The organism is Streptomyces sp. NPDC001787 (genome assembly GCF_040297465.1).
In the GTDB taxonomy this organism is placed as follows: Bacteria; Actinomycetota; Actinomycetes; order Streptomycetales; family Streptomycetaceae; genus Streptomyces.
Genome location: NZ_JBEOZE010000004.1, coordinates 57240 through 114910, shown reverse-complemented (window position 1 = coordinate 114910; position 57671 = coordinate 57240). Strand labels below are relative to the sequence as shown.

The 57671-nt window shown below is 72.5% G+C and carries 46 protein-coding genes, 1 tRNA gene and 1 pseudogene (2 of these 48 cut by a window edge); 29 read left to right on the top strand and 19 right to left on the bottom strand.

What is annotated here, in order from left to right:
• Both ABT170_RS07420 and ABT170_RS07415 read right to left on the bottom strand, forming a co-directional pair.
• Nucleotides 1-793 carry the 5' portion of a dihydrodipicolinate synthase family protein gene (locus tag ABT170_RS07420; protein ID WP_266931186.1) on the bottom strand. The gene continues 356 nt to the left of window position 1, outside the view, so 793 of the gene's 1149 nt are visible here — the first part of the coding sequence; its start codon is at nt 791-793; its stop codon lies off the left edge, out of view.
• Between the two features lie 118 nt (nt 794-911).
• Nucleotides 912-2063 (bottom strand): Gfo/Idh/MocA family protein, encoded by a 1152-nt coding sequence (locus ABT170_RS07415; RefSeq protein ID WP_329944387.1) that lies wholly within the window; start codon nt 2061-2063, stop codon nt 912-914.
• A 133-nt stretch (nt 2064-2196) separates the two neighbouring features.
• Between ABT170_RS07415 and ABT170_RS07410 the strand changes: the two genes are divergently transcribed.
• Together ABT170_RS07410 and ABT170_RS07405 are read left to right on the top strand one after the other, a co-directional pair.
• Nucleotides 2197-3261, top strand: coding sequence for a LacI family DNA-binding transcriptional regulator (locus tag ABT170_RS07410; protein WP_329944386.1), 1065 nt, complete (start codon nt 2197-2199; stop codon nt 3259-3261).
• Between the two features lie 269 nt (nt 3262-3530).
• Nucleotides 3531-4325 (top strand): sugar phosphate isomerase/epimerase family protein, encoded by a 795-nt coding sequence (locus ABT170_RS07405; RefSeq protein WP_329944385.1) that lies wholly within the window; start codon nt 3531-3533, stop codon nt 4323-4325.
• A gap of 105 nt (nt 4326-4430) precedes the next feature.
• Here ABT170_RS07405 and ABT170_RS07400 read toward each other — a convergent pair whose 3' ends face one another.
• Nucleotides 4431-5393 carry an EamA family transporter gene (locus ABT170_RS07400; RefSeq protein WP_351864851.1) on the bottom strand — a complete coding sequence of 321 codons (963 nt, stop codon included), beginning with the start codon at nt 5391-5393 and terminating at the stop codon, nt 4431-4433.
• A 106-nt stretch (nt 5394-5499) separates the two neighbouring features.
• Between ABT170_RS07400 and ABT170_RS07395 the strand changes: the two genes are divergently transcribed.
• The 3 genes from ABT170_RS07395 to ABT170_RS07385 all read left to right on the top strand — a co-directional run bounded on the left by ABT170_RS07395 (nt 5500) and on the right by ABT170_RS07385 (nt 9258).
• A complete protein-coding gene (locus ABT170_RS07395; RefSeq protein ID WP_329944383.1) occupies nt 5500-6432 on the top strand; it encodes a LysR family transcriptional regulator in 933 nt (310 codons plus the stop codon).
• A gap of 123 nt (nt 6433-6555) precedes the next feature.
• Nucleotides 6556-8388: a glycoside hydrolase family 3 protein gene (locus tag ABT170_RS07390; RefSeq protein ID WP_351864847.1), complete on the top strand. Its 1833-nt coding sequence runs from the start codon at nt 6556-6558 to the stop codon at nt 8386-8388.
• 234 nt (nt 8389-8622) lie between these two features.
• A complete protein-coding gene (locus ABT170_RS07385; protein ID WP_329944417.1) occupies nt 8623-9258 on the top strand; it encodes a hypothetical protein in 636 nt (211 codons plus the stop codon).
• A gap of 119 nt (nt 9259-9377) precedes the next feature.
• On the opposite strand, the gene ABT170_RS07380 is transcribed toward ABT170_RS07385, so the two are convergent.
• The 4 genes from ABT170_RS07380 to ABT170_RS07365 form a co-directional block, all read right to left on the bottom strand.
• Nucleotides 9378-10862 (bottom strand): S28 family serine protease, encoded by a 1485-nt coding sequence (locus ABT170_RS07380; protein ID WP_351864844.1) that lies wholly within the window; start codon nt 10860-10862, stop codon nt 9378-9380.
• Nucleotides 10863-10965: 103 nt separating this feature from the next.
• Entirely contained in the window at nt 10966-11376 is a 411-nt protein-coding gene (locus ABT170_RS07375; RefSeq protein WP_329944416.1) for a hypothetical protein, read from the bottom strand.
• Between the two features lie 195 nt (nt 11377-11571).
• Nucleotides 11572-15291: an ABC transporter ATP-binding protein gene (locus tag ABT170_RS07370; protein ID WP_351864841.1), complete on the bottom strand. Its 3720-nt coding sequence runs from the start codon at nt 15289-15291 to the stop codon at nt 11572-11574.
• A gap of 161 nt (nt 15292-15452) precedes the next feature.
• On the bottom strand, nt 15453-16403 hold the full coding sequence (locus ABT170_RS07365) for a serine hydrolase (protein WP_351864838.1): 951 nt from the start codon (nt 16401-16403) through the stop codon (nt 15453-15455).
• A 191-nt stretch (nt 16404-16594) separates the two neighbouring features.
• On the opposite strand from ABT170_RS07365, the gene ABT170_RS07360 reads away from it, so the two are divergent.
• Nucleotides 16595-16960, top strand: a complete 366-nt coding sequence (locus ABT170_RS07360; protein ID WP_351864836.1) for a hypothetical protein — start codon at nt 16595-16597, stop codon at nt 16958-16960.
• A 69-nt stretch (nt 16961-17029) separates the two neighbouring features.
• On the opposite strand, the gene ABT170_RS07355 is transcribed toward ABT170_RS07360, so the two are convergent.
• Together ABT170_RS07355 and speB are read right to left on the bottom strand one after the other, a co-directional pair.
• Nucleotides 17030-18712, bottom strand: a complete 1683-nt coding sequence (locus tag ABT170_RS07355; protein ID WP_329944377.1) for a thiamine pyrophosphate-binding protein — start codon at nt 18710-18712, stop codon at nt 17030-17032.
• A complete protein-coding gene (gene speB, locus ABT170_RS07350; protein WP_351864832.1) occupies nt 18709-19686 on the bottom strand; it encodes an agmatinase in 978 nt (325 codons plus the stop codon). Before speB ends, ABT170_RS07355 begins: the two co-directional genes overlap by 4 nt.
• Before the next feature lie 242 nt (nt 19687-19928).
• On the opposite strand from speB, the gene ABT170_RS07345 reads away from it, so the two are divergent.
• Complete coding sequence (locus ABT170_RS07345; RefSeq protein WP_351864830.1) at nt 19929-21464, top strand: PucR family transcriptional regulator; 1536 nt, start codon at nt 19929-19931, stop codon at nt 21462-21464.
• A 40-nt stretch (nt 21465-21504) separates the two neighbouring features.
• Here the strand turns inward: ABT170_RS07345 and ABT170_RS07340 are convergent, their stop codons facing one another.
• Complete coding sequence (locus ABT170_RS07340; protein ID WP_329944374.1) at nt 21505-21846, bottom strand: DUF5713 family protein; 342 nt, start codon at nt 21844-21846, stop codon at nt 21505-21507.
• A gap of 247 nt (nt 21847-22093) precedes the next feature.
• Between ABT170_RS07340 and ABT170_RS07335 the strand changes: the two genes are divergently transcribed.
• The 3 genes from ABT170_RS07335 to ABT170_RS07325 are packed head-to-tail and all read left to right on the top strand — an operon-like array spanning nt 22094 to nt 25149.
• Nucleotides 22094-23251 carry an acyl-CoA dehydrogenase family protein gene (locus ABT170_RS07335; RefSeq protein ID WP_329944373.1) on the top strand — a complete coding sequence of 386 codons (1158 nt, stop codon included), beginning with the start codon at nt 22094-22096 and terminating at the stop codon, nt 23249-23251.
• An 18-nt stretch (nt 23252-23269) separates the two neighbouring features.
• Entirely contained in the window at nt 23270-24145 is an 876-nt protein-coding gene (locus tag ABT170_RS07330; RefSeq protein WP_351864825.1) for an acyl-CoA thioesterase, read from the top strand.
• Between the two features lie 38 nt (nt 24146-24183).
• Nucleotides 24184-25149, top strand: coding sequence for a cation diffusion facilitator family transporter (locus ABT170_RS07325; protein ID WP_329944371.1), 966 nt, complete (start codon nt 24184-24186; stop codon nt 25147-25149).
• A 97-nt stretch (nt 25150-25246) separates the two neighbouring features.
• Here the strand turns inward: ABT170_RS07325 and ABT170_RS07320 are convergent, their stop codons facing one another.
• Nucleotides 25247-26026, bottom strand: coding sequence for a phosphatase (locus tag ABT170_RS07320; RefSeq protein ID WP_329944370.1), 780 nt, complete (start codon nt 26024-26026; stop codon nt 25247-25249).
• A 476-nt stretch (nt 26027-26502) separates the two neighbouring features.
• On the opposite strand from ABT170_RS07320, the gene ABT170_RS07315 reads away from it, so the two are divergent.
• The gene (locus ABT170_RS07315) at nt 26503-28326 is read left to right on the top strand and encodes a glycosyltransferase family 2 protein (protein ID WP_351864821.1); all 1824 of its coding nucleotides are present in this window, start codon (nt 26503-26505) and stop codon (nt 28324-28326) included.
• A 24-nt stretch (nt 28327-28350) separates the two neighbouring features.
• Entirely contained in the window at nt 28351-31437 is a 3087-nt protein-coding gene (locus ABT170_RS07310; protein WP_351864818.1) for an acyltransferase family protein, read from the top strand.
• Between the two features lie 17 nt (nt 31438-31454).
• On the opposite strand, the gene ABT170_RS07305 is transcribed toward ABT170_RS07310, so the two are convergent.
• Together ABT170_RS07305 and ABT170_RS07300 are read right to left on the bottom strand one after the other, a co-directional pair.
• Entirely contained in the window at nt 31455-32672 is a 1218-nt protein-coding gene (locus ABT170_RS07305; protein WP_351864815.1) for a DUF418 domain-containing protein, read from the bottom strand.
• Nucleotides 32673-32861: 189 nt separating this feature from the next.
• Nucleotides 32862-33482: an SACE_7040 family transcriptional regulator gene (locus ABT170_RS07300; protein WP_329944366.1), complete on the bottom strand. Its 621-nt coding sequence runs from the start codon at nt 33480-33482 to the stop codon at nt 32862-32864.
• Between the two features lie 99 nt (nt 33483-33581).
• Here ABT170_RS07300 and ABT170_RS07295 point away from each other — a divergent pair, with 99 nt between their 5' ends.
• The 10 genes from ABT170_RS07295 to ABT170_RS07250 all read left to right on the top strand — a co-directional run bounded on the left by ABT170_RS07295 (nt 33582) and on the right by ABT170_RS07250 (nt 45282).
• Nucleotides 33582-35204, top strand: coding sequence for a carboxyl transferase domain-containing protein (locus ABT170_RS07295; protein WP_329944365.1), 1623 nt, complete (start codon nt 33582-33584; stop codon nt 35202-35204).
• A gap of 7 nt (nt 35205-35211) precedes the next feature.
• Nucleotides 35212-37173: an acetyl-CoA carboxylase biotin carboxylase subunit gene (locus tag ABT170_RS07290; protein WP_351864810.1), complete on the top strand. Its 1962-nt coding sequence runs from the start codon at nt 35212-35214 to the stop codon at nt 37171-37173.
• Nucleotides 37170-38126 (top strand): hydroxymethylglutaryl-CoA lyase, encoded by a 957-nt coding sequence (locus ABT170_RS07285; RefSeq protein ID WP_329944363.1) that lies wholly within the window; start codon nt 37170-37172, stop codon nt 38124-38126. Before ABT170_RS07290 ends, ABT170_RS07285 begins: the two co-directional genes overlap by 4 nt.
• Before the next feature lie 8 nt (nt 38127-38134).
• Entirely contained in the window at nt 38135-39301 is a 1167-nt protein-coding gene (locus tag ABT170_RS07280; protein ID WP_351864808.1) for an acyl-CoA dehydrogenase family protein, read from the top strand.
• 404 nt (nt 39302-39705) lie between these two features.
• Nucleotides 39706-40347 (top strand): GNAT family N-acetyltransferase, encoded by a 642-nt coding sequence (locus ABT170_RS07275; RefSeq protein ID WP_351864805.1) that lies wholly within the window; start codon nt 39706-39708, stop codon nt 40345-40347.
• Complete coding sequence (locus tag ABT170_RS07270) at nt 40344-40703, top strand: hypothetical protein (RefSeq protein WP_329944360.1); 360 nt, start codon at nt 40344-40346, stop codon at nt 40701-40703. Before ABT170_RS07275 ends, ABT170_RS07270 begins: the two co-directional genes overlap by 4 nt.
• A 158-nt stretch (nt 40704-40861) precedes the next feature.
• Complete coding sequence (locus ABT170_RS07265) at nt 40862-41962, top strand: alpha/beta hydrolase family protein (RefSeq protein ID WP_351864801.1); 1101 nt, start codon at nt 40862-40864, stop codon at nt 41960-41962.
• Between the two features lie 284 nt (nt 41963-42246).
• The gene (locus tag ABT170_RS07260; RefSeq protein WP_329944358.1) at nt 42247-43092 is read left to right on the top strand and encodes a siderophore-interacting protein; all 846 of its coding nucleotides are present in this window, start codon (nt 42247-42249) and stop codon (nt 43090-43092) included.
• A gap of 149 nt (nt 43093-43241) precedes the next feature.
• Complete coding sequence (locus ABT170_RS07255; protein ID WP_351864797.1) at nt 43242-44738, top strand: pyridoxal phosphate-dependent decarboxylase family protein; 1497 nt, start codon at nt 43242-43244, stop codon at nt 44736-44738.
• Nucleotides 44722-45282 carry a GNAT family N-acetyltransferase gene (locus ABT170_RS07250; protein WP_329944356.1) on the top strand — a complete coding sequence of 187 codons (561 nt, stop codon included), beginning with the start codon at nt 44722-44724 and terminating at the stop codon, nt 45280-45282. The genes ABT170_RS07255 and ABT170_RS07250 overlap by 17 nt, the downstream gene beginning before the upstream one ends.
• A gap of 571 nt (nt 45283-45853) precedes the next feature.
• Here the strand turns inward: ABT170_RS07250 and ABT170_RS07245 are convergent.
• A pseudogene (locus ABT170_RS07245) lies at nt 45854-46030 on the bottom strand (beta-N-acetylhexosaminidase); the annotation flags it as partial.
• 145 nt (nt 46031-46175) lie between these two features.
• Here ABT170_RS07245 and ABT170_RS07240 point away from each other — a divergent pair.
• The 3 genes from ABT170_RS07240 to glmS all read left to right on the top strand — a co-directional run bounded on the left by ABT170_RS07240 (nt 46176) and on the right by glmS (nt 49313).
• On the top strand, nt 46176-47078 hold the full coding sequence (locus ABT170_RS07240) for a DUF4429 domain-containing protein (RefSeq protein WP_351864794.1): 903 nt from the start codon (nt 46176-46178) through the stop codon (nt 47076-47078).
• An 86-nt stretch (nt 47079-47164) separates the two neighbouring features.
• Complete coding sequence (locus tag ABT170_RS07235; RefSeq protein WP_266931243.1) at nt 47165-47440, top strand: hypothetical protein; 276 nt, start codon at nt 47165-47167, stop codon at nt 47438-47440.
• Between the two features lie 43 nt (nt 47441-47483).
• The gene (gene glmS / locus ABT170_RS07230; RefSeq protein ID WP_329944353.1) at nt 47484-49313 is read left to right on the top strand and encodes a glutamine--fructose-6-phosphate transaminase (isomerizing); all 1830 of its coding nucleotides are present in this window, start codon (nt 47484-47486) and stop codon (nt 49311-49313) included.
• Nucleotides 49314-49757: 444 nt separating this feature from the next.
• Here the strand turns inward: glmS and ABT170_RS07225 are convergent, their stop codons facing one another.
• Nucleotides 49758-50279, bottom strand: a complete 522-nt coding sequence (locus ABT170_RS07225) for a universal stress protein (RefSeq protein ID WP_329944352.1) — start codon at nt 50277-50279, stop codon at nt 49758-49760.
• A gap of 380 nt (nt 50280-50659) precedes the next feature.
• Here ABT170_RS07225 and ABT170_RS07220 point away from each other — a divergent pair, with 380 nt between their 5' ends.
• From ABT170_RS07220 to ABT170_RS07205, 4 genes are all read left to right on the top strand, one after another.
• The gene (locus ABT170_RS07220) at nt 50660-50917 is read left to right on the top strand and encodes a hypothetical protein (RefSeq protein WP_351864789.1); all 258 of its coding nucleotides are present in this window, start codon (nt 50660-50662) and stop codon (nt 50915-50917) included.
• A gap of 434 nt (nt 50918-51351) precedes the next feature.
• A complete protein-coding gene (locus ABT170_RS07215; protein WP_329944350.1) occupies nt 51352-52578 on the top strand; it encodes a helix-turn-helix domain-containing protein in 1227 nt (408 codons plus the stop codon).
• A gap of 10 nt (nt 52579-52588) precedes the next feature.
• The gene (gene orn, locus ABT170_RS07210; RefSeq protein WP_266931249.1) at nt 52589-53191 is read left to right on the top strand and encodes an oligoribonuclease; all 603 of its coding nucleotides are present in this window, start codon (nt 52589-52591) and stop codon (nt 53189-53191) included.
• Between the two features lie 124 nt (nt 53192-53315).
• A tRNA-His gene (locus ABT170_RS07205) sits at nt 53316-53388 on the top strand.
• Nucleotides 53389-53612: 224 nt separating this feature from the next.
• Here the strand turns inward: ABT170_RS07205 and ABT170_RS07200 are convergent.
• The 4 genes from ABT170_RS07200 to ABT170_RS07185 all read right to left on the bottom strand — a co-directional run.
• Complete coding sequence (locus tag ABT170_RS07200) at nt 53613-54644, bottom strand: LacI family DNA-binding transcriptional regulator (RefSeq protein WP_329944349.1); 1032 nt, start codon at nt 54642-54644, stop codon at nt 53613-53615.
• A gap of 226 nt (nt 54645-54870) precedes the next feature.
• Nucleotides 54871-56409, bottom strand: coding sequence for a GH1 family beta-glucosidase (locus ABT170_RS07195; protein ID WP_351864786.1), 1539 nt, complete (start codon nt 56407-56409; stop codon nt 54871-54873).
• Nucleotides 56410-56725: 316 nt separating this feature from the next.
• Nucleotides 56726-57646, bottom strand: coding sequence for a carbohydrate ABC transporter permease (locus ABT170_RS07190; RefSeq protein ID WP_351864784.1), 921 nt, complete (start codon nt 57644-57646; stop codon nt 56726-56728).
• A 14-nt stretch (nt 57647-57660) separates the two neighbouring features.
• Nucleotides 57661-57671 carry the end of a carbohydrate ABC transporter permease gene (locus ABT170_RS07185; protein WP_351864782.1) on the bottom strand. Its footprint extends 988 nt past the window's final position, so 11 of the gene's 999 nt are visible here — the last part of the coding sequence; the start codon falls outside the window, past its right edge; the stop codon is at nt 57661-57663.

The window sequence follows — 57671 nt, the reverse complement described above, 5'->3', positions numbered from 1 at the left end:
TGAAGCCGCGTTCGTCGCCCGCGATCAGCTCCGGGTAGTTGAAGTCGTCGCCGGTGTAGCAGCGGACCCCGCCCGGGAGGCGGCGGCGGACGTCGATCTCGCGTTCCGCGTCCAGCAGGGACATCTTGATGCCGTCCACCTTGTCCGGGTGCTCGGCGATGACCTTGAGGAACGTATCGGTCGCGGCGTCGAGATCCGCGCTGCCCCAGTAGCCGGCCAGCGCGGGGTCGAACATCGGGCCGAGCCAGTGCAGGACGACGGGCTCCGAGGCCTGGCGCAGCAGGTGCGCGTACGTCTCCAGATAGTCCTCGGGGCCCTTCGCCACCGCCGCGAGAGCGCGGGACGCCATCAGGATGGCCTGGGCCCCGCTCTCCTCGACCAGGGCGAGCTGCTCCTCGTACGCCGCGCGTACCCCGGCGAGCGTGGCCGGGCCGGCCGGGAGCTGGTCGGTGCCGACACCGCAGGCGATACGGCCGCCGACGGCCTTCGCCTCGGCGGCGGAGCGGCGGATCAGTTCGGCCGCGCCCGCCCAGTCCAGGCCCATGCCGCGCTGAGCGGTGTCCATCGCCTCGGCGACGCCCAGGCCGTGCGACCACAGGTGGCGGCGGAAGGCGAGGGTGGCGTCCCAGTCGACGGCCGCCGGGTCGTCCGCGCTGACGTCCGCGTAGGGGTCGGCGACGACATGGGCGGCGGAGAAGACCGTGCGGGAGGCGAGCGGGGCCTTGCCCGGGGCCAGGTCCAGCGGGGTGGCGCGGGGTTCGTAGGGGCCCTGCGGGAGGTGGATGGTGCTCATGAGGTCAGCTCCGGGTGCGCGGGTCGGGGCGTCGCGGTGCCGGCATCGGGCCCCGGGTACGCCGGGTGCGTGGCGTGGGCCGTCGCCGTTCCGGTCCCCGGGTGCGCGGTGCCGGGCGTCACAGCGTCAGCTCCGGGACGTCGAAGCGGCGGCCCTCCGCCGAGGACTTGAGGCCCAGCTCGGCCAGCTGCACCCCGCGCGCACCGGCCATCAGGTCCCAGGTGTACGGCTCGTCCAGCGTGACGTGGCGCAGGAACAGCTCCCACTGGGCCTTGAAGCCGTTGTCGAAGACCGCGTTGTCGGGGACTTCCTGCCACTGGTCGCGGAAGGACTCGGTGACCGGGAGGTCCGGGTTCCAGACCGGCTTGGGCGTGGCCGAGCGGTGCTGGACGCGGCAGTTGCGGAGTCCGGCGACGGCGGAGCCGTGGGTTCCGTCGACCTGGAACTCGACCAGCTCGTCGCGGTTGACCCGCACCGTCCAGGAGGAGTTGATCTGTGCCACTGCGCCGCCCGCCAGCTGGAAGATGCCGTACGCGGCGTCGTCGGCGGTCGCGGCGTAGGGCTTGCCCTGCTCGTCCCAGCGCTGCGGGAGGTGTGTCTGCACATGCGCCTGGACCGTGGTGACCTGGCCGAACAGCTCGTGGAGCACGTACTCCCAGTGCGGGAACATGTCGACGACGATGCCGCCGCCGTCCTCGGCGCGGTAGTTCCAGGACGGGCGCTGGGCCTCCTGCCAGTCGCCCTCGAACACCCAGTAGCCGAACTCGCCGCGCACGGAGAGGATCTCGCCGAAGAAGCCGCCGTCGATGAGGCGCTTCAGCTTCAGCAGGCCCGGCAGGAAGATCTTGTCCTGGACGACGCCGTGCTTGATTCCGGCGTCACGGGCCAGCCGGGCCAGCTCCAGGGCGCCCTCGACGTCCGTGGCGGTGGGCTTCTCGGTGTAGATGTGCTTGCCCGCCGCGATGGCCTTCTTGATCGCGTCGACGCGTGCGGAGGTGACCTGGGCGTCGAAGTAGATGTCGATGGTGTCGTCGGCGAGCACCGCGTCCAGGTCCGTCGACCACTCGGTCAGACCGTGCCGCGCGGCGAGCGCCTCCAGCGCGTGGGCCCTCCGGCCGACGAGGACGGGCTCGGGCCACAGCACGTCGCCGTCACCGAGATCGAGGCCGCCCTGCTCGCGGATCGCGAGGATCGAGCGCACCAGGTGCTGCCGGTATCCCATGCGACCCGTGACGCCGTTCATGGCGATGCGCACTGTCCTGCGTGTCACGAAGTTCCCTCCATACAGCCGTAGCAAGCGCTTTCTATCGGAGATGACGCTAGCCTGCCGACAGCGGCCCGGACAAGAGGGGGACGCACCCGGAACTCCTCGGTAACCCCCCGTGACCTCTCGGAGGACAGTGATGACAGTCACCCTGGCGGACGTGGCGGCCCGCGCCCGGGTGTCCCCGGCCACCGTCTCGCGCGTGCTCAACGGCAACTACCCGGTGGCCGCGTCGACGCGGGAGCGGGTCCTGCGTGCCGTGGACGATCTGGACTACGTGCTCAACGGGCCGGCCAGCTCGCTCGCCGCGGCCACCTCGGACCTGGTCGGCATCCTGGTCAACGACATCGCGGACCCGTTCTTCGGGATCATGGCGGGGGCCGCGCAGACCGAGATCGGCGGCCCCGGTGACGGCTCGGGCCGGGCGGGCGGCGAGAAGCTGGCCGTCGTCTGCAACACCGGTGGCTCCCCGGAGCGCGAACTCACCTACCTCACCCTCCTCCAGCGCCAGCGGGCCGCCGCCGTCATCCTCACCGGCGGCGCGCTGGAGAACCCCGCGCACCAGGCCGCGATGTCCGCGAAGCTGGCGAAGCTCGCCGACGCGGGCACCCGGATCGTGCTCTGCGGGCGGCCCCCGCTGCCGGACAGCGACGCCGTGGTGGCCGCGCTCGCCTTCGACAACCGGGGCGGCGGGCGGCGGCTGACCGAGCACCTGCTCTCGCTCGGCCACCGGCGGATCGGCTATGTGGCGGGCCCCCTGGAGCGGACCACCACCCGCCACCGGCTGGAGGGCCACCGGGACGCGATGCGTGAGGCGGGGCGGGCGGGCGACGAGGACCGGCTCACCGTCCACGGCCCGTACGACCGGCGCTCCGGCTATGAGGCCACCCTCGAACTCCTGCGCCGCGAACCGGAGGTGACGGCGATCGTCGCCGCCAACGACACGGTCGCGCTGGGTGCGGGTGCGGCGGTCCGCCACCTCGGCCGGCGCATTCCCGAGGACGTCTCGGTGGCGGGCTTCGACGACCTGCCGTTCTCGGTGGACGCCGCACCGGCACTGACGACCGTACGGCTGCCGCTGTTCGAGGCGGGCGCCCGCGCGGGGCGGCTGGCGATGGGCAAGGAGACCCCGCCGCCGGGCGGGGTCGCGACGATCGCGGCCGAGCTGATGGTACGGGGGTCGACGGCGCCGCCCCGGGCGTGAGTGCCCGCGGCGGCCCGGCCGCCGCGTTCCCGGGCTGCCGCCGCGTTCCCGGGCGTGAGGCCCCGCGGCACCCCGGTCGCCGCGTGCCCGGACAGGCCCGCCGTCACGCCCCCGTACGGCCTTGCCTCACGCGCCCGGACTGCCGGGGGCGCGGGCTTCGGCCTCCCGGGCGGGGGTAGGCGTATGCCGCGCCCCGGGCCGATGATGTGGGCGTCGCCGCTCGCGCCGCCCGGGGCGGTGGCACGTACCGATGTGGAAGGAACACGCACGTGAAGCTCGCTTTCTCGACCCTCGGAGTGCCGGGGATGCCGATAGCCGAGGTCGTCCGGCTGGCCAACGAGCACGGGTACCGGGGGGTGGAGCTGCGCACCCACCCGGAGGAGCCGGTGCACCCGGGGCTCTCGCTGCTCGAACGCGCCGATGTGGTCGAGCAGTTCACGGCGGGCGGGGTCGAGATCCTGACCCTGGCCGGCTATGTACGGGTGGCGGCGGAGGGGGACGACGAGCCCGTTCTGGCCGAACTGGCCGAACTGCTGAAGCTCGCCCGCGACCTGGGCGCGAAGAACGTCCGCGTCTTCCCGGGCGGCGGCGACCAGGACCCCGACGTCGCCGACGCGACCGCCGCCCGCAGGCTCGGCGCCGCGGCCCCGGCCGCCGCGGACATGGGCGTGCGCATCCTGCTGGAGACCCATGACTCGCACCGGGCGGGCGCCGCCGTGGCCCGGGTCGCCGGCACGGTCGGGCACCCGCAGGTCGGTGCGCTCTGGGACATCATGCACACCTGGTTGGCGGGCGAGGAGCCGGCCGCGAGCCATGCGGTGCTGGCCCCGCACCTGGGCTACGTACAGGTGAAGGACATCGCCTCGGCCGAGGACATCGCACCGATCGGCCTGGGGGACGGGGTGCTGCCGCTGGGCGCCTGCCTGGACACGCTGGACCCGGACAGCTGGGTGTGCTGGGAGTACGAGAAGCGCTGGCACCCCGAGGCGCCGGAGCTGGCCGGGCTGCTGGGCGCGGGACGCGAGCACCTGCTGAGGCTCGGCGCCCCGAAGCAGAAGCGGTAGCCGGTAGCGCGGCGGTGGCGGGGCGGCGGGCGCTGCGTACGGGGCGGCGGGCCCGGGGGCGTATGTGCGGCGGGCCCGGGGGCGTATGTGCGGCGGGCCCGGCGCTCAGCCGCCCTTCGCCGTCCGCACGGGAGCGGCTCCCTCGGGGGCGGGCGGCGACTGCTCGGAACCCTCCACCGGAACAGTGCCCTCCACCAAAGTGGCCCGGGGGCCGCGCGGTCGCGATGACGAGGTGAGCGCCACCCCGCCGACCAGCAGGACCGCCGCGCACCAGCGCAGCGGGCCGGCCGACTCGCCGAGCAGCAGCGCGGCCGAGGTCATCCCGAAGACCGGCACGAGCAGGGTGAACGGGGCCACCGAAGAGGCCGGGTGCCTGCTGAGCAGGAAGCTCCAGGCGCCGAAGCCGAACACCGTGGTGATCCAGGCGACGTAGAGGATGATCCCGGCACCGCCCCAGTCGAGCGCGGCCAGCGCCTCCGCGTCGCGGTCCCATCCCTCGAAGAGCAGGGACAGGCCGAGGAGCGGGAGCACGGGGACGGTCGAGACCCACACCATGAAGTTGAGGGAGTCGGGCGGGGAGGCCTTACGGGTCAGCACGTTCGACACACCCCAGCAGGCGGCTGCCGCGATCACGAGCACGAAGGCGAGCACCGGCCCGCCCGCGCCCTCGTCGACCGCCGCCACCCCGATGCCCGCGAGGGCGACACCCATGCCCCACACCTTTGTCCTTCCCGGCCGTTCACCGAGGGCGAGCGCCGCGAACAGGGCCGTGAACACCGCCTGGACCTGGAGGACGAGGGAGGAGAGCCCGGCGGGCATCCCCCGGTCCATGCCGATGAAGAGCAGGCCGAACTTGCCCACGCCGAGTACGAGCCCGACCCCCACGATCCACTTCCAGGCGACCTTGGGCCGGCCGACGAGGAAGACCGCCGGAAGTGCCGCCACCAGGAAGCGCAGCGCGGAGAAGAGCAGCGGCGGAAAGTGGTCGAGGCCGATCTCGATGACGACGAAGTTCACCCCCCAGACTGCGGCGACGAGCGAGGCCAGGGCGATGTGGAGGGGACGCATGGACCGAGCATCGGCCGCGAGCACCCTTTAGCACCAGCACGGATTTCTTCATGGTGGAATTGAGCATCGCTAATGATTCCCGGACACCCTTCCCTGTGAGGCCACGGTGCTCGACCTGTCCCGGCTGCGCGCGCTGCACGCCGTCTCCGTCCACGGTTCTGTCGCGGGAGCCGCCGCCGCACTCGGCTACACCCCCTCGGCGGTCTCGCAGCAGATCACCAAGCTGGAGCGGGAGACCCGGACCACCCTGCTCGAACGGCGCGGGCGCGGCGTCTCGCTCACCGAGGAGGCCCTTCATCTGGTCACGGCCGCCCAGCAGTTGCTCGCGATCATGGAGCGGACCGAGACCACCCTGGAGGAGCGCAGGGGGCTGCCGACGGGGCGGCTGTCCATCGGCGCGTTCGCCTCGGCGGCGCGGGGGCTGCTGCCGGGCGTGCTGGCGGAGCTGGACCGGGACCACGCGGCGCTGGAGGCCCGGATGACCGAGGTCGACCCGCATCTGTCGGTCGACCTGGTGGCCAACGGCGTCCTCGATCTGGCGGTCGCCCACGACTGGGACATCGCCCCGCTGCCCGCCCCGGAGGGGGTGGCCCAGGCCGTCATCGGGGACGACCGGTGCGATCTCCTGGTGCCCGAGGGACACGCCCTCGCCGGGCGGGAGGCGGTGCGGCGGGAGGAGTTGGCGAAGGAGCGGTGGGTGTGCCAGCCGCCGGGCACGGTGTGCCACGACTGGCTCGTACGGACGCTGCGGGCGGCGGGCTGCGAGCCGGACATCCGGCACCGGGCCGAGGAGAACCACACCCAGCTCGCCCTGGTCGCCGCCGGTCTCGGGGTCGCGATGATTCCCCGGCTGGGACGGGGGCCGCTGCCCGCCGGGGTGGTGGCCGTGCGACTGGACCCCGTACCGGTCCGGAGGCTGTACGCGCTGTGGCGTACGGAGGCGGCCCGGCGGCCGGCGATCACGGCCGCGGTCTCGGCGCTCCAGGCGCACGGGATGGCGGCGGGGCTGACCCGGCCCCCCGCGTGTGCCCCCGCGTGACGGTTTGACCCCCAATCGTCGCCCCCCGCGGAAGATCGCCGGGCGGGCCCCCTTGACCGGTAGTTACTTTCCATATATCCGTACCTTCTTGGAAGTTTCTTTCAGTCCCAGGAAGGAGCCCACGTGCACCACCGCACCTCCCGACGCACCCTTCTCACCGCTACCGCGGCCACCGCCGCCGCGGCTGCCACCGGCGCCGTCACCGTCGCCGTACCCGCCGCCGCGCAGCCCGCGAGTGCCTCCACCGACCGCCGGCTCAAGCGGCTCATCAGCCGGATGAGTCTGGAGGAGAAGGTCGGCCAGCTCTTCGTGATGCGGGTGTACGGGCACTCCGCCACCGAGCCCGATCAGGCGGACATCGACGCGAACCTCAAGGAGATCGGGGTACGGACCGCCGCCGAACTGATCGCCAAGTACCACGTCGGCGGCATCATCTACTTCGTCTGGGCCCACAACACCCGCGACCCGCACCAGATCGCCGAACTCTCCAACGGCATCCAGCGCGCCGGACTCGCCGGGCCCAACTCCGTACCGCTCCTGGTCTCCACCGACCAGGAGCACGGCATCGTCTGCCGTGTCGGCGAGCCCGCCACGCTACTGCCGGGCGCGATGGCGCTCGGCGCGGGCGGCTCGCACTCAGACACCCGCCGGGCGGCCCGGATCGCGGGCGACGAGCTGGCCGCGCTGGGCATCGTGCAGAACTACGCGCCGAACGCCGATGTGAACGTCAACCCGGCCAACCCGGTGATCGGCGTCCGCTCCTTCGGCTCCGACCCGCAGTCGGTGGCCGGGATGGCCGTGGCGCAGGTGAAGGGCTACCAGGGCGCCGGGATCGCCGCCACCGCCAAGCACTTCCCCGGCCACGGCGACACCAGCACCGACAGCCACAGCGGTCTGCCGGTCATCCAGCACACCCGCGAACAGTGGGCCGAACTGGACGCCCCGCCCTTCCGGGCAGCGATCGCCGCGGGCATCGACTCGATCATGACCGCGCACATCGTGGTCCCCGCGCTCGACCCGGCGGAGGACCCCGCGACGCTGTCCCGGCCCATCCTCACCGGCGTACTGCGCGAGGAACTGGGCTACGACGGGGTCGTGGTCACCGACGCGCTCGACATGAAGGGCGTACGGGAGAAGTACGGCGACGACCGCGTCCCGGTCCTCGCACTCCTGGCGGGCGTCGACCAGCTGCTGAACCCGCCGAACCTCGACGTGGCCTGGAACGCCGTTCTGGCGGCCGTCAGGAGCGGGGAGATCAGCGAGGCCCGGATCGAGGAATCGATCCTGCGCATCCTGCGGCTGAAGACGAAACTGGGCCTGTTCCGCGACCCGTTCGTCAGCCGCCGGGGTGTCGACCGCACGGTCGGCACCCGGGCGCACCTGGCCGCCGCCGACGGGATCGCCGAGCGCACGACCACGCTGCTCACCAACCCGGGCTCGCTGCTGCCGCTCTCGCGCCGCTCCCACCGCAAGCTCCTGGTGGTCGGCGCCGACCCGGCCTCGCCCTCCGGTACGACCGGCCCGCCGACCACCACACTCGCCGGGGCCTTCGGCGAGCTGGGGTACGCGGCGACCGCCCTGTCCACCGGCACGGCCCCCGACGCGGCGAGGATCGCCGAGGCGGTGGCCGCCGCACGGGGTAAGGACGCGGTGATCGTGGGGACGTACAACGTCTCGGCGACCAGCAGTCAACTCGCCCTGGTCAAGGCCCTCGTGGCGACCGGCGTGCCGGTGGTCACCGTCGCGGTCCGCAACCCGTACGACATCGCCCACCTGGGTGGCACGGGTATCGCCGCGAGTCTGGCCGCGTACTCCTGGACGGACGTCGAACTGCGGGCGGCGGCCCGGGTGATCGCGGGCCGCGCCGAACCGGAGGGCAGGCTCCCGGTCCCGGTGCAGCGTGCCGACGACCCGTCGAAGGTGCTGTACCCGGTCGGATACGGGCTGTCGTACTAGAGGCTGCCCGGATTCCCGCACGGACGGGGCGCCGGCCGCCTCCGCGCGACCCGTGCGCGACCGCCGCACCACCACGTACCCCCGCACACCACCGAACACCGCCCCGGCCGGGGTGCGGTGCCCCGGGCACCCGGCGTGTTTCCGCTCCGGCGGACCACGCCGGGTGTACGTCTTGACGACGGACGTATCGGGGGTATTCACATGCCAGTTGTACGAGCGTGGCCGGCGGTGCGGATGGTACGTGCGCTGCTGCTGGTGCCGGTGGCCGCCGCCGCGTTCTCGCTGACCGCCTGCCGCCAGCCCGGCGGCTCCGTCGGCGTCTCCGCGCCGTCCGGGCGCGCCGCCGCGCCGACGGCGTACGGGGTGGTGTTCCTCGGGCCCGCCGACTGCAGTTCGCGCGGGGCCGAGGTGCGAGAGGTGTCCTGCCGCAGCGAGAAGGCCCTGGCGCGGGTGCTGGCACGGCACCTCGGCGCGTCGAGGACGGGCCCGCCCTGCCCGCCCACGACCGACTTCGTCCTGCACATCTCGGAGAGCGGGGACGGCGCACAGAGCCGCCTCACCAAGGGCTACGCCTGCATGCGCAATCTGGAGCCCCCGCATCCGGGCGACCCGGGGCAGGGCGGCGGACCGCTGACGGTCGTCGGGGACTGCGTCCGCCACTCCCCCGGGGACAAGCGCAAGGGCGGGGGCGCGGACACGGGCAGGCACAAGGGCCCCGTGAAGGAGACCGCCTGTGACGGTTCGGGCGGCCGGGCACCGCAGTTCACGGTCACATCGGCCGAGGAGCGGCGCGAGCGGTGCCCGGACACCACCGATCTCTTCGTCGCCCTGAGCGGCGAGCGGGCCGTGGGCTGCGCCCGCCGGCTCTGAGCCGTGGGCCGTACCCGCCGGAGCCGTGGGCCGTACCCGTCCGAGCCGTGGGCCGTACCCGTCGGCTCCGAGGTGCGGAACCGGCGGGCGCGGCCCACCGCTCGGGTGATCGGCGGGTGTTACGGGCGGAGGGTTCCCTCGCCGCGCTCGACCTCACCGTTGCGCTGGTCCAGCTTCGCGTCGAACTTCGCGAGCGGCTTCGCCTTCGCCGGGTCCGCCTCGACGGCCGCCGGGGCGACCCCCGCCCAGCGCAGGATGGCGGCCGTGGCCTTCGCCTTCTCGTCGGCGACGAGACCGGAGACCTTGGAGCCGTGGTTGCCGCCCGGCACCGTGTAGACGTAGCTGTCACGGGCGCCGTGGCCGAGGCGGAAGGGCTCCGCACCCCACGGGTCGTTCTGCCCGTAGACGTACATCATCCGCTTGGCGTTGTGCTTCACCCAGTTGTCCACGTCCCGCATCACCGACGGCTGGAACTTCATCGGGATCGAGCGCGGTACGAAGTTGCGGGGCGGCTGGTAGCCGTAGCGGCTCAGGTTGCCGAGCCACGGCTGCTTGATGTCGGGCGAGCCGAGCTGGGTGCCCGCCTGGTAGTAGTACGGCGTGTACGTCTCCAGGCCGTCGTCCGCGTAGGCGGAGAAGCCGGAGATGCCGTCGATCGAGTCCCAGATCGCCTGGTCGGTGGCGTTCTTGGCGTCGGCCGGGATGTCCGCGCAGTCGGCGACCATGCTGTACTGCCAGAACGCCCAGACGTAGTCCATGACGACGGCCTCGTAGGCGCGGTCGAGCGAACCGACGGTGTTGAAGGTGAGGCCGTTCGCGTCGGCGTACTCCTTGTACTTCTTCTCCAGCGGCACCCGGCGGATCAGCGCCTCGCGCTGCACCGCGCCCAGCTTGTCGCGGCACTCCTTGGTGCCGACGTTCGCCAGGAACCGGTCGTACGCCGAGTCCTCCTTGTTCACCACGTCGTTCGGCGCGACGTATGCGACGACGCCGTCCATGTCCTTCGGGTAGAAACGCTCGAAGTACGTGGCGGTCATGCCGCCCTTGGAGCCACCGGTGGTCAGCCAGTTCTTGCTGTAGAGCTTCTTCAGGGCCTTGAACACGCGGTGCTGGTCGCTGGCGGCCTGCCAGATGTCGAGCTTGGACCAGTCGGCGGGCGCCGGGCGCGACGGGGTGAAGAAGCGGTACTCCAGGGAGACCTGGTTGCCGTCGATGATCTGCGTCGGCTCGCTGCGGCTCGGGTTCGTCGAGACGTTGTAGCCGCTGGTGAAGAAGACCGTCGGGCGGGACGTGTCCTTGTGCAGCAGGGTGATGCGCTGCTGGAACGTGCCCTTGGACGGGTGCCGGTGGTCGACCGGCTGGGTGTAGTTGAGGACGAAGAAGCGGTAACCGGGGTACGGCTTCTCCTGGATCAGACTCATTCCCGGGATGGCCAGGATGCGGTCCTTGATGTCCTCGGTGCTGGACTCACTGCTTCCGGCAGCACCGCTGCCCTGGTTCGCGGACGGTTCCGCGGCGGTGGCCGCACCGGCCGAGGCCCCCGTCGCACTCACTGTGCCTATGAGCACCGCGAGCGACAGAAACCCTCTGAGCGCCTTGCGCATGCACCCTCCCGTAGTTTCACGACATTCGCCGTGAACCTAGCCGGGGCAACACGCGCCACGCCAGACCCGATTGACCACATACTTCACGAGGCCCCCCGGAACGTCAGCAGAGGATCCATCCGGTGGAGGCCGACGCTCCCCCGATGGAGCCGGACGCCCGCACGCAGCGGTTGAGCGCATGGACCGTCACCGGACCGGCCAGCTTGGTGTATTTGCCGCTGTCCGACACCGCCCGGCCGCCGCGCGGCTGGAGCGAGACGCTCATCGCCCGCCGCTTGCCCGGTTTGTTGGCGACGGTCACGGCACAGGCGTAGGCGCGGCTCTTGTAGACGCGCAGCTCCCCGGTGGCGAAGGCCACCGTCTTCGCCGGGCGTCCGGTGCAGGACGTCGCGGCGTGGGCGGCGGGGGCCGTCGGCATACCGAGCACCAGGCCCACCGCGGCGATCAGCGGCAGGACGAGCAGACGCCCCAGCAGCGGACGTACGGACACCGGCATGGTCACCGGCACCGGCATCGGCCCGTTCGCCCGTCGTGACGGCTTCAGCGTGTTCAGCGGTCTCACCACCCCATCGAACATGTGCGTCCACACCCGACAGGTGCACGTACTTGCCTACGACGCCGGAGGCGGCCCGAAGGTTGCGTCCGGACGGCACGGGTGCGGCCGTCCGGAGCCCCGGCGCCGCCACGGACACCGGGGCGGACCCGGCCCTCAGACCCCCGCCGGCTCGTCCTCGCCGATGAAGGTGCGCCAGAGCCGGGCGTACCGCCCGTCCCGGGCCAGCAGCTCGTCGTGCGTGCCGTCCTCGACGACCCGGCCGTGGTCCATCACCACGACCCGGTCGGCGCGGGCGGCCGTGGTCAGCCGGTGGGCCACCACCAGCGTGGTGCGGCGGCCGGTGAGCCGGTCGGTGGCCTGGTTGACCAGGGCCTCGGTGGCGAGGTCCAGGGCCGCGGTGGCCTCGTCGAGCAGCAGGACGTCCGGGTCGACCAGCTCGGCGCGGGCGAGCGCGATGAGCTGGCGCTGGCCGGCCGAGAGGTTGCGGCCCCGCTCGGCGACCTCGTGCAGATAGCCGCCGTCCAGGGTGGCGATCATGTCGTGCGCGCCGACCGCCCTGGCCGCCGCCTCCACCTGCGCGTCGGTGGCGTCGGGCAGACCGTAGGCGATGGCGTCGCGGACCGTACCGGCGAAGAGGTAGGCCTCCTGCGGTACGACACCGAGGCGGTGCCGGTAGGCGGTCATGTCGAGCTTGCGCAGATCGGTGCCGTCGGCGGTGACCCGGCCGCCCGTGGGGTCGTAGAACCGGGCGACGAGCTTGACGAGGGTGGACTTGCCCGCCCCCGTCTCCCCGACGAAGGCCACCGTCTGGCCCGCCGGTATGTGCAGGTCGATGCCGGTCAGGGCCTCTTCCTCGCCGCCGTACGCGAAGGACACGTCCTCGAACGCGATCTCGCCGCGCAGCGACAGCACGTCCATCGGCTCGTCGGGGTCGGCGGTCGAGGTGGGCTCCTGGAGCAGTTCCTGGATGCGGCCGAGGGAGACGGTGGCCTGCTGGTAGCCGTCGAAGACCTGGGAGAGCTGCTGCACGGGGGCGAAGAACAGGTCGATGTAGAGCAGGTACGCGACCAGGGCACCGGTGGTCAGGGTGCCGTTGTCGACCCGGCCCGCGCCGACGATCAGCACGGCGGCAGCGGCGACCGAGGACAGCAGCTGGACGAACGGGAAGTAGACGGAGATCAGCCACTGGCCGCGCACCCGGGCCTCGCGGTAGTGGTCGCTGCGGTCGGCGTAGCGCCGCGCACCGTCCTTCTCGCGGCCGAACGCCTGCACGATCCGCAGCCCGGAGACGGACTCCTGGAGGTCGCCGTTGACCGCGCTGATGCGCTCACGGGCCAGCTCGTACGCCTGGACGCTCTTGCGGCGGAAGAAGAACGTCCCGATGATCAGCACCGGCAGCGTCGCGAAGACGACCAGGGCCAGCTGGATGTCGAGGACGAGCAGGGCGACCATGATGCCGAAGAAGGTGACCACCGAGACGAACGCGGTGACCAGACCGGTCTGGAGGAAGGTGGACAGCGCGTCCACGTCCGTCGTCATCCGGGTCATGATCTTGCCGGTCAGTTCGCGCTCGTAGTAGTCGAGGCCGAGCCGCTGGAGCTGCGCGAAGATCTTCAGGCGCAGGGAGTAGAGCACCCGCTCGCCGGTGCGGCCCGTCATCCGGGTCTCGCCGACCTGGGCCGCCCACTGGACGACCACGACGAGCAGGGCGATCGCGGAGGCCGCCCACACCGCGCCGAGCGCGAGCCGGTTGACGCCCTCGTCGATGCCGTGCCGGATCAGTACGGGCAGCAGCAGCCCCATGCCCGCGTCGACGGCGACGAGCGCCAGGCTGACCAGCAGCGGCAGGCCGAAGCCGCGCAGCAGGCGGCGCAGCCCGTAGGACCGCTCCGGCTGCACGGCGCGCGCCTCGTCGATGTCGGGGGTGTCCGTCGCGGGCGGCAGCGCGTCGACCTGGGCGAGGAGTTCGGGAGTGGCGGGCATTCCGGCCGTCCCGGCGGCGGGGGTCTCCTCCTTGCGTATCCAGAGGTCGGGCGTGATGCCCCGCTCGGCGTCGAATTCCGCGTCCAGCTCCTCCAGGAGCGCGCGGTCGTCCTCGGGCGCCGTGCCGGGGTCCACGGGCAGATGGCCGGGTGAGGTGCCGCCCAGCTCGTCCGGGTCGGTGAGCAGCCGCCGGTAGAGGGCGGAGCGCTGTTCCAGCTCCTCGTGCGTGCCGATGTCGGCGAGCCGTCCGCCGTCGAGGACGCCGATGCGGTCGGCGAGGCCGAGGGTGGAGCGGCGGTGGGCGATCAGCAGGGTGGTGCGGCCCTCCATCACCTGCTTGAGCGCCTCGTGGATCTCGTGCTCGACCCGGGCGTCGACGGCGGAGGTCGCGTCGTCGAGGAGCAGCAGCCGGGGGTCGGTGAGGATGGCGCGGGCGAGCGCGACGCGCTGGCGCTGGCCGCCGGAGAGGGTGAGCCCGTGCTCGCCGACCTTGGTGTCGTAGCCGAGGGGCAGCTGCGCGATGAACCGGTCGGCCTGGGCGGCGCGGGCGGCCTGCTCGATCTGCTCCTGGGTGGCGTCGGGGTAGCCGTAGGCGATGTTGGCGCGGATGGTGTCGGAGAACAGGAAGCTGTCCTCCGGCACGAGGCCCATGGCGGCCCGGAGCGAGGCCTGGGTCAGCTCGCGGACGTCGTGGCCGCCGACCAGGACGGCGCCGTGCGTCACGTCGTAGAAGCGGGGCAGCAGCAGGGAGACGGTGGACTTGCCGCTGCCGGAGGCACCGACGAGGGCGACGGTCTCGCCGGGCTCGATGGTGAGCGAGAAGCCGTCGAGGACGGGGTTCTCCTCGTCGTAGCCGAAGCTCACGTCGTCGAACTCGACGCCGGCCGGGGCGTCGGCCGGCAGCTCCTTCGTGCCGTCCCGCATCGTCGGCTCGGTGTCGATCAGCTCCAGGACACGCTCCACGCCGGCCCGCGCCTGCTGGCCGACGGTGAGGACCATGGCGAGCATCCGGACCGGGCCGATGAGCTGGGCGAGGTAGGTGGAGAAGGCGACGAACGTACCGAGGGTGATCTCGCCCTTCGTCGCCAGCCAGCCGCCGAGGGCCAGCATCGCGACCTGGCCGAGCGCGGGCACGGCCTGGAGGGCGGGGGTGTAGCGCGAATTCAGCCGGATGGTCCGCAGCCGGCCGGCGAAGAGCCTGCGCCCGACCTCGCGGAGTTTTCCGGTCTCCTGGTCCTCCTGCCCGAACCCCTTGACGACCCGGACTCCGGAGACGGCGCCGTCGACGACTCCGGCGACGGCGGCGGCCTGGCTCTGGGCGTACCAGGTGGCGGGGAAGAGGCGGTTCCGGGAGCGCTGGGCGATGAACCAGAGGGCGGGGGCGACGGCGAGGGCGACGAGGGTCAGCAGCGGCGACAGCCACGCCATGATCACCAGGGAGATGAGGAAGAGCAGGATGTTCCCGATGGTCATCGGGAGCATGAAGAGCAGGCCCTGGATCAGTTGCAGATCGCTGGTGGCGCGCCCGACGACCTGGCCGGTGGACAGTTCGTCCTGGCGTTTCCCGTCGAGGCGGGTGATCGTCGCGTACATCTCCGTACGCAGGTCGTGCTGGACGTCGAGGGCGAGGCGTCCGCCGTAGTAGCGACGGATGTAGGTGGCGATGTAGACGAGCACCGCCGCGCCTATGAGGAGCCCGGTCCAGACGGCGAGGGAGCGGGTGTGGTCCGTGACGACGTCGTCGATGATCACCTTGGTGATCAGCGGGACGAGCGCCATCACGGCCATTCCGGCGAGCGAGGAGCCGAGCGCCAGCACGACGTTGCGCCGGTACCGCCATGCGTACCCGGTCAGCCGCCGGCCCCACCCCTGTTGCTCTGCGCCCGTCACCCGTGCCTCCCGTTCGACCCCGTGCTCCACCTGCTCTACCGCAAGGCACCAACGCCGCGAGCAGTGGATTTCATCCCGCCGCAACAAAAGGGGGACCAGCGACCGAGGCCGAACGTGTCAGGTCGTAGGACCTTCGGCTCCGGGTGCGAGGGCTCCGGGTGCTACCGCTTCGCCGTGAGCATCGGCACGCCCGGTGTGCCGGGGACGGCCGGGACGGCTTCCTGCGGGGCGACGGGCAGGGTCGAGGGCTGCCAGGACCTGGTGGTCGGGTTCAGATCGCGGTGGACGACGCGGGCGACGGCCTGGATGGTGTTGATGCCGTCGTTCATCGTCTTGTTGTCGTGGGTGAGCACGGTGAGGGCGTAGTCGTGCCCCTTCCCGGTGAAGGCGCCGATGCTGTGCACCCGCCAGCCGTGCGTGGCGCGCGGCAGCCAGCCGTTCTTGACCTGGACGTTCGCCCCGGACGGGGCCCCGGCGGGGGTGCCCCAGCGCTGCGCGGCGACGACCTTGCGCATCAGGCCGAGCTCATAGGCGCGGGAGGCGTCGGTGAGGACCTCGTTCTTGGCGGTCAGCAGCGTCAGCAGCCGCAGCTCGTCCTGCGCGGTGATCCGGGTCAGGCCCCAGTAGGTGCCGGAGCCGGGCACGGTACGGGTCATCCCGGCCGCCTTCAGGAACGCCTTGACCTTCCCGGCTCCGAGCTGCTTCCACAGGGCGCTGGTCGCGGCGTTGTCCGACTTGGTGATCATGGCGGTGGCGAGGTTCTTCTCGCGCTCGGTCAGCGAGCGGTTCTTCTTCTGGCTGTCCCGGAGCAGCGCCGCCAGGACGGTCGCCTTCACGACGCTCGCGGAGTCGTACGCCTGCGTGCCGCGCAGGGTGCAGGTCGTGTTCGTCGTCCGGTCGTGGAGCGCCACGGCCGCCGTCGACCGGCGCCCCTTGAGCGCGGCGGTGATGTCCCTGGTCAGCTTGACGGCCACCCGTGTCCTGTCGGAGGTGCAGCTCACCTTGGGCGCGGCGGCCACGGCGGGCGTGGCGGCGGCCAGCGGCACGAGTACGGCGGTGGCGAGCGTGGCGGAGAGTATGCCCCGGGACATCCGGCTGCGATGCATGGTCATGAGAGTTCCCGTCCCTGCGTGATACGTACGGATGCGCCCCCCGGCACACCCAGAACAGACGACTGCCGACCGGCCGAATAGTTGTACGTGGCACCGTGCGGTGTTCCGGAACGGGGCGGGCCGGGTAGTGGAGGACGGCCGGAATCGCACGGGCCCGGCACGGAACGGACAGATCCCAGGGCGGAGAGACCATGACCACCGATCAGCTCACCGAGGCGCACCGCTGCGGCAGGCTGTACGCCGCGCTCGCCGAGTTGCAGAAGCTCAGCTCGGGCCCGCATCACTCGCTGGGGAGCCCCGGCCCGGCCCGGCAGATCGCCACGGAGCCCCGGAAGCATCTGACCGAGCACCTGGAGAAGGCCGGCAAGTATCTGCTCGACGCGAGGAACCGGGGGAACGGTACAGCGGCGGCGGCCGTCTTCCGGATGCTCCCCGACCTGCTTCCGGAGTCGAAGGAGCTGCCGGGCGACCTGCGGACGGACGAGAAGCGGGAACGGTTCGGGGAGGGACGCGACCAGCAGGCGGCCGAGATCGAGAAGGCGCTCAAGGCCCTGTGACGGGCGCTGCCGCCCCGCTGCCCGGGGTCTCCGCCGCCCCGGGGCCCCCGGGGCGGCGGTCCCGCCCGGCTACCGGTGCGTCGGCTCGAACATCCGCAGCAGGGCCGGAAGCACCACGACCGACGGGCCCGGGTCGGCCAGGGCCTTCGCCAGGTCGGCGGTCAGTGACTCCGGCGTCGTACGGACGGCGGGGACGCCGAACGACTCGGCCAGGGCGACGAAGTCCGGGCGGGCCAGTTCCGTCGCGTGAGCCTCGCCGAAGGCTCCCGTCATGTACTCGCGCAGGATGCCGTAGCCGCCGTCGTCGACGATCAGCCAGGTGACGGGCAGGCCGTACTGGCGGGCGGTGGCCAGTTCGGCGAGGGAGTACATCGCGCCCCCGTCGCCGGAGACCGCGAGCACCGGCCGCGTGGGGTCGGCCGCCGCCGCGCCGATGGCCGCCGGGAAGGCGTAGCCGAGACCGCCCGCGCCCTGGGCCGAGTGCATGGTGTTGGGGTGGCGGGCGTCGAACGCGGACCAGGCCCAGTAGGCCAGGATCGTCATGTCCCAGAAACTGGGGGCCGTGTCGGGCAGTGCCTCGCGCACGGAGGCGAGGACCCGCTGCTCCAGGGCGAGGTCCTGGGCGTCGATCCGGGCCCGTACCTTCCCCAGCACCGTACGCACCCGCCCGGCCGCGTCCTCGTCCGGGCGCTCCGCCACCGCTTCGAGGAGATCGGCGAGCGCCTCGCGGGCGTCGGAGTGGATGCCGAGAGCGGGGTGGTTGGACTCCAGTTTCCCGGCGTCGGCCTCGATCTGGATGACCCGGCCGCGCGGGCTGAACGTGTGGTAGTTCGAGGACAGTTCGCCGAGGCCGGAGCCGACGACGAGCAGGACGTCGGCGGACTCCAGGAAGTCCGTCGTGTGCCGGTCCTCCAGCCAGGAGCGCAGCGAGAGCGGGTGTTCCCACGGGAAGGCGCCCTTGCCGCCGAACGTGGTGACGACCGGGGCGTTGATCCGCTCGGCGAGAGCGCGCAGCTTGCCGCTCGCGTCGGAGCGCACGACTCCGCCGCCCGCGATGATCGCCGGACGTTCGGCGTGCGACAGGAGATGGGCGGCGGCCACGGTCAGTTCGGGGCGCGGGTAGACCTCGCGCGGGGTGGCGTCCATCGCGCTGACGACCGGCAGCACGGTCCCGGCCAGCAGCACGTCCTGCGGGATCTCCACCCAGACCGGGCCGTGCGGGGCGGTCAGCGCGGACTCCCAGGCGGCGGCGATCGCGGACGGGATCTGCGAGGCCGAACGGACGGTGTGCACGGACTTCACGATGTCGCGGAACGACGCCTGCTGATCGCGGAGTTCGTGCAGATAGCCGTGCCGGCCGCCGCCCAGCCCGGCGGTCGGGATCTGGCTGGAGACCGCGAGCACCGGGGCGGAGGCGGCGGCCGCCTCCTGGAGGGCGGCGAGCGAGGTGAGCGCGCCGGGTCCGGTGGAGAGCAGCAGGGGCGCCACTTCCCCGGTGATCCGGCCGTAGGCGTCGGCGGCGAAGCCCGCGTTGTTCTCGACGCGCAGTCCGACGTACGCGAGGGAGGAGCGGCGCAGCGCGTCGAACATGCCGAGCGCGTGCTGGCCGGGCAGCCCGAAGACGGTGGTCGCGCCGAGCCCCTGGAGGGATTCGACGACGAGATCGCCGCCGGTGCGTCCCGGCGGGGGGCTGAGGGCGGCCTCGGCCTGGGCGGGGGTGAGCCGCGGCCGGTCGTCGTGGTCGTGGCTCACTCGGCCTGCTTCCCCTTCGACGCCGCGATCTGCCGGGACATGATCGTCGTCAGTTCGTAGGCGGTGTGGGAGGCGGCGACGGAGGTGATCTCGGCGTGGTCGTACGCGGGCGCGACCTCGACCAGGTCGGCGGAGACCAGGTGGCAGGAGGCGAGCCCGCGCAGGATCTCCAGCAGTTCGCGGGAGGTGAGGCCGCCGGCCTCGGGGGTGCCGGTGCCGGGGGCGTGCGCCGGGTCCAGGACGTCGATGTCGATGGAGATGTAGAGCGGCCGGTCCCCGATGCGCTGGCGCAGCTGGTCGGCGATCTCGTCGACGCCGCGCCGCATGACATCGGCCGAGGTGACGATGCCGAAGCCCATCTTCTCGTCGTCGGTGAGGTCCTGCTTGCCGTACAGCGGGCCGCGGGTGCCGACGTGGGAGAGCGCCGAGGTGTCGAGGATGCCTTCCTCGACGGCCCGCCGGAACGGGGTGCCGTGGGTGTACTCGGCGCCGAAGTAGGTGTCCCAGGTGTCCAGGTGGGCGTCGAAGTGGAGCAGCGCCACCGGGCCGTGCTTCTTCGCGACGGACCGCAGCAGGGGCAGCGCGATGGTGTGGTCGCCGCCGAGCGTCATCAGCCGGGCGCCGGTGCCGAGCAGATCGTCGGCGGCGGCCTCGACCGTCTCGACGGCCTCGTTGATGTTGAACGGGTTGGCCGCGATGTCACCGGCGTCGGCGACCTGGGCGAGGGCGAACGGCGAGGCGTCCTGGGCCGGGTTGTACGGGCGCAGGAGCCGGGACGCCTCACGGATCGCGTTGCCGCCGAAGCGGGCGCCGGGCCGGTAGGAGACCCCGCTGTCGAAGGGCACGCCGACGACGGCGACATCGGCGGCGCCGACCTCGTCGAGGCGGGGCAGCCGGGCGAACGTCGCGGGTCCGGCGTACCGCGGGACGCGGGAGGAGTCGACGGGGCCGCGCGGCGCTGCGTTGCTGCTCATGGGTCGGGGTGCCTTTCCTTCGGGCGATACGCGCTTTGTGGGCGTTCGTACGCTATTCAGTGTGCGGGGTGGTTCCGGGTGCGGGGGCCGGGTGTGCGGGACAGGGCACGGGGCCGGGGTACGCGGCGCCTTCCCGCACAACGGGTCCGGGTTCGGGTGTGATGAAGACGGTAGGTGGCCGGGCAGCGGTGCTGAAGTGTACGTTTCATCCATTCTTGACACGCTGACTGGATGGACCGTCCATGCCGGACCTGCCCGCCGGGCCGCCCACCCCGCCGATCCCCCTGGCCTCGCTCCTGGCGAGGGAGGAGCTCGGGCTGCGCCGGATCGCGGGGCCGGTCCACGCGGACCTGCTGTGGGTGCACACCTCGGAGATGGCCGACCCGTACCCGTATCTGCTCGGCGGTGAGCTGCTGCTGAGTGCCGGGGTGCTGCTCACGGACCCGGACCGCTATGTCGCACGGCTGGTGGAGGCGGGGGCGGCGGCGCTGGGCTTCGGGGTGCGGCCGGTGCACGAGACGGTGCCGCGGGCGCTGGTCGAGGCGTGCGAGCGGCACGGTCTGCCGCTGATCGAGGTGCCGCCCGGGACGCCGTTCGCCGCGATCGCGCGGGCGGTGTGGCGGCTGATGTCCGAGGCGCGCCACCGCGAGCTGCGCCGGGTGACGCGCGCGCAGCAGGCCCTGGCGACGGCGGCGGCCCGCCCCGACCCGGTGCCCGCGGTGCTGCGGCAGCTCGCCGCGCAGCTGGGCGGCCGGGCGGCGCTGCTGACGGCGGACGGCGAGGAACTGCACGCGGCGGGCAGCCGTCCGGCACCGGAGGTACGGGAGGCGCTGAGGCGGCTGGCGAAGGTGGTGACCCCGGGCGAACCGCCCTCCCCCGCACCCCCGGCTTCCGCACCCCCGGGTCCGGCGTCACCGGCCCCCGCACCGCCGGCCCGCACAGCTCCGGCTCCCGCGGCTCCGGCTCCCGCGTCGGCGACGGACACGTTCGGCGAGGCGCAGTTGTCCGCGTACGCGCTCGGAGGCGGCCAGGGCCTGGTGCTGGCCCTGGCGACCCCGCGGCGCGGGACGGGTGACCACACGGTGGCCGGGATCGCGGTCGTCCTGCTCTCCCTGCTGGCCGCCCCTCACCAGGGCGCCGACGCGGCGGGCCGTTCGGCGGCGCTCGTACGGATGCTGCTGGGCGCGACTTCGCAGGAGGTGACCCCGCTGCTCGGCGGCGAGGGCCCCTGGACCGTGGTGCACGCCCGCCGCACGGACGGCGCCACCGCCGGCCCGCTCACCGCCGGGGCCCTCGGCGCCTCCCTCGGCTCCGCCCTGGTCGACGCGGGCAAGGGCGGGGACGCCGTACGGATCCTGCTCACCGGCACCGCCCCTCCCGCCCCGCAGCCGGGCTGGACGCTCGGCGCGTCGGCGCCGGTACCCGTGGGGGACCTCGACGCCGCCGACATCCGGGCGGCCCGCGCCCTGGGCCACGCCGAGGCGACCCGCACCCCGCTGGAGATCGGCTCCCCCGCCTCCGGCCTCGCCGCCCTGATCCCCCCGGACCGCGCCGCCGCCCACGCCCGCGCCCTCCTCGCCCCGCTCACCGCACCCCTGGCCGACACCCTGCGCTGCTGGCTGTCCCTGCACGGCAACTGGGACCGCACGGCGGTGGCCCTCTCCGTCCACCGCAACACCGTCCGCCAACGCGTCGGGCGGTGCGCGGAGTTGCTGGACATGGATCTGAACGACATGGACGTACGGACGGAGTTGTGGTTCGCGCTGCGCCGGACGTGAGACCGGGCCGCGAAGAGCGGGGTGGCCGACCCCGCCCCCCTCACCACTCCCGGGCCGCGATCAGCTCCTCGCCGTCCGCGTCCTCGAAGCCGTACGCCGTCGCGATGAACCAGAACGCCTCGCCTATCTCCTCGCGCGCCACGGTCTCGATCTCGCTGCCCGCCGCGTCGAACTCCGCCTCCAGGTCGTTGAACGCCTCGGTCGCGACCTCGGTCAGCGCGTACAACGCCGTGAGGTCCGCGGGGTTTTCGGCCTCGATCCGCTCGCACAGGTGGAGCAGGATCGCCCTGCCCTTGTCGAGCACGTGGTCCGGGTAGTAATCGTCCTCGTACAGCGGGAGCAGGAACGCGTACTGCGCCACCCGCTCGTTCGTGATCGCCATGGCGACCCCCCTTGCCCGTCCGAAGGCCCGAAGGCCGAAAGCCGAAAGCCGAAAGCCGAAAGCCGAAAGATCCGACTCCCCGATCCTGCACCACACCACTGACAACACCGCCGGGCCGGGGTGCGCGCGTGCCGAGCATCACCCTGGACAGGCACCTTGACTGCCGGGTAACTTCAGGAGGAATGGCTGAGCAAGCGCTTAGCCCTGCTGACGAAGCCGAAGCTGACAGCTCACAAGGAGGCACCCCGTGCGCCGTACGGTATTCAACGAGGACCACGAGGCGTTCCGGGAGACCATCCGCGCCTTCATCAAGGCCGAGGTCGTGCCGGTCTACGACGAGTGGTTCGCCGCCGGCCAGGTGCCGCGCGAGTTCTACCACAAGCTCGGTGAGCTGGGCGTCTTCGGCATCGAGGTCGACGAGGAGTACGGCGGCGCGGGCATCGAGTCGCACAAGTACGAGGCCGTCATCTACGAGGAGACCTCCCGCGCGGGTGTCTCCTTCGGCGGCTCCGGCGTGCACACGCTGCTCGGTCTGCCCTACATCAAGATGCTCGCCACCGACGACCAGAAGAAGCGCTGGCTGCCGAAGTTCGCCACCGGTGAGGAGATGTGGGCGCTCGCGATGACCGAGCCCGGCACCGGCTCCGACGTCGCGGGCATGAAGACCACCGCCAAGCTCTCCGAGGACGGCACGCACTACGTCCTCAACGGCGCCAAGACGTTCATCACCGGTGGGGTGCACGCCGACCGCGTGATCGTCTGCGCCCGCACCTCCGCCCCGCGCGAGGACGACCGCCGCTTCGGCATCTCCCTCTTCGCCGTCGACACCACGTCCGAGGGCTACTCGGTCGGCCGCAAGCTCGACAAGCTCGGCCTGCGCACGTCCGACACCGCCGAGCTGGCGTTCGTCGATGTCAAGGTCCCGGCCGAGGACCTGCTCGGCGAGGAGAACAAGGGCTTCGGCTACCTCGGCACCAACCTGGCCTCCGAGCGCTGGGGCATCGCCTTCGGCGCGTACGCGCAGGCCGCGGCAGCCGTCCGTTTCGCCCAGGCCTATGTCCAGGACCGTACGGTCTTCGGCAAGACGGTCGCCTCGTTCCAGAACACCAAGTTCGAGCTGGCCGCCTGCCAGGCCGAGGTCGACGCCGCCCAGGCCGTCGCCGACCGCGCGCTGGAGGCCCTCGACGCGGGCGAGCTGACCCCCGCCGAGGCCGCCTCCGCGAAGCTGTTCTGCACCGAGGTGGCGCACCGTGTCATCGACCGCTGCCTCCAGCTCCACGGCGGCTACGGCTACATGAACGAGTACCCGATCGCCCGCCTGTACGCGGACAACCGGGTCAACCGGATCTACGGCGGCACCAGCGAGGTCATGAAGTCGATCATCGCCAAGTCCATGGGTCTGTAGGGCGGTCACGTTCCTTTCATGAGCGCACCACTGGACTCCCTGCTCGATCTGCTCGACCTGGAGCGGATCGAGCGGGACATCTTCCGCGGCCTGAGCCGCAGCGCGGTCGTGCCCCGTGTCTTCGGCGGCCAGGTCGCGGCCCAGGCGCTGGTCGCCGCGGGCCGTACCGTCCCGGCCGACCGGGGAGCCCACTCCCTGCACGCGTACTTCCTGCGCGCGGGGGATCCGGGCGCGCCGATCGTGTACAGCGTCGACCGGATCCGCGACGGCAAGTCCTTCACCACCCGCCGCGTCGTCGCCGTCCAGCACGGCCAGCCGATCTTCCATCTCTCCGCGTCCTTCCAGACGTACGAGGACGGGCTGGAGCACCAGACCGGCATGCCGGCCGCGTCGGACCCGGAGACGCTGCCCACGGCCGCCGAGATGCTGCCCCGGTACGCGGACCGGTTCAGCGACCCCGGGGTCGTGGACCGGCTGGTCGAGGCGCGGGCCGCCGTCGACCTGAGGTACGTGGACGCCCCACCGTTCGGGACGGTCGGTGAACCCCGTGATCCCCGCTCCCAGGTGTGGTTCAGGACGAACGGCAAGCTCGCGGACGACCCGCTGCTGCACGTCTGCATGGCCACGTACGTCTCCGACATGACGCTCCTCGACTCGGTGCTGCTCGCCCACGGGCGCGGCGGCTGGGCGGTCGGGGACGTGGTGGGCGCCAGCCTGGACCACGCGATGTGGTTCCACCGTCCCTTCCGGGCCGATGAATGGCTGCTGTACGACCAGGAGTCGCCCTCGGCGTCCGGCGGGCGCGGTCTGGGCCAGGCCCGGATCTACACGCAGGACGGGCAGCTCGCGATCACCGTCATCCAGGAGGGCGTGGTCCGGGTCCCCCGGGACTGAACAGGCCGAAGTCCGTCGATTCGGACATACTCCCCACCATGGGCGACGAGAAATCCGGTGGTGGGGAGTCCGCGTTCACGGTCGTCGTGGCGGCGGTCGCCAATCTCGGCATCGCCGTGGCGAAGGCCGTCGCGGGGCTGATCAGCGGGTCGAGCGCGATGCTCTCCGAGGCCGCGCACTCGGTGGCCGACACCGTCACCGAGGTCATGCTCCTCACCGCGCTCCGGCGGAGCGGGAAGCCCGCCGACGAGGACCATCCCCTCGGCTACGGCCCCGAGCGCTACATCTGGGCGATGCTCGCCTCCATCGCGACGTTCGTCGGCGGCGCCGTCTTCTCCCTGTACGACGGTATCCACACCCTCGTCGAGGGCGAGAAGCCCGGCGATCCGCTCGTCTCGTACATCGTGCTCGGCGTCGCCTTCCTGCTGGAGGGCTACTCCCTGCGCACCGGCGTCAAGCAGGTGCGGCGCGAGGCGTCGAGGCTGCGCGTCCCGGACGCGTACTACCTGCGCCACACCCCCGACACCGCGGTCAAGGCTGTCGTGATGGAGGACTCGGCGGCGCTGATCGGTCTGCTGCTGGCCGCGGGCGGGCTGCTCGGCGGGCAGCTCTCCGGGTCCGGTGTCTGGGACGGCATCGCCTCCGTCCTGATCGGCGTGCTGCTCGTGTACGTGGCCTGGGTGCTCGGCCGGTCCAACGCCCAGCTGCTGATCGGCCGTCCGCTGCCGGCGGCGATGCGGGCGGGGGTCCGCGAGGAACTGCTCTCGGTCCCGCACATCGTGGACGTACTGGAGCTGACCACGCTGATCCAGGGGCCGGACGAGATCCTGATCGCCGCGAAGATCGACTTCAGGGACATGGCCGGCGCCGAGGAGGTCGAGTGGGCCTGCGAGGAGGCGGAGGCCCAGTTGCGGGAACGCTTTCCGTCCATCCACCGCGTCTATCTCGATCCGACGCCGGGGCCCGAACAGCGGGCCGCGCGCCGGGCGCGCGGAACCGGGTGAGGCGCCGCCCCCCTTCGCGCCCCCTCGCCCTCCCTCACGTCCGTCGCGCCCCGTCGCGTCCCCTCGCGCCCCGTCGCAGGACCGGCCCCCGGCCCGGTCAGAGCAGCCCGGCCGCGTCCAGGAGGTAGTCCGTCATCGGGTCGTAGAAGCGCGGGTCGGTGACGTGGTCGTCCAGGGGGACGGTGACCTGGAGGGTGCCCTCGGACTCGCCGAGGAACAGGGCCGGGTCGTTGCAGTCCGCGTAACCGATCGAGTCGAGCCCGCGCTGCCCCGCGCAGCCCGCCCAGCCGTGGTCGGCGACGACCAGGTCGGGCAGCGGCCGGCCCTGCTGCTCCATGGCGTCCAGGATGGCCGCCATCGGGGCCGGGGAGTGCGTGTGCCACAGGGTCGCCCCCCGCTCCAGCACGGCGACGTCCGCGAACTGGAAGACCATGCCCTCGTCCGCCATCAGCCCGGACGGAATCCGGACAATCTCGCAGCCCGCCCGGCGCAGGGCGTCCGCCGTCTGCCGGTGCACGTCCAGCAGACCGCCGGGGTGGCCGGTGGCGAACAGGACGCGCTCGGAGCCCGCCGCCGCCTTGCGCAGCCGCGCCGCCATCCGCTCCAGGCCGTCGACCGTCAGCTCCGGATCGATGGTGTCCTGGCCCGCCCGGTGTGCGGGGTCGTCGTTCACTCCGCACCGCTCGGCCATGACGGCGAGGACGTCCTGCTCGTCGGCCCAGCGGTCGCCGAGCTCCAGGCCCAGCCAGTAGTGACGGTCGCCGTTGGCGAGCTTGCGGTAGTGGGAGAGGTTGTTGTCGCGGGGTGTGGCGACATCACCTGCGATGCGCGTACGGACGAGGTGGTCGACGAGTGCGGCGCGGCTGGGTATCGGCATGCACCCATTGTGCCGCCCTGTGTGCGCATCGCGCCGGGTGTCCCGCTCACCGGGCGGCACGGGGGGGGAACGCCCTTCGTGCCCCGTCGTACGCGCGGCGCCCCTCCCCGCGCCCACGCCGCCGGCCGGCCATCACCCCCTCGCCGGCCCCTCGCCGTACCCGCCGGGGTCCGCGTCGAACCCCTCGCCGACCCCGGCGTCAGCCCCTCGTCAGTCCCTCGTCAGTCCCTCGTCCGGCCCGGCGCCCGGCCCGGCGGAAGACTTCCCGTGCTGTTCACCCCCGCGTGACCTGCTGCTTCGTGGTCCGGACGGGCCCGGCGTCTCGAATGGATCCGCACAGAGGTCTGGACCACCTGAGTCACGCCAATCCCGTGTCTGATTCCGCCCGTTCCCCCTTTGACGGGTCAAGTGGTCTATACCTTTGCTACTAGGGTGGGCCACCTGAAACCGCTACATACGCAGCCGTGGGGGGCTTTATGAGCGTGTGTCACCTTCCGCAACCACCTTCCGACGACGAGCTCTACTGGTACTTCGGCCCACAGCGCCGTTGGGTCCTGGTCAGCAGTTCACTCGCCTTCGTGTTCACGGCGGCGACGATGTTCACCTTCGCGCTCCGGACACCCGCCCTGTGGGCGTTCCTCGCGGTCCTCGGGCTGAATGTCGTGGCCCTCGTCCTCTCCTCGCTGAACAGCCTTCGCCAGCGCCGGCTGACCCGGCAGTCGCACGACGTACTCGTGCGCGCCTGGCAGCCCGCCGAGCTGCCGGGCGTCGATCTCTATCTGCCGACCTGCGGGGAGCCGCTGCCCGTCCTCGCCAACGCCTACCGCGCCGTCGCCGCCGTGGACTGGCCCGGGGCACTGACCGTCTGGGTGCTGGACGACGCCGACCGGCCCGAGGTCGCCGCGCTCGCCGCCGAGCACGGCTACACCTATGTCGTCCGGCCCGACCGTGGGCACCTGAAGAAGGCGGGCAACCTCAACCACGCGCTCACCCTCAGCAGTTCGGAGTTCATCGCGATCCTGGACGCCGACTTCGCACCCCGGCCGGACTTCCTGCGCCACCTCGTCCCGTATCTGGCCGATCCCGATGTCGGCATCGTGCAGAGCCCGCAGTGCTTCGACACCGACGAGGGCATGGACTGGATCCAGCGGGCCGCCGGATCGGCCCAGGAGTGGTTCTTCCGCTGGATCCAGCCGTCGCGCGACGCGAGCGACGCCGCCATCTGCTGCGGCAGCAACGCCGTCTACCGGCGCAGCGCGATCGACCTGGCGGGCGGCTTCGCCCGGCTCGACCACAGCGAGGACCTGTACACCGGACTCGCCCTGTACGAACGGGGGTTCCGCACCCAGTACGTGCCGGTGCTGGTGGCCAAGGGCACCTCCCCCGACCATGTCACCGCCTTCGTCAACCAGCAGTACCGCTGGGCGATGGGGAACCTGCATCTGCTCGGGACACCCGTGCTGCGGCGGATGCGGGCGCCCTGGCGGATGCGGCTGTGCTTCTACGAGGGCATCATCGGCTACCTGGCCACCGCGGTGAACACCTTCGCGGCGCCGCTGCCGCCGCTGGTCATGATGTTCCTGTACCCGGACCACATCCGCCCCTGGCACGTACTGCCGCTCCTCGCTCCGCTCTGGCTCTGGCATGTGCTGCTGCCGCGCGTCAGCCGGACCCGCTGGCGGGTGGAGGTGATCCGCGCCAACGTCCTCACGAGCGTCGCCGCCGCGACCGCGTTCCTGCACACCCTGCGGGGGCGCAGCGCCGCCTGGGTACCCACCGGCGCACGCGGCACCGGCACCCGGGGCGGGATGGCCCGCCGGGTGGTGGGCGTCTCGCTGGGCTGGCTCGTCGTGTCCAACGGAGCCGCCGCGGCCGGACTCGCGCTGGCCGTCGCCCGCAACGGCTGGGAGCCCAACTGGGGCCTGGGGCTGTACCTCCTGGTGCAGTGCCAGATCAACGTGCCGCTGATCCGGGACCTGCTGGCCGAGTTGCGTACGACGGCGAAGGCCACGGACCGGGCGACCCGCAGGAACGCACGAAGGGCCGCGCGCCATGACGCGCGCCGTGACATCCGCCATGACGCCCGTCATGACATCCGCCGTGCCGCTCGACCGGCCGCAGGCCGCAACGCGAGCCGGCCCCCGGCCCTGAACGCGGGCCCCGCCGCCACCCGGCTCCGCGTCCGGACCGGCATGCTCCCCCGGCGCTGGCCCGAGACCCTCGCCGCCACCGCCGTCCTTCTCCTGACCGGCCTGCTCGCTTCCGGGCTCGTCAACCCGATGCTCCCCTGGCTGAGCTGAGCTGACGTGAAAGGCATCATCTCCATGCCGTTCCCTGTGACCCCGCGTCGGCGCCGCAACGGCGTCCCGACCGGTGCACCTCCCACCGCCGACCCCGCCGACCCCGCCGACCCCACCGGTCCCGCGGGTCCTGCCGGTCCCACCGGCCCCGGCGGCGAATCCGGGCCGAGCCCGCACCGGTCCACGTTCCGGCCCGACATCGAGGGCCTGCGCGCGGTGGCCGTGCTCGCGGTCCTCGCCTTCCACGCCGGGATACCCGGCATGGCCGGCGGGTTCGTCGGGGTGGACGTCTTCTTCGTCATCTCCGGCTACCTGATCACCGGACTGCTGGTCCGGGAGGCGATCACCACCGGCCGGATCCGGCTCGGCGACTTCTTCTCCCGCCGCGCCCGGCGGCTGCTGCCCTCGGCCGCCGTGGTGCTCGCCGCCGTGGCGGTGGCCGGCGCCTGGCTGACCGTACCGCTGCGGCGGACCGACCTGGAGTACGACGTCGTGGCGGCGGCGCTGTCCGTCGCCAACTGGCGGTTCGTCTCCCAGCAGACCGACTACCTCGCCGCCGGGCACGGTCAGAGCCCGCTGCTGCACTTCTGGTCCCTCGCGGTGGAGGAGCAGTTCTACCTGTTCTGGGCCCCGCTGCTGGCGGTGATCGTGATCGGTGCGGCCCGCGCGGTCCGCCGGGGACGGGCGGTACGCGGTGTCGTGGCCCTGGTCACGGCGGTACTGGCGCTCGGCTCGTTCGCCCTGTCCCTGCACTGGACCGGCTCCTCCGTCTCACTGGCGTACCTCGGAACGCCCTCACGGGTCTGGCAGTTCGGGGCCGGGGCACTGCTCGCCCTGCTGCCCTGGCACCTGATGCGCGGGCCGCGCCCGCTGCGTCTGCTGTGCGGCTGGGCCGGAGCCGGGGCGATCGTCTGGTGCGTCCTGTCGTACGACGCGGGCACCCCGTACCCCGGGTACGCCGCGCTCGTGCCGACCCTGGCCACGATGGCCGTCATCCTGGCCGCGATCCCCGGCCGGGGCGAGCGCCACGCCGAGGGGCCGTACGGGGTGGGACGGCTGCTGGCGGGGCGCGCACCGCGTGCGGTCGGGCGGCTCTCCTACAACCTCTATCTGTGGCACTGGCCCGTGCTCGTGCTGGCCGAAGCCCGGTTCGGGGCGCTCGGCTGGCCCGCGCGGACCGCGCTGACCCTGGCGTCGGCGCTGCCCGCGCTGGCCGCCCTGCGCTGGGTCGAGCAGCCGCTGCGCCGCAGCCGTACGGTGTCCGAACTGCCCCGGCGCGGGCTGGCGGTGGGTGTCTCGGCGATCATCCTTCCGGTCGTGCTGGCGCTGGTGGTGGGCACCACGACGCTCCGGCTGCTGGGCCCGGCCACCCCGGTCGACCTGCGAGGACTTCCGCCGGGTGCCGCCGCCGGGCCCTCGCTGCTGGCCCGGGACGCCGGTGCGCCGCTCGCCGGCGGGCCCGTGGTGCCCAACCCCGTACAGGCGCGGAAGGACTTCCCGCCGGACGGCGCCTGCGAGGTCGCGCCCGCCGTGACCCGCAGCCCCGAGTGCCTGTTCGGCGCGACGGACAGCCCGGACCGGATCGTGCTGCTCGGCGACTCGCACGCCGGGCAGTGGTTCTCCCCGATGCTCGCGCTGGCCGCCGAACGCGGCTGGGCGCTCCAGGAGTTGGTGAAGCAGGGCTGCCCGCTGCCCCGGCTCACCGTGGACAGTCCCCAGTTGGGCCGTGTCTACCGGGAGTGCGACGTCTGGCGGGCGGACGCGCTGGAGCGGCTGCGGAAGCAGCCCAAGCCCAGGCTCATCGTGATCTCCTCGCTCAACCGCTACACCGACGACCCCGGACTCCTCGCGGACGGCTGGGACAGGACACTGGAGCCGCTGCGCGCGCTCGGGGTGCCGATCGTCTACATCGAGGACACCCCCGTACCCGGTACGGACATCCCCGCGTGTGTCTCCGGCAGCCCCGAGGACCCGGGTGCGTGCGCGTTCGCCAGGAAGGACGCCGTGCCGGCCGATCCGCTGGCCCGGCGGATCGCGTCGGGCGCGCTGCCCGGCGTACGGAGCATCAGTGTGAACCCCGTGCTGTGCCCGGGGAACGGGCCGGACTGCCCCGCCGTACGGGACAGGGTCCTGCTCTACCGGGACGACGCCCATCTGACCAACGCGGCTGCCGTCGTGCTGGCTCCCCGGCTGGAGCGGCTGCTCGGCGAGGCCGGGGCGCTGCCCGTGCCCGGGGTGTCCGGAACGCCCGCGCCGAGCGGCCCCGCCGCCCCCGGGGCCGACGGCTGGACCGAGCTGCTGCGCGACGACTTCGACGGTCCGGCGGGCAGCCGCCCGTCCGCCGCGCGCTGGCAGTACGACCTCGGCACCTGCTACCCGGGCTGCCCCGCGCCGCAGTGGGGCACGGGGGAGATCGAGACCATGACCGACTCGGCCGACAACGTCCGGCTCGACGGGAGGGGCGCGCTGGAGATCGTCCCCACCAGGAAGGCGGGCAAGTGGAGTTCGGGCCGCATCGAGACCCGGCGCTCCGACTTCGCGCCGCCCCCCGGCGGGGTGCTGCGGATCGAGGCGTCGATCGCGCTGCCGGATGTCACGGGGGCCGGGGCGGCGGGCTACTGGCCGGCCTTCTGGACCCTGGGCGCGCCGCTGCGTGACGGCTACACGGGGTGGCCGGGCGTCGGGGAGCTGGACATCATGGAGTCCGTCAACGGCCGGGACACCGTCTTCGGCAGCATGCACTGCGGTGTCATGGTGGGCGGCCCCTGCGAGGAGCCGGTGGGCCGGACGTCCGGGCCGCAGCCGTGCCCCGGCTGCCGTACGGAGTTCCACTCGTACGCCGTCGAGGTCGACCGTTCCCCCGGCGCGGAGGAGATCCGCTGGTATCTGGACGGGCGCGCGTACCACCGGGTGACGGCCGCCTCGATGGACACCGGTACCTGGAAGCGGGCGGTGGACCACGGGGTGTTCCTGATCCTGAACGTGGCCGTCGGCGGCAAGCTCCCGCTCGCGGACGGGGCGGCTCCGGGCCCGGCCACCGAGCCGGGCCACCCGATGCGCGTCGACCGCGTCACCGTCTCGGCGCGGGAGGGGGCCGCCGCCGGGCGGTAGAGACTGTCCTGCGGGCTCTACGCGTGGGGCCGGGCCGGCCGTCGTCCGGGCCGGCCCCACAGCGTCATCGCGCGCAGCAGCCACTCCACCGGGCCGAGCCGGTGGCGCCGCATCAGCCGGGCGGACACGGCGAGCTGGCAGACGTAGAAGAGCAGCGCACCGGCCAGGACGGTGGCCGCGCCCACCCTGCCGTACAGCGCGGCCCCGTAGCCGGTGAAGACCAGGGCCATGGCGAGGGACTGCGTCAGGTAGTTGGTCAGCGCCATCCGGCCCGCCGGGGCGAGCCGGGCGGCGAGTGCGGCGCCGCGCGGGGTGGTGAACCAGAGCAGCAGGCCGCTGGCGTAGGCGGCGGTCAGCGCCGGGGCGGTCACCATGCCGACGACGAACATCGGGATCTCCCAGCGGGCGGACATCGGCCCGACCGTGCCCGCCGCCATGAGCGCCCCGCCGGGCAGGCCCACGAGGAGTCCCGCCAGGAGAATCCGGCGCAGCCGGTCGGTGCGGCCGACGAGGCCGGTGAGCAGGCGGCGCTTGCCCGCCGCACAGCCGACCAGGAACGCGGTGACGACCATGCCGCCCATCATGAGCATCCCGACCAGGATGTCCGGCCAGGCCCCGATGTTCGCGCGGAGCACATCGCCCGCGCCGCCCCGGTAGGCGGCGGTCAGGTCGGCGGCCCGCGCGGCGAGTTCGGCGGCCTCGCCCTCGTCGGCCGGGTCCAGCAGCGCGACGCCCGTCGCGGCGAACAGGTAGAGGGCGGCCACGGCCCCGTACACCCGGAGGGCGGCGCGCCACATCCTGGCCGGGCCGGCGTCACGGGCGGCGAACAGGATCAGGCCGAGCACGGCGTACGTGGTGAGGATGTCGCCGGGGTAGAGCAGGGCGGCGTGCAGGACACCGAGGACGAACAGACCGAGGAGCCGTCGCAGCATCCGTGGTGCGAAGCGGGCGCCGTCGCGTTCGGCCGAGGTCAGCTGGAGCGTGAAGCTGTAGCCGAAGAGGAACGAGAACAGCAGGTAGAACTTGGTGTGCACGAGCATCGTGACCAGCCACAGCGCGACGTGGTGCACACCATCGGTGAGCGGGCCGCCGCCGCGTGTGCCCTCGATCCCCGACATCACCATGACGTTGGCGAGGAAGATCCCGCAGAGCGCGAAGCCGCGCAGGGCGTCGACCTCCACGATCCGCTGCCGCAGGGGCGCGGGCGGTTCCTGGCGCGATCGTGTGACGGCCATCCGTCGGGTCCCCTCGTTCGTCCTGCGGTCGTCCCGGGGCATGGCGGTGCCGCTCGTCCCCCGGCGGGGAGACGCGGTCGCGCCGCTCGGGGTTGCCCGCCGAGGGCGCCGGGGACCGCCGGCCGCGCGCCGGCGCGAACAGACGGCCGAGGCCGCCGCGCCGCCGCGACCCCGCCGCCGCCCCGCGCGCTAGCGCGAACCGGCCGCCGCCTCGAACGCTCCGCGTGCCAGCCGGTGCAGCAGCGCCGCCGTCGCCGCACGGTCGGGAAGGGCCTCGGGGCGGGCCAGGTGCGGGGTGGAGTTCAGCAGGCCGAAGACGGCGTGGACGGTGACCCGGGCCTCGTCCTCGGCCACGTCCGGGTAGAGCTCGCGGACGACGCCGACCCAGACCTCGACGTACTGGCGCTGGAGCCGGCGCACCCGCTTGCGGTCCGTGTCGCGCAGCCGGTCCAGCTCACGGTCGTGGAGGGTGATCAGGGGACGGTCGTCCAGGGCGAAGTCGATGTGCCCCTCGATGAGCGCGTCGAGCAGGGCCCGGGGGGAGCCGTCCCCGTCGGCGGCGTCCTGCGACACACGGAGCCGGCCGCCCTCCAGCAGGCGCTCGCTGATGCCCACCAGCAGTTCGGCGAGCATCGCGTCCTTCCCGGGGAAGTGGCGGTACAGACCGGGGCCGCTGATCCCGACGGCGGCCCCTATCTCGTCGACGCCGACGCCGTGGAAGCCGCGCTCGGCGAAGAGGCGGGCCGCCTCCCGGAGGATCTGCTCGCGGCGGGTCGGAGCCGCGACGCGGGCGGCGGCATGGGTGCTCATGGGGATTCATTCTAGACAGGGCCGTTAGCGCTCGTTAACCTGAACGCAATGCGTTAACGCTCATTAACTATCGCGGTACGGGCAAGGGGGCTCGACACGATGCAGCAGGCACCGGTCCTGGCGAGCGCGGCCGATCCCGCCTCGGAGGCCTGGCAGGCCAACGAGGCGGCGCATCACGCGCTCGCCGGAGAGCTGCGCACGCGGCTCGCCACGGCACGGCTCGGCGGGGGTGAGAAGGCCCGCGCCCGGCATGTGGCGCGCGGCAAGCTGCTGCCCCGGGAGCGGGTGGACACCCTGCTCGATGCGGGCTCGCCCTTCCTGGAGCTGGCCCCACTGGCCGCCGAGGGGCTGTACGGGGGCGCCGCACCGGCGGCCGGGGTGATCGCCGGAATCGGGCGGGTCAGCGGCCGGGAGTGCGTGATCGTCGCCAATGACGCCACGGTCAAGGGCGGCACCTACTACCCGATGACCGTGAAGAAGCACCTCCGCGCCCAGGAGGTGGCGCTGGAGAACCGGCTGCCGTGCCTGTATCTGGTCGACTCGGGCGGGGCCTTCCTGCCGATGCAGGACGAGGTGTTCCCCGACCGGGACCACTTCGGGCGGATCTTCTACAACCAGGCCCGGATGTCGGGGGCCGGCATCCCGCAGATCGCGGCGGTGCTCGGGTCCTGCACGGCGGGCGGGGCGTACGTCCCCGCGATGAGCGACGAGGCCGTCATCGTCCGCAACCAGGGCACGATCTTCCTCGGCGGTCCGCCGCTGGTGAAGGCGGCGACCGGTGAGGTCGTCACGGCCGAGGAGCTGGGCGGCGGCGAGGTCCACTCCCGTACGTCGGGGGTCACCGACCATCTCGCGGAGGACGACGCGCACGCGCTGCGGATCGTCCGGAACATCGTGGCCACCCTGCCGGAGCGCGGGGCGCTCCCCTGGTCCGTGCGGCCGGCCGAGGAGCCGAAGGTCGACCCCGCGGGGCTGTACGGGGCGGTGCCGGTCGACTCCCGGACGCCCTACGACGTGCGCGAGGTGATCGCCCGGGTCGTGGACGGCTCGCGGTTCCAGGAGTTCAAGGCGGAGTACGGCACGACGCTGATCACCGGCTTCGCCCGTATCCACGGCCACCCGGTCGGCATCGTCGCCAACAACGGCATCCTGTTCTCCGAGTCCGCCCAGAAGGGCGCGCACTTCATCGAGCTGTGCGACCAGCGCGGCATCCCGCTCGTCTTCCTCCAGAACATCTCCGGCTTCATGGTCGGCCGGGACTACGAGGCGGGCGGCATCGCCAAGCACGGCGCGAAGATGGTCACGGCGGTGGCCTGCACACGGGTGCCGAAGCTGACCGTGGTGGTCGGCGGGTCCTACGGGGCGGGCAACTACTCCATGTGCGGCCGGGCCTACAGCCCCCGCTTCCTGTGGATGTGGCCCAACGCCAAGATCTCCGTCATGGGCGGCGAGCAGGCCGCCTCCGTGCTGGCGACCGTCAAGCGCGACCAGCTCGGCGACGACTGGAGCGCCGAGGACGAGGACGCCTTCAAGGCGCCGATCCGCGAGCAGTACGAGACCCAGGGCAACGCGTACTACGCCACCGCCCGGCTCTGGGACGACGGTGTGATCGACCCGCTGGACACCCGCCAGGTGCTGGGGCTCGCACTGACGGCCTGCGCCAACGCCCCGCTGCCCCAGAAGGACCCGGCCGGGCCCGGCTTCGGCGTCTTCCGGATGTGAGGAACAGATGACGATGTTCGACACCGTTCTTGTCGCCAACCGCGGCGAGATCGCCGTCCGGGTGATCCGGACCCTGCGCGAGCTGGGTGTGCGCTCCGTCGCCGTCTTCAGCGACGCGGACGCCGACGCCCGGCACGTGCGGGAGGCGGACACGGCGGTACGGATCGGTCCCGCGCCCGCCGCGCAGAGCTACCTCAGCGTGGAAGCCCTGCTGGACGCGGCCCGCCGCACCGGCGCGCAGGCCGTGCACCCGGGGTACGGATTCCTCGCCGAGAACGCGGACTTCGCGCGGGCGTGCACGGACGCGGGGCTGGTCTTCATCGGGCCGCCCGCCTCCGCGATCTCCCTCATGGGCGACAAGATCCGCGCCAAGGAGACCGTCGCGGCGGCCGGGGTGCCGGTGGTGCCCGGGTCCTCCGGCAGCGGGCTCACCGATGCCCAACTGGCCGACGCCGCACGCGAGATCGCCATGCCGGTGCTGCTGAAGCCCTCGGCGGGCGGCGGCGGCAAGGGCATGCGGCTGGTCCGGGACGAGGCACTGCTGGCCGAGGAGATCGCGGCGGCCCGGCGCGAGGCGCGCGCCTCGTTCGGCGACGACACCCTGCTGGTGGAGCGCTGGATCGACCGGCCGCGCCACATCGAGATCCAGGTGCTGGCCGACGCGCACGGCCGGGTGGTGCACCTGGGCGAGCGCGAGTGTTCGCTCCAGCGCCGCCACCAGAAGATCATCGAGGAGGCGCCGTCCGTCCTGCTGACCGAGGAGACCCGGGCGGCGATGGGCGAGGCGGCCGTCCAGGCGGCCCGCTCCTGCGGCTATGTCGGCGCGGGCACGGTGGAGTTCATCGTCCCGGGCGACGACCCCGCCGCGTACTGCTTCATGGAGATGAACACCCGCCTCCAGGTCGAGCACCCGGTCACCGAGCTGATCACCGGCCTCGACCTGGTCGAATGGCAGCTGAGGGTCGCGGCGGGCGAACACCTCCCGTACGCCCAGAGCGACATCACCCTCACCGGGCACGCGATCGAGGCCCGGATCTGCGCCGAGGACCCCGCGCGCGGCTTCCTCCCCTCCGGCGGCACGGTGCTCGCGCTGCGCGAGCCGCAGGGGCACGGGGTGCGCACGGACTCCGGGCTCAGCGAGGGCGTGCCGGTCGGCAGCCTGTACGACCCGATGCTGTCGAAGGTCATCGCGTACGGCCCCGACCGCGCCACCGCCGTACGCAAGCTGCGCGCCGCCCTCGCGGAGACGGTGATCCTGGGCGTCCCGACCAACGCGGGCTTCCTGCGCCGTCTGCTGGCCCACCCGGCGGTGGTGGCGGGCGAGCTGGACACCGGTCTGGTGGAACGCGAGGCGGACGGGCTCGTCCCGGACGGGGTGCCGGACGAGGTGTACGCGGCGGCGGCGGCGCTGCGGCTCGACGCGCTGGCCCCCCGGCCGGACGCGGACGGCTGGACCGACCCCTTCTCCGTGCCGAACGGCTGGCGCACGGGCGGCGGGGCGGCCCCCCTGACGTTCCCGCTCCGGGTCGCGGGCGGCGAGCCGGCCGACCGCGCCGCCCCCCACGCTTCGGCCGTCACCCCGCACGGGGTCACGGTCGAACTGGACGGCGTCACGCACCACTTCCACCGCGGCGGCCACTGGCTGGGCCGCGACGGCGACACCTGGCACGTCCAGGACCACGACCCGGTGGAGGCGTCCCTGAGCGGCGCCGCCCGCGCCGGGGCCGACACGCTGGCCGCGCCGATGCCGGGCACGGTCACGGTGGTCAAGGTGGCGGTCGGGGACGAGGTCGGGGCCGGGCAGAGCCTGCTGGTCGTCGAGGCGATGAAGATGGAACACGTCATCTCCGCCCCGCACGCCGGCACCGTCACCGAACTGGACGTCATCGCCGGGGCCACGGTCGCCATGGACCAGGTCCTGGCCGTGGTGGCACCCGTCGCCGCACCCGTGACCGGGGAGGAATCATGACCGCGCGACCGCTCGGGCTGCCCATGGAGGTGCCCGCCCCGGACTTGCCGGCCCGGGTCCGCATCCATGAGGTGGGGGCCCGCGACGGCCTCCAGAACGAGAAGGCGGTCGTCCCCACGGAGGTGAAGGCGGAGTTCATCCGCCGGCTCGCCGTGGCCGGGCTCGCGACGATCGAGGCGACGAGCTTCGTGCACCCCCGCTGGGTGCCGCAGCTGGCCGACGCCGAGCAGCTCTACCCCCTGCTCGGGGAGATCGCGGACATCGGGGACGTGGCACTGCCCGTCCTCGTGCCGAACGAGCGCGGGCTGGACCGGGCGCTGTCCCTCGGGGCCCGCCGGATCGCCGTGTTCGGCTCGGCGACCGAGACCTTCGCCGCCCGCAATCTGAACCGGACCGTCGACGAGTCGCTCGCCATGTTCGAGCCCGTGGTGGCCCGTGCCAAGGCGGACAAGGTGCATGTGCGCGGCTATCTGTCGATGTGCTTCGGCGACCCGTGGGAGGGGCCCGTGCCCGTCCACCAGGTCGTCCGGGTCGCCAAGGCGCTGATGAACCTGGGCTGCGACGAGCTGTCGCTCGGCGACACGATCGGCGTCGCCACCCCCGGCCATGTCCAGACACTGCTGTCCGAACTGAACGAGGAGGGCGTGCGCACCGACACCATCGGGGTGCACTTCCACGACACGTACGGCCAGGCGCTGTCCAACACCCTCGCCGCGCTCCAGCACGGGGTGAGCACCGTGGACGCCTCCGCGGGCGGCCTCGGCGGCTGCCCGTACGCGAAGAGCGCGACGGGAAACCTCGCCACCGAAGACCTCGTGTGGATGCTCCACGGCCTCGGCATCGAAACCGGGGTCGACCTCGACGAGCTCGTCGCCACGAGCGTGTGGCTCGCCGAACAGCTGGGCCGCCCCAGCCCCTCCCGTACCGTCCGCGCGCTCTCCCACAAGGAGTGAAGACCACCATGGCCCTGGATCACCGGCTGACCCCCGAACACGAGGAACTGCGCCGCACCGTCGAGCAGTTCGCACAGGATGTGGTCGCCCCGAAGATCGGCGACCTCTACGAGCGCCATGAGTTCCCGTACGAGATCGTGCGCGAGATGGGACGGATGGGCCTGTTCGGGCTGCCGTTCCCGGAGGAGTACGGCGGCATGGGCGGCGACTACCTCGCCCTCGGCATCGCCCTGGAGGAGCTGGCCCGGGTCGACTCCTCGGTGGCGATCACCCTGGAGGCCGGGGTCTCGCTGGGAGCGATGCCCGTCTTCCGCTTCGGCACCGAGGAGCAGAAACGGAAGTGGCTGCCGAGGCTCTGCTCGGGCGAGGCGCTGGGCGCCTTCGGCCTGACCGAGCCGGACGGCGGCTCCGACGCGGGCGGCACGCGCACGACGGCGGTGCTCGACGAGGCGGCCGGCGAGTGGGTGATCAACGGTTCCAAGTGCTTCATCACCAACTCCGGTACGGACATCACGGAGCTGGTCACGGTCACCGCGGTGACCGGCCGCAAGGAGAACGGCGCGCCGCGCATCTCCTCGATCATCGTGCCCTCCGGCACCCCCGGCTTCACCGTGGCCGCCCCGTACTCCAAGGTCGGCTGGAACTCCTCGGACACCCGTGAGCTGTCCTTCTCCGACGTCCGCGTCCCGGCGGGCAACCTGCTGGGCGAGGAGGGCCGCGGCTACGCGCAGTTCCTGCGGATCCTGGACGAGGGCCGGATCGCGATCTCCGCCCTCTCCACGGGCCTGGCCCAGGGCTGTGTGGACGAGTCGGTGAAGTACGCCGCCGAGCGGCACGCGTTCGGCAGAGCGATCGGCACCAACCAGGCGATCCAGTTCAAGATCGCCGACATGGAGATGCGCGCGCACATGGCCCGCATCGGCTGGCGCGACGCGGCCTCCCGGCTGCTGGCGGGCGAGCCGTTCAAGAAGGAGGCGGCGATCGCCAAGCTGTACTCCTCCACGGTCGCGGTGGACAACGCCCGCGAGGCGACCCAGATCCACGGCGGCTACGGCTTCATGAACGAGTACCCGGTGGCCCGCATGTGGCGCGACTCGAAGATCCTGGAGATCGGCGAGGGCACGAGCGAGGTCCAGCGGATGCTGATCGCCCGGGAGCTGGGGCTGCCGGCCTGACCGGTGATCACGTCGGCGGGGAGGCCGCCGCGCGACCCGGACGCGGGTCGCGCGGCGGCCTCCCCGTTCGCGCGGAACAGCCGGTCGGGCCCCTGCGGCGCTGTCGTGAGCGGGCCGTCGGACTCGGTGTTCCCGGCTCCGCCGTGCCGGTGGAGCCGCGTGCACGCGACACGGGCGAGAATCTCCGCTCCTCCCGGGCGTTCCATCCGGCGCGGGAGAAGCGGGTTCATGGTGGCCGATCCCGTCCCCCTCGGCGTGACAGCGGGGTGCGAGCGGCTGTGCCGGGCGGGTTTCACCGGTCGGTTCGCGCCGCACCCGTCCACCTGACCCGCCGCCCCCGGCCCCGCCCCTCCGGCCCCGAAACCCGCTCGACACCGGCTGCCGCCGCCCGGCAGAGTCCCGTCATGACACCCCGACACCGGCCCCTGTACGGCCTCCGCATCCGCACCCCCCGCCTCGAACTGCGCCTTCCCGGGACCGGGCTGCTCGACGAACTCGCCTCGGTCGCCGCCGGCGGGGTGCACGCGCCGGACGCCATGCCCTTCACCGTGCCGTGGACCGACGGTTCGCCCGAGGAGGTCGGGCGGGCCGTGTATCTGCATGTGCTGGGCACGGTGGCGAACTGGTCGGCGGAGAACTGGGCGTTGAGCCTCGCCGTTCTGCACGAGGGCGAAGTCGTCGGGCGGCAGGACGTGACGGGGCGGGACTTCGCCGTGACCCGGGAGGTCGCGACCGGTTCCTGGCTGGGGCTGGCGCACCAGGGGCGGGGCATCGGCACCGAGATGCGGGCCGCCGCGCTCCATCTGGCCTTCGCCGGGCTCGGGGCCCGGTGCGCCACGTCGGGCGCGATGACGGACAACCCGCGTTCGCTCGGCGTCTCGCGGCGGCTCGGCTACGTCCCGGACGGCCTGGAGGTCGCGGCCGTACGCGGCAGGGCCGTCACGCTGCAACGACTGCGGCTGGAGCGGGCCCGCTGGGAGGAGCACCGGAGCATCCCGGTCACCGTCGAGGGGCTCGACGCCTGTCGGGGGGAGTTCGGCGCGTGACGCTGCTGGTGCACACGTATCTGCCGGGCGAGGACGGGGCCTGGGACCTCCTCGACGATCCGCCGGACGGGCGGGACATGGCCGGGTTCGAGAGCTGCCGTACGCGGCTGTGGGGCGCGGAGCCGGCCAGGGCGCTGGGGGCCCGTTTCCTGCCCCGGCTCGCGACGGACATGCTGCTCGTCGAGCCGGAGGAGGTGGCCGACTTCCTCGCCGAGTGCGAGCTGCTGCGCCCGCACACCGAGGCCCTGGCCGCGCACGGCGGCTACCGCGCGGACTACGTGGCCCAGCGGCTGGCCAACATCGCCGCCGCGGGGGAGCGCGCCCGTGCGGTGGGCGGCGGGGTCATCGTCTGGTGACGCCGCGCGCGTGCCCCCGTACACCCCCTGGCCGCCGCTGGGCACGGTCCGCCGGACGCGGGAACCGAAGGGCTCTCCCGCGCGGGAACCGCGGGCGGACGGACGGCGTCGTTGTTCACCGTCCCGCCGCCCGCCCCCAGTAGAGAACGGACTGACCCGTGAACCACGCGCTCTTCCGTCGCGGCACCCCGTGCCTGCCCGGACCGACCGGGGACCGTGCGGTCGGCACCACGTCCCTGCACCTCACGGACGGCTCCCGCCCCGACCCCTGGGCCTCCGGGGCGAGCGCGCGCGAACTGATGGTCTCCCTGTGGTATCCGACGGCCTCGACGAGCGGGCGGCGGGCCCAGTACATGACTCCTGCGGAGTCAGAACTGATCCTTGAGGAAGGGGGCATCACCGGAGTGCCGTCGGACGTGCTGAGCACGACACGGACCCATGCCTTCGCCGACGCTCGACCGGCAGGGCCCGCGGGCGGTCTGCCGCTGGTCGTGCTCTCTCCCGGATTCACCAAGCCGCGCACCACGCTGACCGCTCTCGCCGAGGACCTCGCGAGCCACGGCTGCATCGTGGCCGCGATCGACCACACCTACGAGAGTGTGGCCACCACCTTCCCGGACGGCCGGGTCGCCACCTGCGCCGCCGGCGAGGTCCCGCATGACGAGGCGTTCTGGAACCGGCTGGTCACGGGCCGGGCCGCCGATGTCTCCTTCGTCCTGGACGAGCTGACCGGGGCGCACGCGCGAGGGAACGGCGCCCGGCTCGTCGACCCGTCACGGATCGCGATGGCGGGCCACTCCGTCGGCGGCGCGAGCGCCGTCGCCACCATGCAGGCCGACTCCCGGGTACGCGCGGGAATCGACATCGACGGCTCGACCCACGTACCGGTCCCGGACGGCGGCCTGTCCCGGCCGTTCCTGTTCCTCGGCAGGCAGGGTCAGTACAGTCCGGGCGGCGGTGGCAGCGCGGTGGCCACCTGGGAACGCGACTGGCAACGCCTGACCGGGTGGAAACGGTGGCTCGTGGTGGCCGGAGCCGAACACGCCTCCTTCACCGATGTCGGACTGCTGGCCGAACAACTGGGAATCGGCATCGGCGCCGGTCTGCCGGCCGCCCGGGTAGCGGGGATCACCCGCAGGTACACCCGCGCGTTCCTCGAACTGCACCTGCGCCAACGGCCCCAGCCCCTCCTGGAGGGGCCCTTCGAGCACTACCCGCAGGTCACGTTCTGCACGCCGGAGACGAGCGCCCGCGCCTGAGTTCCGTCCGGCCGTTCAGGTGCGGGCGAGAGGGGCGGAGCGGGCCGGTGGTCAGGCCCCGTCCCCCTTCCTCCGGCCACCCGTTCCGGTCGTCCACCCATTCCCCAACTCACAAAGGGTAGGCTAACCTTCCTTCGGATTGCCGCACCGGCGGCGCGTCACGGCCCGTACGCCCAACGCACCACGGCCGTACGCCGACCGCGCCACCGGCGCACCACAGGCGCACCGCTGCCGGGGCCGGGCCGCGCGCCCACGGGCCCCGCCCGTTCCGGAGGAACTCCCGTATGACGACTGCCCCCGCACCCGCCATCGCCCCCTTCCGGTTCTTCGGCCCGACCGTGCTCCGGTCCAGACGGCTGGGCCCCTCCATGCTCCGGGTCACCTTCGGCGGGCCGGGGCTCGACGGGTTCGCCGCCGGCGGGCGCGACCAGAGCCTGTCCCTGTTCCTGCCGCACCCGGGGCAGCCCGAGCCGGTACTGCCCACCGGCGAGGACTGGTTCACCCGGTGGCGGGCGCTGCCGGAGGACGTACGGGCGGTGATGCGCTCGTACACGGTGCGCGCGCAGCGCCGTACGGGCGACGGCCGCACCGAAATCGACATCGACTTCGCGCTGCACGAGGACGGCGGTCCCGCCTGCCGCTGGGCGATGGCCGCCGCCCCGGGGCAGCCGGTCAAGGTGCTCGGCCCCGCCGTCGAGGACAACACGGCCGTCCGCTTCCGGCCGCCGCAGGACACCGACTGGGTGCTGATCTGGGCCGACGGAACGGCACTGCCCGCCGCGGCCGCCGCCCTGGAGTGGCTGCCCGCCGGGATGACCGCCCGCGTCTGGCTCGACGTCCCGCGCACCGAGGACCGCCAGGCCCTCAACACCGCGGCCAGGGCCAGGATCAGCTGGCTCGTACGGAGCGAGGGCGCCCCGTCCGCCGTGGACGCCGTCCGGGCCGCCGAACTGCCCGGGGGAACGCCGTACGTCTGGATCGCGGGCGAGTCCTCCACGGTGCGGGCGCTGCGCCGCCATCTCGTCCAGGAGCGGCGGTTCGACCGCGAGCGCGTGACCTTCGTCGGCTACTGGCGCCGCGGGCTCAGCGAGGAGCAGTTGCGCGCCGAAGCGGCCACCGAGGACGCCTGAGGCGGGCGGCTTCGCATGTGACGGGGAGGGGCGAGGGACAGCATCGCGAAGGTTAGGTTAGGCTAACCTTAGTTTCGCATCGCGACCCTCACCCCTCCCTCTCTGCCCGGAGGGCGGGGTGAGTTCCCCTCGGCCGGGAGGACCCCCTCATGCGTTCGCACCTGCTCAACAACACGACCGCGGAGCACTATCGGCGCACCGTCACCGCGGGAGTGGAACGGGTCGCGGCCACCATCGCCGCCGCCGACCGCCCCTTCAGCGGGGTGGGTGTCGGCGGGCTCTCCCCGGCCGTCGACGCGATCGACCTGGACCGGCCGCTGGGTGACGCCTCGGCCGCCCTGGACGAGCTCGGCGAGGTCTACCTCCGTGACGCGGTCCACTTCCACCACCCGCGCTACCTGGGCCATCTCCACTGCCCCGCGGTCATCCCGGCCGTGCTGGGCGAGGCGGTCCTCTCCGCCGTCAACTCCTCCCTGGACACCTGGGACCGGAGCACCGGCGGCACGCTCATCGAGCGCCGGCTGATCGACTGGACCGCCGGGCGCCTCGGCCTCGGCCCGGCCGCCGACGGCGTCTTCACCAGCGACGGTACGCAGTCCGATCTCCAGGCCCTGCTGCTCGCCCGCGAGGAAGCCGGGGCCAGGGCCGGGACCGGGACCGGGCACCTCGGCCGGCTGCGCGTCCTCGTCTCCGAGTGCGGACGGGCGGGCGTCCAGAAGTCCGTCAGGCTGCTCGGTCTGGGGCCCGACGCGGTCGTCCCTCTCCCCGTCGACCGCGCCGGACGCATGCAGACCGTGGCCCTGGCCCGCGCGCTGGAGCGGTGCGCGGACCAGGGCACGGTCCCGATGGCCGTCGTCGCCACCGCGGGCACCGCGGACTTCGGCTCCCTCGACCCGCTGCCGGAGATCGCCGCGCTGTGCGAGCAGTTCTCCGTCTGGATGCACGTCGACGCCTCGTACGGCTGCGGGCTGCTGGCCTCCCGCGAGCGCCGGGGGCTCCTCGAAGGCATCGAACGGGCCGACTCGGTCACCGTCGACTTCCACAAGGCGTTCTTCCAGCCGGTGAGCTGCTCCGCCGTGCTGGTCCGCGACCGGGCGACGCTGCGCCATGTCACGTACCGCCCCGATCATCCGGTCCGCACGGAACATCCGGCCCGCGCCGAAGGCCCGGACCGCCGCCGGGCGGCCGAGGAGCGCGTCCCCGACCAGGCCGCCAAGTCCCTCCAGTCGACCCGCAGGTTCGACGCGCTGAAACTGTGGATGACCCTGCGCGTCATGGGTGCGGACGGTATCGGTGCGCTGTTCGACGAGGTCTGCGACCGGGCGGCCGAGGGCTGGCGGCTGCTGGACGCCGACCCGCGCTTCGAGGTGGCCGTCCGACCGCAGCTCTCCACCCTGGTGTTCCGCTACGTGCCCGCCCGTGTCACGGCGCCCGCCGGCATCGACCGGGCCAACCTCTACGCCCGCAAGGCGCTGTTCGCCTCCGGCGAGGCGGTCGTCGCCGGTACGAAGGTCGGCTCGCGCCAGTATCTGAAGGTCACCCTGCTCAACCCCGGAACGAGCGTCGAGGACCTCGCCGCGGTCCTCGACCTGCTCGCCGGCCACGCCGAGAAGTACCTGGGAGACTCCCTTGTCCGCGCTTGCTGAGCCGTGCGGCTCCACCTTCGGCGTCCGCCCCCTCGATCCCTTCGACGACACGGCTCTGGTGCACCGTTGGGTCACCCACCCCAAGGCGGCCTTCCGGCCGCTGAGCGGCACACGGCTCCAGGACGTCGAGCGGGAGTACATGGCCATCGCCGCCCGCCCGCACCACGACGCCTTCATCGGGCTGCACGACGGGGAGCCCGCGTTCCTGATGGAGCGCTACGACCCCGCCGGGACCGGGTTGAAGGGCCTGTACGAGGCGGAGCCCGGCGATGTCGGGATGCACTTCCTGATCGCGCCCACCGATACCCAGCCGCTCGGCCACACGCTCGCCGTGCTCACCGCGGTGATGGAGGCGCTCTTCGCCGACCCGGCCGTACGCCGTGTGGTCGTCGATCACGATGTGCGCAACAGCACCGCGCACGCCCTGCACCGGTCGGTGGGATTCGAGGCACTGCGGGTGATCGGCGAGCCCGGGAGGAGCGCGCTGCTCAGTGCCTGCACGCGGGAGCGGTTCCAGGCCGCGACCGCCGGGGTCCACCACTGATGCCCGCCCCCCTCGCCGAGAGCCCCCGCCCGCTTCCCGGCGGGCGGCCCGGCCGCCGGACCACTACAAACAGACCGCTCGGCTGCGGAACGCCCGACGAATTCGGCCATGCGCGGCGGACGGACCTCGCGCTCCTCGGCAAGGGCCGCCGCACCCCGCGCGGAGGTGACGCCGCGATCCGTTGCCGCTTCGCCGCGCCGGCCCCGCCCACCGCACCGGGGGCCGGTCGGCACGGGTGCGGCCCGCCGCCACCTGCGTCGATCCGAACTCCCGTCGGAAGCACCGCGCCTGCCCCTCGGTCCGCGCCGCATGCGCGGGCGCACGCCGGAGGCCGTACCGGAGCACTCGGAGGAGCACTCGTCGGCCCTGGCCGGAACCGCGTACCGGCTGACCAGGGAACCGGCCACCTCCACCGGGCTCCGGCGACCGCTTTCCGACGGCCGGGTTCCGACGACCGGGTCCCGCCGGTCTGCTGTGCCATGAGAGGCACCGGGCCCTGACAGGGCCCCCACAAAACCGGTGAGCGCCCGGATCCAGGCCCTACGGGCGCTCACCGCTCACCTTCCGTACGTCACCGCCCGTCCCACGGCACCTGTGGCGAGCGGTAGAAACCGATGCCGAGCGCGGTCATCCGGGGACCCTGGGCGGCGAGCCGCACCTTGTACGTCTCCCAGTCGTGCGTCGCCGCGGGCGACCATCCCAGCTCCGCCACCCCCGGCAGCCGGGGGAAGGCCATCTGTTCGATCTCCGTGCTGTGTCACAAGCCGGTCCCTTCGACGGGGTCACCTGCGCTTCTTCTGAGCAACCGAACGGTCACCATCCGTATCGCGGTGGTCGCGGAGGCGTCAAGGACTAGACCAAGTTCGGCATGGGCTGCTGGCAGAATCACCGGCATGGCGGAAATCATCCAGCGCGACGGAACGTGGACCTTCGACGGCGAAACGGTGCGCATCGTGCCGGGCGGCAAGGCGCATCCGGTACGTCAGGGCCTCGGCGAACTCGCCATACCCGTACAGGCGTTGGCGGGCATCTCGTTCGAGTCGGAGCGCAGGGGCGGCCGGCTGCGGCTACGGCTGCGCGGCGGGGCCTGCCCGGTGCTGCTCGCCGCGGAGGGCCGGCTCAAGGACGGCGCGGACCCCTATGTGCTCACGGTGGAGAAGGACCGCACGGGCGTCGCCGAGTACTTCGTCGACGAGGTGCGCAACGCCCTGCTGATCGAGCAGGTGCCCGAGGGCCCGGTGGACCGCTTCCTGCTGCCGGGCCCCTCGCTCCCGGTGTCCGGCGGCGGCGGGGACGGCACGGCCTCGTTCGACGGGGAGACCGTGCGGCTCACCTGGAACTGGAAGGCCGAGGAGTCGAAGACGGCCGGTGGCGCGGTCTCCTTCCCGGTGTCGGTGGTCCGGGGTGTGCGCTGGCTGCCGTCCCTCGGTCTGGAGAACGGTTACCTGCGCTTCGAGCTGGACCGCGGGCCCTCCACGGCGCCGCCGAAGTTCGACCCGTACTCGCTGGACCTGTGGGGCATGTCGAAGAAGGAGAACACCGCGGTCCTGGTCGCGGCGGCGGTGCTGATGCGACTGCCGGACACGCGCAAGAGCCTGGGCGCGCCCGCGGAGGGCGCCGCCGCACCGGCCGCGCTCCCTTCCCCCTCCCCTGCCCCTGCCGCTGCCACTGCCGACGCCGATGATCACGACGCACTGCTGCGCAGGCTGCGCGAGCTCGGCGAGCTGCACCGGGCCGGAGTGCTCACCGATGAGGAGTTCGGCGCGGCGAAGCAGGCCGTACTGAAGCGCCTCTGACCTGATTGCCGCCCCCCGCCGCCGCCCCCTGCCCGATATCGGGCAGATTTCTTGCATAAGCCCTCCGCTCCGCGCAGTATCGACGAGTGCTTGAACGCCGCTCGTCGCACGACGACCTCATCGACCACCTCGTACGCTCCAGCGCGCTCCAGCGCGGTGAAGCGGCCCGGGTGATCCTTGACGTGCTCGCGTACTTCGACGAGACGACGGACGACTTCGTCCGGCGCCGCCACCGTGAACTGCAATCGGGCGGCCTGGTCAACGCGGAGATCTTCGAGCGGATCGCGGCCGAGCTGCCGCACCGCGCGGTGGCGCCGCCGGAGCTCTCGCTCCGCCAGTTGCGCCGCATCGTCTACGGCTGAGCACGGTCTGATCTTTGTACGTCGATGGAGGGGCAGAGACTCTATGTGCGGAATCGTCGGTTATATCGGGAAGCGTGATGTCGCCCCGCTGCTGCTGGAGGGCCTGCAGCGGCTGGAGTACCGGGGTTACGACTCCGCGGGCATCGTCATCACGGGCAAGGCGGCGGCCGGCAAGCCCGGGACCCTGAAGACGGTCAAGGCCAAGGGCCGGGTCCGCGAGCTGGAGTCCCGGGTCCCCAAGCGGTTCGCCGGTACCACCGGGATCGCCCACACCCGCTGGGCCACCCATGGCGCCCCGAGCGACGAGAACGCCCACCCCCACCTGGACGCCGACAACAAGGTCGCCGTCGTCCACAACGGCATCATCGACAACGCCTCCGAGCTCCGTGCGAAGCTCGTCGCGGACGGGGTCGTCTTCCTCTCCGAGACCGACACCGAGGTGCTGGTCCACCTGATCGCCCGCTCGCAGGCCCTCACCCTGGAGGAGAAGGTCCGCGAGGCACTGAAGTCCGTCGAGGGCACCTACGGCATCGCCGTCCTGCACGCCGACTTCAACGACCGCATCGTCGTCGCCCGCAACGGCTCCCCCGTCGTCCTCGGCATCGGCGAGAAGGAGATGTTCGTCGCCTCCGACGTCGCCGCGCTGGTCACCCACACCCGCCAGATCGTCACCCTGGACGACGGCGAGATGGCCACCCTCAAGGCCGACGACTTCCGTACGTACACCACGGAGGGCTCGACCACGACGGCCACGCCCACCACGGTGGAGTGGGAGGCCGAGTCGTACGACATGGGCGGCCACGACACGTACATGCACAAGGAGATCTCCGAGCAGGCCGACGCCGTGGACCGGGTGCTGCGCGGCCGGATCGACGACCGCTTCTCCACCGTGCACCTGGGCGGTCTCAACCTGGACGCCCGCGAGGCGCGGGGCGTGCGCCGGATCAAGATCCTCGGCTGCGGCACCTCGTACCACGCGGGTCTGATCGGCGCCGGCCTCATCGAGGAGCTGGCCCGCATCCCCGCGGACGCCGAGCCCGCCTCCGAGTTCCGCTACCGCAACCCGGTCGTGGACCCCGACACCCTGTACGTCGCGGTCTCCCAGTCCGGTGAGACGTACGACGTGCTCGCCGCCGTCCAGGAGCTCAAGCGCAAGGGCGCCCGCGTCCTCGGCGTCGTCAACGTCGTCGGCTCCGCGATCGCCCGCGAGGCCGACGGGGGCATGTACGTCCACGCGGGCCCGGAGGTCTGTGTCGTCTCCACGAAGTGCTTCACCAACACCGTCGTCGCGTTCGCGCTGCTCGCCCTGCACCTGGGCCGCATCCGGGACCTCTCGGTCGCCGACGGCAGGCGGATCATCGAGGGCCTGCGCAAGCTGCCCGAGCAGATCGGTGAGATCCTCGAATCCGAGGACGAGATCAAGAAGCTGGCCGAGGAGTACGCGGGCGCGCGGTCGATGATGTTCATCGGCCGTGTGCGGGGCTACCCCGTCGCGCTGGAGGCCTCCCTCAAGCTGAAGGAGATCTCGTACATCCACGCCGAGGCGTACCCCGCCTCGGAGCTGAAGCACGGCCCGCTCGCGCTCATCGAGCCGGAGCTCCCCACCGTCGCGATCGTCCCGGACGACGACCTGCTGGAGAAGAACCGGGCGGCACTGGAGGAGATCAAGGCCCGCAGCGGACGCATCCTCGCCGTCGCCCACCGCGAGCAGGAGAAGGCCGACCACACCATCGTCGTACCGAAGAACGAGAACGAGCTGGACCCGATCCTGATGGGCATCCCGCTCCAGCTCTTCGCCTACCACACGGCGCTGGCCATGGGCCGTGACATCGACAAGCCGCGCAACCTGGCGAAGTCCGTCACGGTGGAGTAGCCGCCCCGCGCCGCACCCCGCGACGGCGCCCGCGGAGAGCCGCCTCGCACCCCTTCCCCGGGGTGCGGGGCGGCTCTCCGGCATCCGGGGGAGGCGGCAGGGGGCGGAGAGGCGCCGAAGGGCGGGGGCGCGCGGCCCGAGGGGCACGAGGGGCACGAGGGCCGCGGCTGCCCCGTGGGCCCCGACGGGCCCGTGGACTCCGGGGGTGGGGAAGGAAGGCACCGCCGCTCGCGCGGAGCGCTCCAGCGGCCAACCAGGCGCCTTCCAGGGCCTTGTGACGCTCCGTCCGAGGGGACGGCGCCTCGCTCCACGGCGCGGCGCACCCGATGTCCGGCGCCCGAAGCCCGGCTGATGCCCGATGCCCGACGCCCAGTGCCCGATGCCCGACGCCTCACGTCGGCGGGGGGCTCCGGTGGGGCCGCCGCGACGGGGCGCCGCGACGGGTCAGGGGATGACGATGACCGGGCGCTGCGCGCGGCGTGCGAGACGGCCCGCCACCGAACCGAAGATCCGGCCGACGATGCCGTGCGTGGAGCCGACGACGATGGCGTCGGCCGAATACTCGCGGCCGACCTCCTCCAGCTCATGGCAGATGTCGCCGCCGCGCTCGACCAGCACCCAGGGCACCTCGGAGAGGTAGTCCGCGCAGGCCAGTTCGAGCCCGAGTACCTCGGTGCGGTGATCGGGCACATCGACGAACACGGGGGGTTCGCACCCCGCCCAGACAGTGGTCGGCAGCCGGTTGGCGACGTGGACGATGATCAGACCGGAGCCGGATCTGCAGGCCATGCCGATGGCGTACGCGAGGGCCCGTTCACTGGATGTGGAGCCGTCGAAACCGACCACGACACCGTGGCGGAAGGCGGGATCGCAGGAATGGCATGTTTCTTCGACCGTCTGCGGCTCCGACAGTGGGTCGGCTACCTGCTTGCGGTCTGCGGGTTCAGGGATTTCGTGACCGGCCATCGATGTCTCGGCGAAGAGAGTCCTCGTGAGGAGGGAGCGGCTTGGGGAGGTGCATCAGCGAGCGGTGTAGCTGTGTCCGGGAATCATCTTCCCAACCCCCTACCCCCAAGGGTACGGCGCCACTCCTCCACTGCCCAGACCCCCGCAAAAGCGCGCGCGACGTTGGAGGGAGCATGCCCGAGGCGGCCCCGGATGGCAATGCCGGTTGTGTCTTACACCGAGCGGTTCGGCGGCCGGAGGAGGCCGGTCGCCCTGTTTTGAGGGCCGTACGGAAGCGCTCGAAAGTGAATCGGCGCACCGGGGAGTGACCCCTTCGAACGGTCTCCGTTAGCCACATCGTCACACCGTGCCACCTCATCGCCACCTCAGGGAGCAAAGCTGTGCCGACCCCGCCGGGACCCTCGTCCGAGCAGAGCCGCGACGCGGCGTCCGATCCGGCGGGCGACGGTGTCCGCTGGGCGGTGTTCGGGGGTCTGCTCGTCCCGGCGGTTCTGGTCGTCTACGGCACATCGGTCGGTAATGCCACCGTCTCCGCGCTCGGTCTCGCCTCTGTCACGGCAGTGTGCCGGCTGCTGTTGCGCCGGTCCGAACGCGCCACCCTCCGGGCGCCCGAAGGAGCACAGCGGAGCGGTCGTTAGGAGCGCACTACAGCGGCCGTGAGGCGAGCAGTTGTGCGCCGGGCGTGACCGGAACCGCTCGCACAACCACCACTTTTCAGCCAACTTCACATCTGCGCCGAATCCTTGGCGATATGGCCGACCAACCCACTTGCCGCCAGGCAGGAAGAGACCGCGCGGTACGCTTTCACCCAACGCGGACGGGCCATGATCGCGAGGCGCACTTCCCTGCGCGGCCCGCGAGTGGAACGCTTCGTGATCGAATGCTTCGCGCCAAGTTGCCTTGTCGACATAGTGCCGGTGGGGGAACGTGTTCACGTCGGGACTGCGGGACACAGTAGATTCGATCATGGGTATCGATGGCTGGGGACCCGTGCAATACCGAGGGGAAACGTGCAGGAGCGACAGGCCCGTAAGGACCAGGGAGACGCGAACACCGAGGGGGGCTTAGCGTCATGAGCCAGGACTCCGCCACCGCAACGGAGGCCGCACGAAAACTGACCGGGCGGCGACGCCGGGAAGTCGTAGCCGTGCTGCTGTTCAGTGGTGGCCCTATCTTCGAGAGCTCCATCCCGCTCTCCGTTTTCGGAATCGACCGGCAGGACGCGGGAGTTCCCCGCTACCGCCTGCTGGTCTGCGGCGGCGAGGAAGGGCCGCTGCGTACTACGGGCGGACTCGAACTCACCGCGCCGTACGGCCTGGAGGCGATCAGCAGGGCCGGCACCGTGGTGGTGCCCGCCTGGCGCTCGATCACTTCACCGCCGCCCGCCGAGGCACTGGACGCGCTGCGCCGCGCCCATGAGGAGGGTGCCCGCATCGTCGGACTGTGCACCGGGGCCTTCGTGCTCGCGGCCGCAGGTCTGCTGGACGGCCGCCCGGCGACCACGCACTGGATGTACGCACCGACGCTGGCCAAGCGCTATCCGTCGGTGCATGTCGATCCGCGTGAGCTCTTCGTCGACGACGGCGATGTGCTCACCTCGGCCGGGACGGCTGCCGGGATCGATCTCTGTCTGCACATAGTGCGTACGGATCACGGCACGGAGGCCGCCGGGGCACTGGCCCGCCGGCTCGTCGTGCCACCGAGGCGCAGTGGCGGCCAGGAGCGCTACCTCGACAGGTCTTTACCTGAAGAGATCGGCTCCGACCCGCTCGCCGAGGTCGTGGCCTGGGCCCTGGAGCATCTTCACGAGCAGTTCGACGTGGAGACGCTGGCGGCGCGTGCCTACATGAGCAGGCGAACCTTCGACCGGAGGTTCCGCTCGCTCACCGGCAGCGCACCGCTCCAGTGGCTGATCACCCAGCGGGTGCTGCAGGCGCAGCGGCTGCTGGAGACCTCCGACTACTCGGTCGACGAGGTCGCGGGGCGCTGCGGTTTCCGCTCCCCGGTCGCGCTGCGCGGGCACTTCCGCCGCCAGCTCGGCTCCTCCCCCGCCGCGTACCGGGCCGCCTATCGGGCCCGTCGTCCGCAAGGGGGAATGGCGGAGTCCTCCGCGGTGATCGAGACGGTCGTGCCCTCCCAGGGTTCGCCGTCCGGCCGCCGGGGCGTGCCCCCGTCCGGGGCAGGTGCGATGCCGCTCGCGAGCGCGGCATCGGGGGGCGCCGGGGACCACTCCGTACCGGGTCCGGACGCGTACGCTCACGGGCGCCCGGCCCTGCCGGGACAGCGGAGCGCCCCGTAGGGTGGGGCGCATGAACGACCGCATGGTGTGGATCGACTGCGAGATGACCGGGCTCTCGCTGGCGGACGACGCACTCATCGAGGTGGCCGCCCTGGTCACCGACTCGGAGCTGAACGTGCTCGGTGAAGGGGTGGACATCGTGATCCGCCCGCCGGACGCGGCCCTGGAGACCATGCCCGAGGTGGTGCGGCAGATGCACACCACCTCGGGTCTCCTCGACGAGCTGGCCGGGGGTACCACCCTGGCCGACGCCGAGGAGCGGGTCCTGGCATACGTACGCGAACACGTGAAGGAGCCGGGCAAGGCCCCTCTCTGCGGAAACTCCATCGGCACCGACCGGGGCTTCCTGGCGAGGGACATGCAGACGCTGGAGGGCTACCTCCACTACCGGATCGTCGACGTGTCCTCCATCAAGGAGCTGGCCCGCCGCTGGTATCCGCGGGCGTATTTCAACAGCCCGGCCAAGAGCGGCAACCACCGGGCCCTGGCGGACATCCGCGAATCCATCGCGGAGCTGCGCTACTACCGGGAGGCGGTCTTCGTACCGCAGCCCGGCCCGGACTCGGAACGCGCCAAGGAAATCGCGGCGCGCCACGTGCTGCCTCCGGCGTAGGACGACAGCCCAGGTCACGGGCCCTTCGGGGCCCGTGGACCGGGCAGGAACAACCGGGGCGCGAGCACCCTCCCGGACCCTGTACACTTTTTCTCGGCCGGTCAGAAAAAGACCGGACGACATGGTGGGTATAGCTCAGCTGGCAGAGCACCTGGTTGTGGTCCAGGATGTCGCGGGTTCAAGTCCCGTTACTCACCCTGATGGATCAGCCCCCGACCTGGAACAACAGGTCGGGGGCTGATTCGTTCCCGGATCAGCCCCCGACAACGCCGGTCCCCGCGTGCGCGTGGGTGGCCCCCACTGCACCGACGCGGCGAACCGGGTCGCGGCAGGTCCCCGGACACACGGAACAGCCCCCTCCGCCCAAGGGTGAAGGGGGCTGTTCCGTGCGTCGGGGGCCGGGCGTCCGGACGCCCGGCCGTCACGACGAGTCGCGTACCACCAGTTCCGTCGGCAGCACGATCCTCGGGCGCTCTTCCTGGCGGCCCGCGATCTCGTCCAGGAGGACCCGGGCCATCGTGCGGCCCATCTCCTCGATCGGCTGGCGGACGCTGGTGAGGGCCGGGTCCATGTGGCGGGCGACGACCGAGTCGTCGAAGCCGACCAGGGCCACGTCGTCGGGGATGCGGCGGCCGGCCTCGCGCAGGACCTGGCGGGCGCCGGCGGCCATGACGTCGGAGGCGGCGAAGACCGCGTCGAGGCCGGGGCGGCGGGCCAGGAGTTCGCGCATCGCGTGGGCGCCGCCCTCCTCCGTGAAGTCGGCGGGGGCGATGAGGCGTTCGTCGGGGTCCAGGCCCGCCGCGGCGACCGCCGCGCGGTAGCCGTCCAGGCGGCGTTGCGCTCCGTAGACCTCAAGGCGGCCGGTGATCGTGGCGATGGAGCGGCGCCCCCGTGAGACCAGGTGGTCCACCGCGGCCCTCGCGCCCTCGAAGTTGTCGGAGTCCACCGAGGCGAGCGGTTCGGCGGCGTTTCTGCGGCCGCTGATCACGGACGGCATCCCGAGCTGTTCGAGCAGGTCGGGCAGCGGGTCGTCGGCGTGCACCGAGACCAGCAGGACGCCGTCCACGCGGTGCGCGGTGAGGTACTGCGCGAGCCTCCGGCGCTCCCGGTCGCTGCCCACCAGGGTGAGCAGCAGTTGCATCTCGGTGTCGGCGAGCGCGGCGCCGACACCGCGCACGATGTCGGAGAAGTACGGCTCGGCGAAGAAGCGGGTCTCGGGCTCGGGGACGACCAGCGCGATGGCGTCGGTGCGGTTTCCCGCGAGCGCCCTGGCGGCGCGGTTGGGTACGTATCCCAGCTCCGCGACAGCCGCCTCGACGGCCTCGCGGGTCTGCACGCTGACCCGTGGCGAACCGTTGATGACACGGGACGCGGTGCCCCTGCCCACGCCCGCCCGTGCCGCCACCTCTTCGAGCGTGGGCCGCCCGCCGCTCCGTACTCGCCCTGCCGCCATGGCTGCCTCCCCGTTCCCGGTCAATTTCTCACAGCCGCAAAGCCAATCCAAGTTTCGGACGCTTCGCCCCGGTAGGGTCGACCGTGCGGCTTGGGAGCGCTCCCAGCGGTTTCGAGTCTACGGGTTCCCCGACCCGCCGGAACGCCGGAAGACCCCGCCGGTGCGCGGGGCCTTCCGATGGAGCGGGGCCGGCGTGTGTGCCGGGTGCGTGCGCCGGGCGCGTACGTCAGGCTCGCGCCTCCGGCGCCGGGGGCAGCGCGTGGTGGCGGATCACATCGGCGTACCAGTGGGCGCTCGCCTTCGGGGTGCGCCGCTGGGTCGCGTAGTCGACGTACACCGCCCCGAAGCGCTTCGAATACCCGTACGCCCACTCGAAGTTGTCCATCAGCGACCAGAGGAAGTAGCCGCGCACATCCGCCCCGGCGGCGACCGCCCGCTGCACGGCGTCCAGGTGGCCCCGCAGATACGCGATCCGCTCGGGGTCCTCGACCCGGCCCTCGGGGGACATGTAGTCGTCGAACGCGGCGCCGTTCTCCGTGACCATCAGCGGCAGGCCCGGGTGGTCGCGGGTGACGTCGAGGAGCAGGTCGTACAGCCCCTCGGGGTCGACCGACCAGTTCATCGCCGTACGCGGTCGGTTCTCGGCGAGGTGGAAGGCGACGTGCTCGGAACCGGGCCACGGCGAGTGGTCGCTGTTGCCGTGGCCGTCGTTGCGGGTGTCCCCGGCGCCCGAGGCGGGCGTGGAGACGATCGTCGGCGTGTAGTAGTTGACGCCGAGTACGTCGACGGGGCGCGCGGTCTCCGCCAGGTCACCGTCCCTCACCAGCCCGGACCAGTCGACCAGGTGCGCGGTGTCGGCGAGCAGGTCCTCGGGGTACTCCCCCCGCAGCATCGGACCGGTGAAGATCCGGTTCCCCACCGCGTCGATCCGGCGGGCGGCGTCCGCGTCCTGGGCGCTCGCGGTCAGCGGGCGGACCTGGTGGAGGTTGAGGGTGACCGAGAGCTGCGCGGCAGCGGGGAGCCGGTCGCGCAGGATCCCGGCCGCCCGGCCGTGGGCGAGGTTGAGATGGTGCGCCGCACGCAGCGCGGAGCCCGGTTCGGTGCGCCCCGGGGCGTGCACGCCGGAGCCGTAACCGAGGAAGGCCGAGCACCACGGCTCGTTGAGCGTGGTCCACATGCCGACCCGGTCGCCCAGCGCCCCGGCCATGATCGCGGCGTAGTCGGCGAAGCGTTCGGCGGTGACGCGCTGCGGCCAGCCGCCCGCGTCCTCCAGCTCCTGCGGGAGGTCCCAGTGGTAGAGCGTGGCGACGGGCGTGATGCCCGCCTCCAGCAGCTCGTCGACGAGCTTGCGGTAGAAGTCCAGGCCGCGCTCGACGGCGGGGCCGCGGCCGGTGGGCTGGACGCGGGACCAGGAGACGGAGAAGCGGTACGCCTTCAGCCCGAGCTGCCTCATCAGCGCGACGTCGTCGCGGTAGCGGTGGTAGTGGTCGGCGGCGATGTCCCCGGTGTCGCCGTTGCGGACCTTGCCCGGTGTATGGCTGAAGGTGTCCCAGATGGAGGGGGTGCGGCCGTTCTCGGCGGCGGCTCCCTCCACCTGGTAGGCGGCGGTCGCCGCGCCCCAGACGAAGCCCGCCGGGAAGGGGGTCTCCCCCGCCGGCCGCTGTGGGGCGGCGCCCGTCGCGGGGGCGGACCCCAGCGGGGCCGGGGAGCCGGCGAGGAGGGCGGGGGTACCGGGGATTGCTGTGTCAGGGCGTACGGCAGTCATAACGGGAGCGCTCCCAGAAGTGGGTGGGGCAGGGCTGGCGGCAGGAAGCAGGCAGCCTGGGGCAGGAAGTCGGCAGGCCGGGGCAGGTTGAGGCAGGGGGCTGACGGGTCGCGCCAGGGGCAGGGACAGGGGCAGGGCCAGAGGCAGAGGGCGGAAGCAGGGGCGAGGGGTGGAAACAGGGGGGTGGAAACAGGAGCGGGGGCGAGAGCAGGGCAGGGGGCCGGCCGGTGCACTCCGCACCGGGTGTGGGAGTCGGACGTGGAAGTCGGACCGGGGCGGCGTCGGGGAACCTCGGGGCGAGGCTCCGCCGGCTCCCTCACCCCTTGACCGCGCCGGACATGATCCCCCCGACGATCTTCTTCCCGAACAGCACGAACACGACCAGCAGCGGCAGTGTGCTGATCAGCGCGCCCGCCATCACGATGCTCTGATCAGGGGTGTACGAGGCGCTGAGCTGCCCCAGCGCGACCTGGAGGGTCGGGTTCTGCTGGTTCAGCGCGAGATAGGGCCAGAAGAAGTCGTTCCACGCCTGAACGAAGGTGAGCATGCCCAGGACCATCATCGCCGGGCGGGCCACCGGAAGCACCACGCTCACCACGATGCGGAAGTTGTTGGCTCCGTCGATCCTCGCCGCCTCGATGAGTTCGTACGGCAGCGCCTCGATCAGGTACTGGCGCATGAAGAAGACACCGAACGCGCTCACCAGGGTCGGGAAGATCACCGACTCCAACTGCCCGCCCCAGCCGAGGTCGGACATCATCATGAACAGCGGGACGACGCTGAGCTGCGGCGGGATCGTCAGCGTGGCGATGACCGCGGTCATCAGCCAGCCGCGCCCTCGGAAGCGCATCTTGGCGAAGGCGTACCCGGCCAGCGTGCAGAAGAACAGCGTCGCCGCGGTGATCGACGCGGACACCACGACGCTGTTGATGATCGCCTTGCCGAGGTTCGCCTGTTCCCAGGCGGTTCCGAGGTTGTCGAACAGCCGCCCGCCCGGCAGGAACGGCGGGGTGGACGCGAGGACCTCGTCCTGGGTCCTGGACGCCGCCACCAGCGTCCAGTAGAGCGGCAGCAGCGAACCGATGCCGACGACGGTCAGCGCGGCGTAGGCGAACGGGCCGCCCTTCATCTGCTGGCCCGCCCCCATCCGGAAGCGGTTCGTACGGTGCGGTGTGCGACGCTCCCGCGCTGGCGGGAGGACGGGCCGCGGGGCTTTGGTGGGGCTGGTCATGGTCATGGAATCGCTCCCGGTCAGGCCGCTG

What these genes read in the sequence shown, in the direction of transcription:
- ABT170_RS07410 (WP_329944386.1), top strand. Translation starts at nt 2,197, where the DNA reads ATGACAGTCACCCTGGCGGACGTGGCGGCCCGCGCCCGGGTGTCCCCG.
- ABT170_RS07400 (WP_351864851.1), bottom strand. Translation starts at nt 5,393, where the DNA reads ATGCGTCCCCTCCACATCGCCCTGGCCTCGCTCGTCGCCGCAGTCTGG.
- ABT170_RS07385 (WP_329944417.1), top strand. Translation starts at nt 8,623, where the DNA reads ATGGTACGTGCGCTGCTGCTGGTGCCGGTGGCCGCCGCCGCGTTCTCG.
- ABT170_RS07380 (WP_351864844.1), bottom strand. Translation starts at nt 10,862, where the DNA reads ATGCGCAAGGCGCTCAGAGGGTTTCTGTCGCTCGCGGTGCTCATAGGC.
- ABT170_RS07375 (WP_329944416.1), bottom strand. Translation starts at nt 11,376, where the DNA reads ATGCCGGTGCCGGTGACCATGCCGGTGTCCGTACGTCCGCTGCTGGGG.
- ABT170_RS07365 (WP_351864838.1), bottom strand. Translation starts at nt 16,403, where the DNA reads ATGACCATGCATCGCAGCCGGATGTCCCGGGGCATACTCTCCGCCACG.
- ABT170_RS07360 (WP_351864836.1), top strand. Translation starts at nt 16,595, where the DNA reads ATGACCACCGATCAGCTCACCGAGGCGCACCGCTGCGGCAGGCTGTAC.
- speB (WP_351864832.1), bottom strand. Translation starts at nt 19,686, where the DNA reads ATGAGCAGCAACGCAGCGCCGCGCGGCCCCGTCGACTCCTCCCGCGTC.
- ABT170_RS07345 (WP_351864830.1), top strand. Translation starts at nt 19,929, where the DNA reads ATGCCGGACCTGCCCGCCGGGCCGCCCACCCCGCCGATCCCCCTGGCC.
- ABT170_RS07340 (WP_329944374.1), bottom strand. Translation starts at nt 21,846, where the DNA reads ATGGCGATCACGAACGAGCGGGTGGCGCAGTACGCGTTCCTGCTCCCG.
- ABT170_RS07330 (WP_351864825.1), top strand. Translation starts at nt 23,270, where the DNA reads ATGAGCGCACCACTGGACTCCCTGCTCGATCTGCTCGACCTGGAGCGG.
- ABT170_RS07325 (WP_329944371.1), top strand. Translation starts at nt 24,184, where the DNA reads ATGGGCGACGAGAAATCCGGTGGTGGGGAGTCCGCGTTCACGGTCGTC.
- ABT170_RS07320 (WP_329944370.1), bottom strand. Translation starts at nt 26,026, where the DNA reads ATGCCGATACCCAGCCGCGCCGCACTCGTCGACCACCTCGTCCGTACG.
- ABT170_RS07315 (WP_351864821.1), top strand. Translation starts at nt 26,503, where the DNA reads ATGAGCGTGTGTCACCTTCCGCAACCACCTTCCGACGACGAGCTCTAC.
- ABT170_RS07310 (WP_351864818.1), top strand. Translation starts at nt 28,351, where the DNA reads ATGCCGTTCCCTGTGACCCCGCGTCGGCGCCGCAACGGCGTCCCGACC.
- ABT170_RS07305 (WP_351864815.1), bottom strand. Translation starts at nt 32,672, where the DNA reads ATGGCCGTCACACGATCGCGCCAGGAACCGCCCGCGCCCCTGCGGCAG.
- ABT170_RS07300 (WP_329944366.1), bottom strand. Translation starts at nt 33,482, where the DNA reads ATGAGCACCCATGCCGCCGCCCGCGTCGCGGCTCCGACCCGCCGCGAG.
- ABT170_RS07295 (WP_329944365.1), top strand. Translation starts at nt 33,582, where the DNA reads ATGCAGCAGGCACCGGTCCTGGCGAGCGCGGCCGATCCCGCCTCGGAG.
- ABT170_RS07290 (WP_351864810.1), top strand. Translation starts at nt 35,212, where the DNA reads ATGACGATGTTCGACACCGTTCTTGTCGCCAACCGCGGCGAGATCGCC.
- ABT170_RS07285 (WP_329944363.1), top strand. Translation starts at nt 37,170, where the DNA reads ATGACCGCGCGACCGCTCGGGCTGCCCATGGAGGTGCCCGCCCCGGAC.
- ABT170_RS07280 (WP_351864808.1), top strand. Translation starts at nt 38,135, where the DNA reads ATGGCCCTGGATCACCGGCTGACCCCCGAACACGAGGAACTGCGCCGC.
- ABT170_RS07275 (WP_351864805.1), top strand. Translation starts at nt 39,706, where the DNA reads ATGACACCCCGACACCGGCCCCTGTACGGCCTCCGCATCCGCACCCCC.
- ABT170_RS07260 (WP_329944358.1), top strand. Translation starts at nt 42,247, where the DNA reads ATGACGACTGCCCCCGCACCCGCCATCGCCCCCTTCCGGTTCTTCGGC.
- ABT170_RS07255 (WP_351864797.1), top strand. Translation starts at nt 43,242, where the DNA reads ATGCGTTCGCACCTGCTCAACAACACGACCGCGGAGCACTATCGGCGC.
- ABT170_RS07240 (WP_351864794.1), top strand. Translation starts at nt 46,176, where the DNA reads ATGGCGGAAATCATCCAGCGCGACGGAACGTGGACCTTCGACGGCGAA.
- glmS (WP_329944353.1), top strand. Translation starts at nt 47,484, where the DNA reads ATGTGCGGAATCGTCGGTTATATCGGGAAGCGTGATGTCGCCCCGCTG.
- ABT170_RS07225 (WP_329944352.1), bottom strand. Translation starts at nt 50,279, where the DNA reads ATGGCCGGTCACGAAATCCCTGAACCCGCAGACCGCAAGCAGGTAGCC.
- ABT170_RS07215 (WP_329944350.1), top strand. Translation starts at nt 51,352, where the DNA reads ATGAGCCAGGACTCCGCCACCGCAACGGAGGCCGCACGAAAACTGACC.
- orn (WP_266931249.1), top strand. Translation starts at nt 52,589, where the DNA reads ATGAACGACCGCATGGTGTGGATCGACTGCGAGATGACCGGGCTCTCG.
- ABT170_RS07200 (WP_329944349.1), bottom strand. Translation starts at nt 54,644, where the DNA reads ATGGCGGCAGGGCGAGTACGGAGCGGCGGGCGGCCCACGCTCGAAGAG.
- ABT170_RS07195 (WP_351864786.1), bottom strand. Translation starts at nt 56,409, where the DNA reads ATGACTGCCGTACGCCCTGACACAGCAATCCCCGGTACCCCCGCCCTC.
- ABT170_RS07190 (WP_351864784.1), bottom strand. Translation starts at nt 57,646, where the DNA reads ATGACCATGACCAGCCCCACCAAAGCCCCGCGGCCCGTCCTCCCGCCA.